Annotated in this window: 47 protein-coding genes (1 of these 47 cut by a window edge); 33 read left to right on the forward strand and 14 right to left on the reverse strand. The window is 66.8% G+C overall.

Annotation, left to right across the window (positions count from 1 at the left end):
* The 3 genes from AC27VE_RS07500 to AC27VE_RS07510 all read left to right on the forward strand — a co-directional run.
* Window positions 1-1,359, forward strand: the 3' portion of a protein-coding gene (locus AC27VE_RS07500) for an amino acid permease (protein WP_454676021.1). Its footprint begins 72 nt before the window's first position; the window shows 1,359 of its 1,431 coding nt (coding positions 73-1,431); the start codon falls outside the window, past its left edge; it ends in the stop codon at window positions 1,357-1,359.
* A 22-nt stretch (window positions 1,360-1,381) separates the two neighbouring features.
* Window positions 1,382-2,599, forward strand: coding sequence for an imidazolonepropionase (gene hutI, locus AC27VE_RS07505; RefSeq protein WP_488703461.1), 1,218 nt, complete (start codon window positions 1,382-1,384; stop codon window positions 2,597-2,599).
* Between the two features lie 141 nt (window positions 2,600-2,740).
* Entirely contained in the window at window positions 2,741-3,505 is a 765-nt protein-coding gene (locus AC27VE_RS07510; protein ID WP_488703462.1) for a carbon-nitrogen hydrolase family protein, read from the forward strand.
* Between the two features lie 6 nt (window positions 3,506-3,511).
* On the opposite strand, the gene AC27VE_RS07515 is transcribed toward AC27VE_RS07510, so the two are convergent.
* Window positions 3,512-5,110 (reverse strand): methyl-accepting chemotaxis protein, encoded by a 1,599-nt coding sequence (locus AC27VE_RS07515; RefSeq protein WP_488703463.1) that lies wholly within the window; start codon window positions 5,108-5,110, stop codon window positions 3,512-3,514.
* Between the two features lie 151 nt (window positions 5,111-5,261).
* Entirely contained in the window at window positions 5,262-6,641 is a 1,380-nt protein-coding gene (locus AC27VE_RS07520; protein ID WP_427957373.1) for an MFS transporter, read from the reverse strand.
* A 444-nt stretch (window positions 6,642-7,085) separates the two neighbouring features.
* Between AC27VE_RS07520 and AC27VE_RS07525 the strand changes: the two genes are divergently transcribed.
* The 4 genes from AC27VE_RS07525 to AC27VE_RS07540 are packed head-to-tail and all read left to right on the forward strand — an operon-like array spanning window position 7,086 to window position 11,719.
* Complete coding sequence (locus tag AC27VE_RS07525; RefSeq protein ID WP_006226791.1) at window positions 7,086-7,607, forward strand: Csu type fimbrial protein; 522 nt, start codon at window positions 7,086-7,088, stop codon at window positions 7,605-7,607.
* A 9-nt stretch (window positions 7,608-7,616) separates the two neighbouring features.
* Complete coding sequence (locus AC27VE_RS07530; RefSeq protein WP_035213916.1) at window positions 7,617-8,330, forward strand: fimbrial biogenesis chaperone; 714 nt, start codon at window positions 7,617-7,619, stop codon at window positions 8,328-8,330.
* A 51-nt stretch (window positions 8,331-8,381) separates the two neighbouring features.
* Window positions 8,382-10,727 carry a fimbria/pilus outer membrane usher protein gene (locus tag AC27VE_RS07535; protein WP_488703464.1) on the forward strand — a complete coding sequence of 782 codons (2,346 nt, stop codon included), beginning with the start codon at window positions 8,382-8,384 and terminating at the stop codon, window positions 10,725-10,727.
* Window positions 10,724-11,719 carry a Csu type fimbrial protein gene (locus AC27VE_RS07540; RefSeq protein WP_006226794.1) on the forward strand — a complete coding sequence of 332 codons (996 nt, stop codon included), beginning with the start codon at window positions 10,724-10,726 and terminating at the stop codon, window positions 11,717-11,719. Before AC27VE_RS07535 ends, AC27VE_RS07540 begins: the two co-directional genes overlap by 4 nt.
* Before the next feature lie 7 nt (window positions 11,720-11,726).
* Here AC27VE_RS07540 and AC27VE_RS07545 read toward each other — a convergent pair whose 3' ends face one another.
* Window positions 11,727-12,668, reverse strand: a complete 942-nt coding sequence (locus AC27VE_RS07545; RefSeq protein WP_488703465.1) for a LysR family transcriptional regulator — start codon at window positions 12,666-12,668, stop codon at window positions 11,727-11,729.
* Window positions 12,669-12,795: 127 nt separating this feature from the next.
* Between AC27VE_RS07545 and AC27VE_RS07550 the strand changes: the two genes are divergently transcribed.
* The 3 genes from AC27VE_RS07550 to AC27VE_RS07560 are packed head-to-tail and all read left to right on the forward strand — an operon-like array spanning window position 12,796 to window position 15,765.
* The gene (locus AC27VE_RS07550; protein WP_488703466.1) at window positions 12,796-13,779 is read left to right on the forward strand and encodes a Bug family tripartite tricarboxylate transporter substrate binding protein; all 984 of its coding nucleotides are present in this window, start codon (window positions 12,796-12,798) and stop codon (window positions 13,777-13,779) included.
* A gap of 29 nt (window positions 13,780-13,808) precedes the next feature.
* Window positions 13,809-15,008 (forward strand): M20 aminoacylase family protein, encoded by a 1,200-nt coding sequence (locus AC27VE_RS07555; RefSeq protein ID WP_488703467.1) that lies wholly within the window; start codon window positions 13,809-13,811, stop codon window positions 15,006-15,008.
* A gap of 19 nt (window positions 15,009-15,027) precedes the next feature.
* Window positions 15,028-15,765 (forward strand): phosphoribosyltransferase, encoded by a 738-nt coding sequence (locus AC27VE_RS07560; RefSeq protein WP_088589648.1) that lies wholly within the window; start codon window positions 15,028-15,030, stop codon window positions 15,763-15,765.
* Here the strand turns inward: AC27VE_RS07560 and AC27VE_RS07565 are convergent.
* Window positions 15,762-17,867 (reverse strand): site-specific recombinase, encoded by a 2,106-nt coding sequence (locus AC27VE_RS07565; protein ID WP_488703468.1) that lies wholly within the window; start codon window positions 17,865-17,867, stop codon window positions 15,762-15,764. The two genes, AC27VE_RS07560 and AC27VE_RS07565, sit on opposite strands and share 4 nt — an antisense overlap.
* 16 nt (window positions 17,868-17,883) lie before the next feature.
* A complete protein-coding gene (locus AC27VE_RS07570; protein ID WP_035213917.1) occupies window positions 17,884-19,575 on the reverse strand; it encodes an MFS transporter in 1,692 nt (563 codons plus the stop codon).
* 618 nt (window positions 19,576-20,193) lie between these two features.
* On the opposite strand from AC27VE_RS07570, the gene AC27VE_RS07575 reads away from it, so the two are divergent.
* Window positions 20,194-20,625, forward strand: coding sequence for a ribosomal maturation YjgA family protein (locus AC27VE_RS07575; protein ID WP_454676030.1), 432 nt, complete (start codon window positions 20,194-20,196; stop codon window positions 20,623-20,625).
* Window positions 20,626-20,674: 49 nt separating this feature from the next.
* On the opposite strand, the gene AC27VE_RS07580 is transcribed toward AC27VE_RS07575, so the two are convergent.
* Window positions 20,675-20,887 (reverse strand): hypothetical protein, encoded by a 213-nt coding sequence (locus tag AC27VE_RS07580; protein ID WP_488703469.1) that lies wholly within the window; start codon window positions 20,885-20,887, stop codon window positions 20,675-20,677.
* A 249-nt stretch (window positions 20,888-21,136) separates the two neighbouring features.
* Between AC27VE_RS07580 and AC27VE_RS07585 the strand changes: the two genes are divergently transcribed.
* The 4 genes from AC27VE_RS07585 to AC27VE_RS07600 all read left to right on the forward strand — a co-directional run bounded on the left by AC27VE_RS07585 (window position 21,137) and on the right by AC27VE_RS07600 (window position 22,918).
* Window positions 21,137-21,868, forward strand: coding sequence for an iron-containing redox enzyme family protein (locus AC27VE_RS07585; RefSeq protein WP_006226804.1), 732 nt, complete (start codon window positions 21,137-21,139; stop codon window positions 21,866-21,868).
* A 71-nt stretch (window positions 21,869-21,939) separates the two neighbouring features.
* Window positions 21,940-22,239 carry a 2Fe-2S iron-sulfur cluster-binding protein gene (locus AC27VE_RS07590; protein WP_006226805.1) on the forward strand — a complete coding sequence of 100 codons (300 nt, stop codon included), beginning with the start codon at window positions 21,940-21,942 and terminating at the stop codon, window positions 22,237-22,239.
* Between the two features lie 5 nt (window positions 22,240-22,244).
* Window positions 22,245-22,571, forward strand: coding sequence for a ferredoxin (locus AC27VE_RS07595; protein ID WP_488703470.1), 327 nt, complete (start codon window positions 22,245-22,247; stop codon window positions 22,569-22,571).
* Window positions 22,568-22,918: a 2Fe-2S iron-sulfur cluster-binding protein gene (locus AC27VE_RS07600; RefSeq protein WP_315134838.1), complete on the forward strand. Its 351-nt coding sequence runs from the start codon at window positions 22,568-22,570 to the stop codon at window positions 22,916-22,918. Before AC27VE_RS07595 ends, AC27VE_RS07600 begins: the two co-directional genes overlap by 4 nt.
* A gap of 36 nt (window positions 22,919-22,954) precedes the next feature.
* Here AC27VE_RS07600 and AC27VE_RS07605 read toward each other — a convergent pair whose 3' ends face one another.
* Window positions 22,955-23,668: a GntR family transcriptional regulator gene (locus AC27VE_RS07605; protein ID WP_035213942.1), complete on the reverse strand. Its 714-nt coding sequence runs from the start codon at window positions 23,666-23,668 to the stop codon at window positions 22,955-22,957.
* A 79-nt stretch (window positions 23,669-23,747) separates the two neighbouring features.
* Complete coding sequence (locus tag AC27VE_RS07610) at window positions 23,748-24,491, reverse strand: sulfite exporter TauE/SafE family protein (RefSeq protein WP_427956031.1); 744 nt, start codon at window positions 24,489-24,491, stop codon at window positions 23,748-23,750.
* A 228-nt stretch (window positions 24,492-24,719) separates the two neighbouring features.
* Between AC27VE_RS07610 and AC27VE_RS07615 the strand changes: the two genes are divergently transcribed.
* From AC27VE_RS07615 to AC27VE_RS07630, 4 genes are all read left to right on the forward strand, one after another.
* Window positions 24,720-26,252: a hypothetical protein gene (locus AC27VE_RS07615; protein ID WP_088589645.1), complete on the forward strand. Its 1,533-nt coding sequence runs from the start codon at window positions 24,720-24,722 to the stop codon at window positions 26,250-26,252.
* Between the two features lie 197 nt (window positions 26,253-26,449).
* On the forward strand, window positions 26,450-27,883 hold the full coding sequence (locus tag AC27VE_RS07620; RefSeq protein WP_488703483.1) for an aldehyde dehydrogenase family protein: 1,434 nt from the start codon (window positions 26,450-26,452) through the stop codon (window positions 27,881-27,883).
* A gap of 29 nt (window positions 27,884-27,912) precedes the next feature.
* The gene (locus tag AC27VE_RS07625) at window positions 27,913-28,392 is read left to right on the forward strand and encodes a GlcG/HbpS family heme-binding protein (RefSeq protein WP_006226812.1); all 480 of its coding nucleotides are present in this window, start codon (window positions 27,913-27,915) and stop codon (window positions 28,390-28,392) included.
* A gap of 12 nt (window positions 28,393-28,404) precedes the next feature.
* Window positions 28,405-29,415, forward strand: a complete 1,011-nt coding sequence (locus AC27VE_RS07630) for a 2Fe-2S iron-sulfur cluster-binding protein (RefSeq protein WP_488703471.1) — start codon at window positions 28,405-28,407, stop codon at window positions 29,413-29,415.
* A gap of 34 nt (window positions 29,416-29,449) precedes the next feature.
* Here the strand turns inward: AC27VE_RS07630 and AC27VE_RS07635 are convergent, their stop codons facing one another.
* From AC27VE_RS07635 to AC27VE_RS07660, 6 genes are all read right to left on the reverse strand, one after another.
* Window positions 29,450-29,887, reverse strand: coding sequence for a universal stress protein (locus AC27VE_RS07635; RefSeq protein ID WP_006226814.1), 438 nt, complete (start codon window positions 29,885-29,887; stop codon window positions 29,450-29,452).
* Between the two features lie 116 nt (window positions 29,888-30,003).
* A complete protein-coding gene (locus AC27VE_RS07640) occupies window positions 30,004-31,710 on the reverse strand; it encodes an ABC transporter ATP-binding protein (protein ID WP_488703472.1) in 1,707 nt (568 codons plus the stop codon).
* Window positions 31,711-31,716: 6 nt separating this feature from the next.
* Entirely contained in the window at window positions 31,717-32,589 is an 873-nt protein-coding gene (locus tag AC27VE_RS07645; protein WP_006226816.1) for an ABC transporter permease, read from the reverse strand.
* Complete coding sequence (locus tag AC27VE_RS07650) at window positions 32,586-33,557, reverse strand: ABC transporter permease (RefSeq protein WP_488703473.1); 972 nt, start codon at window positions 33,555-33,557, stop codon at window positions 32,586-32,588. The genes AC27VE_RS07645 and AC27VE_RS07650 overlap by 4 nt, the downstream gene beginning before the upstream one ends.
* 19 nt (window positions 33,558-33,576) lie before the next feature.
* Complete coding sequence (locus AC27VE_RS07655; protein WP_427956039.1) at window positions 33,577-35,265, reverse strand: ABC transporter substrate-binding protein; 1,689 nt, start codon at window positions 35,263-35,265, stop codon at window positions 33,577-33,579.
* A 40-nt stretch (window positions 35,266-35,305) separates the two neighbouring features.
* Window positions 35,306-36,142: a hypothetical protein gene (locus AC27VE_RS07660; RefSeq protein ID WP_427956041.1), complete on the reverse strand. Its 837-nt coding sequence runs from the start codon at window positions 36,140-36,142 to the stop codon at window positions 35,306-35,308.
* A gap of 222 nt (window positions 36,143-36,364) precedes the next feature.
* On the opposite strand from AC27VE_RS07660, the gene AC27VE_RS07665 reads away from it, so the two are divergent.
* The 14 genes from AC27VE_RS07665 to AC27VE_RS07730 form a co-directional block, all read left to right on the forward strand.
* Window positions 36,365-37,606, forward strand: coding sequence for an SfnB family sulfur acquisition oxidoreductase (locus tag AC27VE_RS07665; RefSeq protein ID WP_488703474.1), 1,242 nt, complete (start codon window positions 36,365-36,367; stop codon window positions 37,604-37,606).
* Between the two features lie 4 nt (window positions 37,607-37,610).
* Complete coding sequence (locus AC27VE_RS07670) at window positions 37,611-38,828, forward strand: SfnB family sulfur acquisition oxidoreductase (protein WP_488703475.1); 1,218 nt, start codon at window positions 37,611-37,613, stop codon at window positions 38,826-38,828.
* Window positions 38,829-38,848: 20 nt separating this feature from the next.
* Entirely contained in the window at window positions 38,849-40,219 is a 1,371-nt protein-coding gene (locus AC27VE_RS07675; RefSeq protein WP_488703476.1) for an LLM class flavin-dependent oxidoreductase, read from the forward strand.
* A 1,218-nt stretch (window positions 40,220-41,437) separates the two neighbouring features.
* Window positions 41,438-42,238, forward strand: coding sequence for a MetQ/NlpA family ABC transporter substrate-binding protein (locus AC27VE_RS07680; protein WP_088591272.1), 801 nt, complete (start codon window positions 41,438-41,440; stop codon window positions 42,236-42,238).
* 23 nt (window positions 42,239-42,261) lie between these two features.
* Window positions 42,262-42,855 (forward strand): NADPH-dependent FMN reductase, encoded by a 594-nt coding sequence (gene ssuE, locus AC27VE_RS07685; protein WP_006227335.1) that lies wholly within the window; start codon window positions 42,262-42,264, stop codon window positions 42,853-42,855.
* Window positions 42,856-42,868: 13 nt separating this feature from the next.
* Complete coding sequence (gene ssuD, locus AC27VE_RS07690) at window positions 42,869-44,041, forward strand: FMNH2-dependent alkanesulfonate monooxygenase (RefSeq protein ID WP_006227334.1); 1,173 nt, start codon at window positions 42,869-42,871, stop codon at window positions 44,039-44,041.
* The gene (locus AC27VE_RS07695; RefSeq protein WP_488703477.1) at window positions 44,041-44,628 is read left to right on the forward strand and encodes an ABC transporter permease; all 588 of its coding nucleotides are present in this window, start codon (window positions 44,041-44,043) and stop codon (window positions 44,626-44,628) included. Before ssuD ends, AC27VE_RS07695 begins: the two co-directional genes overlap by 1 nt.
* Window positions 44,629-44,638: 10 nt before the next feature.
* Complete coding sequence (locus tag AC27VE_RS07700; RefSeq protein WP_488703478.1) at window positions 44,639-45,874, forward strand: acyl-CoA dehydrogenase family protein; 1,236 nt, start codon at window positions 44,639-44,641, stop codon at window positions 45,872-45,874.
* Window positions 45,875-45,902: 28 nt separating this feature from the next.
* Window positions 45,903-46,703: a methionine ABC transporter ATP-binding protein gene (locus AC27VE_RS07705; protein WP_454676040.1), complete on the forward strand. Its 801-nt coding sequence runs from the start codon at window positions 45,903-45,905 to the stop codon at window positions 46,701-46,703.
* Complete coding sequence (locus AC27VE_RS07710) at window positions 46,703-47,365, forward strand: methionine ABC transporter permease (protein WP_088591273.1); 663 nt, start codon at window positions 46,703-46,705, stop codon at window positions 47,363-47,365. Before AC27VE_RS07705 ends, AC27VE_RS07710 begins: the two co-directional genes overlap by 1 nt.
* Window positions 47,366-47,381: 16 nt before the next feature.
* Window positions 47,382-48,209: a MetQ/NlpA family ABC transporter substrate-binding protein gene (locus AC27VE_RS07715; protein WP_488703479.1), complete on the forward strand. Its 828-nt coding sequence runs from the start codon at window positions 47,382-47,384 to the stop codon at window positions 48,207-48,209.
* Between the two features lie 25 nt (window positions 48,210-48,234).
* Window positions 48,235-49,140 (forward strand): ATP-binding cassette domain-containing protein, encoded by a 906-nt coding sequence (locus tag AC27VE_RS07720; RefSeq protein WP_488703480.1) that lies wholly within the window; start codon window positions 48,235-48,237, stop codon window positions 49,138-49,140.
* A 68-nt stretch (window positions 49,141-49,208) separates the two neighbouring features.
* A complete protein-coding gene (locus AC27VE_RS07725) occupies window positions 49,209-49,424 on the forward strand; it encodes a TOBE domain-containing protein (protein ID WP_006227327.1) in 216 nt (71 codons plus the stop codon).
* 118 nt (window positions 49,425-49,542) lie between these two features.
* The coding region (locus AC27VE_RS07730; RefSeq protein ID WP_488703481.1) for a DUF3300 domain-containing protein at window positions 49,543-50,558 on the forward strand (1,016 nt) is incomplete at its 3' end.

Here is a 50,558-nt window from a genome sequence, read left to right on the forward strand (position 1 = left end):
ATCCGCTTCATGGCCCTGGGCTCGGCGATCGGGACGGGGCTTTTCTACGGCTCGGCCAAGGCCATCCAGGAAGCCGGCCCGTCCGTGCTGCTTGCCTACCTGATCGCAGGCGCGGCCGTCTACATGGTGATGCGCGCATTGGGCGAAATGGCGGTGCACAACCCCGTGTCGGGGTCGTTCGGCCAGTACGCCACCAGCTATCTGGGACCCGTCGCCGGCTTCCTAACGGGCTGGACTTACGCCTTCGAGATGATCATCGTCTGCCTGGCCGACATCACCGCGTTCGGGCTGTACATGGGCTTCTGGTATCCCGACGTGCCGCGCTGGATCTGGGTGCTGTCGATCGTGTGCTTCATCGGCGCGATCAACCTGTGTTCGGTCAAGGTGTTCGGCGAACTGGAGTTTTGGCTGTCGCTGCTGAAGGTGGGCGCCATCATCGCGATGATCGCCGGCGGGCTGGGCATCATGCTGTTCGGCTTCGGACTGAACGCCGACAGCGCGGCGACGGGTGTGCATAACCTGTGGGCGCATGGCGGCTTCATGCCCAACGGCGTGGGCGGACTGGTCGCGTCGCTGGCAGTGGTGGTGTTCGCATTCGGCGGCATCGAGATCATCGGCATCACCGCAGGCGAAGCGAAAGATCCCGGCCGCACCCTGCCGCGCGCCATCAATGCGGTGCCCCTGCGCATCCTGCTGTTCTACGTGCTGACGCTGTTCGTGCTGATGTCCATCTTCCCCTGGACGCAGATCGGCAGCAAGGGCAGCCCGTTCGTGCAGATCTTCGACAGCCTGGGCATCACCTCGGCCGCCACCATCCTCAACATCGTCGTGATCTCGGCGGCGGTGTCGGCAATCAATAGCGACATCTTCGGCGCGGGGCGCATGCTGTATGGCATGGCGCAGCAGGGCCAGGCGCCGCGCGGCTTTGCGGCGGTATCCCGCAACGGCGTGCCCTGGATGACCGTCGTGGTGATGTCGGTGGCGCTGCTGCTGGGCGTGGTGCTGAACTACCTGATCCCCGAGGGTGTGTTCATGCTGATCGCCTCGATCGCCACCTTCGCCACCGTGTGGGTCTGGCTGATGATCCTGTTGTCGCAAGTGGCGATGCGGCGCAAGATGAGTCCGGAGGCCGTCGCCGCGTTGAAATTCCCGGTGCCGTTCTGGCCGGCGGGGCCGATCGCGGCGATCTTGTTCATGCTGTTCGTGTTCGGGGTGCTGGGTTACTTCCCCCGCACGCAGGCGGCGCTGGCGGTGGGTGTGGTGTGGATCGCGTTGCTGTGCGTGGCGTACCGCATGTGGGTGTACCCCAACCGCCCCGATGGCGGCCTCCCGGTGCCGGTGGCGCAGGGGTCCGATTGATTACGGTTTTCAGGAGAATGGGATGAGACAGGTCTGGCGCAATTGCCATGTCGCCACGATGGCGGATGGCGCTTACTCGGCGATCGAGCGGGCCGCCATCGTGACGCGTGCCGACCGCATTGAATGGATCGGCCCCGAGGCGGACTTGCCTGCCGCCGACGCCGCGCATGAGCACGACCTGGGCGGCGCCTGGGTCACGCCGGGCCTGATCGACTGCCACACGCACCTGGTGTTCGGCGGCAACCGCAGCCTGGAGTTCGAGCAGCGCCTGCAAGGCGTGGACTACGCCACGATCGCGGCGCAGGGCGGCGGCATCGCCAGCACCGTGCGCGCCACGCGCGACGCCTCCGAAGACGCGCTTTACGTCAGTGCGCGCCGGCGGGCCTTGCACCTGTTGGCGGACGGCGTCACCACGCTGGAGGTCAAATCCGGCTACGGGCTGGACCTGCCCAACGAACGCAAGATGCTGCGGGTGGCGCGGCGCCTGGGCCAGACGCTGCCGCTGACGGTGCAGGCCACGTGTCTGGCCGCGCACGCCTTGCCGCCCGAGTACGCGGGGCGCGCCGACGACTACATCGACGAAGTCGCGCGCCGCATGCTGCCGGTGCTGGCCGCAGAAGGGCTGGTCGATGCGGTCGACGCGTTCTGCGAGCATCTGGCGTTCTCGCCCGAACAGGTAGAGCGCGTGTTCAAGGCCGCGGCGCATCTGGACCTGCCGGTCAAGCTGCATGCCGAGCAACTGTCTTCCTTGCATGGGGCCACGCTGGCGGCGCGCTACGGCGCCCTGTCGGCGGACCACCTGGAATACCTCACGGAAAGCGACGTGGTAGCGATGGCCGGAGCCGGCACGGTGGCCGTGCTGCTGCCGGGCGCTTTCTACGCCTTGCGTGAAACGCAATTGCCGCCGCTGGACCTGCTGCGCCGTCACAGCGTGCCTATTGCGATCTCTACCGACCTGAACCCAGGGACCTCGCCCGTGCTGTCCCTGCGGCTGATGCTGAGCATGGCTTGCACCCTCTTTCGGATGACGCCCGAAGAGGCGCTGGCTGGCGTTACGACGCATGCGGCCCGTGCCTTGGGGTTGCAGGCCACCCACGGTGTGCTGGCCGTGGACAAGGTGGCGGACTTCGTGGCGTGGGAGGTCGCGCATCCATCGGAGCTGGCGTATTGGATCGGCGGGGACCTGCCCAAGCGTATCGTCCGGCACGGCGCCGTGGTGGATGTGGCCGCGTTGTCTTGAGCGGCGGCGGATTCGGACCAATAGCCGTCCGATCCGGACCAGATGCGATGCGGCGGCGCCGTTTGGCGTGGCGGCGTTCTACGATGTGGGCGAAGCCGTCCGATGGCGGGCGCGCGAAGACGACAGCGTAGAGGAACACGTATGCGGATCTGCATGATGGAGGGGCCGGTAGACCTGGCGCCGGAAGGCGCCACCTGGGAGGGTATCGCCGAACGCATCAGCGAACTGGCGCCCGACCTGCTGGTCACCAACGAGATGCCGTTCGGCCCCTGGCTGGCGGCGTTGCCCGACTATGATCCGGCGCTGGCCGCCGAATCGGTGCGCATCCACGAGGCCGGGCTGGCGGCGTTGGCGGCGCTGGACGTGCCCGCCGTCGTGTCCTCGCGGCCGGTGCCGGCCGGCGGCCGCTTGGCCAACGAGGCCTTTGCCTTGCAGGGCGGGCGCTACACCCGGCTGCATCACAAGCAGTACTTTCCGCAGGAACCGGGTTTCTTCGAAGCCACGTGGTTTGAACCTGCGCTGGCGGGCTTCGACGTTGTCGAGGTGGGCGGCATCCGCCTGGGCGTGCAGTTGTGCACCGAGCTGATGTTCAACGAGCGCGCGCGCCGTTACGGCCGTGACGGCGCTGAACTGATCGTGGTGCCGCGCGCAAGCGGCGCCTCGATCGGTCGCTGGATGACGGCGGGCGCGATGGCGGCGCTGGTGTCGGGCTGCTATGTGGTCAGTTCCAACCGGGCGGGCCGCACGACCGACGGACAGGTGTTCGGCGGCCGCGCCTTCGCCTTCCAGCCCGACGGCGAGCTGCTGGCGCAGTCGACTGACAGCGAATCGATCGTAGTGATCGACGTGGATCCGGCCCGGTCGCGGGCGCAGCAGGCGCTGTACCCGTGCTACGTGCGGGAGTGACGCGGCTCAGGCCGCGATCGCGATCGCCCGCTGGTCCTGGATCAACGAGGGCAACCGGAACGCGCTGACGGCGCCCTGCAGCCGCTGCGCCTGCGTCTCCAACGAGGACGCGGCCGCGGTGGCCTCTTCGACCAGCGCGGCGTTCTGCTGCGTCACCTGGTCCATCTGGTTCACCGCCGTGTTCACCTGGTCGATGCCGGTCACCTGTTCCTGCGACGCGGTCGCGATCTCGCTGACCAGCAGCGTCAGGCGTTCGATGGTCGCCAGGATCTCCTCCATCGTGCGGCCGGCGGCTTCGACCTGGGCCGACCCGGCCTGCACGGTGGCGCCCGATGCGTTGAGCAATTGCTTGATCTCTTTGGCCGCACCCGCGCTGCGCTGCGCCAGCGAGCGGACTTCGGCGGCCACTACCGCGAAGCCCTTGCCCTCTTCACCGGCCCGGGCCGCTTCCACCGCCGCGTTCAGCGCCAGGATGTTGGTCTGGAAGGCGATGCCGTCGATGACGCTGACGATGTCTTCGATGCGGCCGGCGTCCTGCGCGATCTCGCGCATGGTGCTGACCGCTTCTTTCACCGCGTGGCCGCCGCGCTGCACCACATCGCTGGCAACGGCGGCCATCTGGTTGGCCTGGCGGGCATTTTCGGCGTTGCTGGTTACGGTGGACAGCAGTTGCTCCATGCTGGCCGCGGTCTGCTCCAGGGACGCCGCCTGCTGTTCGGTGCGGCTGGACAGGTCCTGGTTGCCGGCCGCGATCTCGCTGGATCCGGCATTGATCTCGACCACGCCGTCGCGCACCGCGTGGACCGTACGTACCAGGCTGGCTTGCATGTCCTGCAGGTAGGGAATGAGTTGGCCGGCGCAGTTGCGGCCATAGGAGGCGATGGGCGTGGTCAGGTCGCCGCTGGCGATGCGGCGGAAATGGTCCTTGATCGTCTCCAGCGGTTGCCGCACGAACGTCACGACGTAGCGGTCGCCCAGCACCAGCAGCAACAGGCAGATGCCCAACACGATGCCCATGCCGATGTAGGCATGCTGGCGCTTGGCGGCGGCGTCGTCCCACAGCAGCGTTTCACGCTGCTTGGCGTAGGCCTCGTAGTCCTCGATGCTCTTGCCGAAGGCGCGGCTGGCCGTCACGACGGCGCTGGCGGCGTGCGCGCGGGCGCGCGTGATGTCACCGGCCTCCAGATGCTGGCGCTGCACCGCGATGCCGCCCGTCACCAGGGCGTCGAAGCTGGCTTGCATGGGGTCCAGGAGGGAGGCGGGGGCATCCTTGCGCGCCAGCGCCACAAACGCCGTTTGCTGCCGCCGGGCTTCGTCCAGCGCGGCGTCGATGCTGCGGCCTTCTTCCGCCGCCTGGGCGGTCTGGCCTGCGCTTGCATATTCTAGCTGGCGCGACAGCCGCAGCCGCGCGCGCATGACCTGATCGTTGACCCGGGACAGGGCGGAGACTTCGTGCAGGAGTTCGTTGCTGGCAGCGAGCGCTTCGCCTGCGCTGTGCAGGCCGTTGACGCTGATGGCCGACAAGCCGGTGAGCAAGGCGCTGATCATGAGCAGGGTGCACAGGATCATGCGGCGGATGGTGATGTCTTTCAAGAACTGTGTCATGCGAGTCGTATCCCTGATACAGCGAGTGCTGCATCGACAACAACGACCCGGCTTCGGCGATATTTAGCCGCTGTTTCACAACTTACGAATATATCGGCTCGATCGCAGAATATGTCGAAAAATCACGCAACAATGTTGCGTGTTAGCGTTTTCACGCGTTGAAACGCAAGCGGGAAAAGCTGGCGATGCAGGCCAGCCCGGCGCACAAGCCGCCCAGCCACAAGGCGGCGATTGCGCCATGCGTCGAGGACACATGAAAGCACGCGGCCACCAGCGCCGCGCCGCTGGCCTGGCCCAACAGGCGCACGGTGCCGATCATGCCGCTGGCGCCACCGGCCCGCGACGCGGGCGCCGACGTCATGATGGCGCGCAGGTTGGGCGATTGGAAAAAGCCGAATCCCGCGCCGCAGATAGCCATGCGCCACGAGATGTCCCACACCGACGGCGCGGCCGGCATCAGGGCCAGCAGCACCAGCCCCAAGGCCAGCAGCGCCAGGCCGATGCCGCCGAGGATGCCGGCCGGATAGTGGTCGGACATGCGCCCGGCGATGGGCGCCATGATGGCCACCACGACCGGCCAGGGCGTGATCAGGAAACCCGTGTGCACCTGGCTGTAGCCCAGCACGGACTGGAACAGGAAGGGCAGCGACACGAACGCCAGCGCCTGCGCCGCGAAGGCGCAGACCGCCGTGGCGGCCGACAGCGCGAACAAGGGCCGGCGCAGCAGGTCGACGGCCAGGATCGGCGCGGGGTGGCCGGCCTGGCGGCGCATCAGCAGCCACAGGCTGGCGATGGCGCCGCCCCACTCCAGCGTGACGCGCGGCCAGGGCGCGCCGTGCGCCAGTTCATTGGACCCCAGCACGAACAGGCCCAGCGTCAGCGCACACAGCAAGGCGGCGATGCCGTCGAAACCGTGCGGGGCGCGCGCCGTCTCGGGCAGGCCGCGCAGGGCCAGCACCGCGGCCACGATGCCGATGGGCACGTTGATCAGGAACAACCAGTGCCAGGACCCCAGCAGCAGGATGGCGGACGCCGCCGTGGGGCCGGCCGCAAACGACAGGCCGACCACCATCGCGTTCAGGCCCAGCCCGCGGCCCAGCATGTGCGAGGGATAGATGAAGCGCAGCAGCGCCCCGTTCACGCTCATCACGCCGGCCGCGCCCAGGCCTTGCAGGATCCGCGCCACCACCAGCGCGGGCAGCGACGGCGCCAGGCCACAGGCAAGCGACGACACGACGAACATCACCAGCCCTACGATGTAGACGCGACGGTGGCCCAGGATCTCGCCCAGCGCGGCCGCGGGCAGCAGTCCCGCCACCATGGCCAACTGATAGCCGCTGATGACCCAGATCGACCCCGCGTCGCTGGCCTGCAGATCGCGCGCGATGGTGGGCAACGCGGTGTTGGCGATGGCCGTGTCCAGGCTGGCCATGCAGACCGCCAGCATCACGGCCAGTAGTGCGCCCAGGCGTTCGGAAGCAGGCAAGCCGGCACCAGCCGGATAGACGGTATTGCGGGAGAACGAGAGCATGGGGCGTCGGCGGGCGAGGCGTCCGGGCGGAGCGTCCGGAATCAGGAGGACTGATTCTAATGCCGCATCGGGATTCAACGCTTCGTCAGCCTGGGCGCGATGCGCCGGTGGCGTTTCGCCGATGCGCAATCAAAAATTCCATAATGAGACCGCTCGGTCACATCGAATAATGGGCGTGATTATCCGACGCATTAATTGACGGTAATTAATTCGCATCGAATCGTGTCACTAATTGAAACTAACAAAATAGCGTAAATACAACGACTTGTACGACGGTAGTCCGCCCCTGCTGTAGAGAGAGCGGGGTACTGAAAATCAGGCCGGGAGCGGGCAGACTATTAAGATTTCGTAATAATAAAAATGAATAGATGAAACTATTTGGTGCCTGATCGATTTATTCGACGTACGATTATTCCAATCAGATTCGGCGGTGCAACTCGTTCGATGGAGGGTTTCACGATGAAACGCTTGTCCTTGCATGCAGCGGTCTTGTCATTGATTTGCGCCAGCGCCGCGCCGGGGCTGGCAGCGGCGCAAGCCGGCCCCACGGCGAATTTCAACGTCACCCTCACCATCACCGCGAACTGCGTGATCGCTGCCAATAATCTGGCATTCGGCAGTCACGGCGTATTGGCCACTGCGGTTACCGGCAATACCACCCTGAATGTCACGTGCAGCAACACCACGCCCTATACCGTCGGACTGAGCGCCGGCACTGGGACGGGGTCGACAGGGACGACGCGGTTCATGAGCGGCACCGGCAGCAATACCCAGACGGTGGCTTATCAGCTGTACCAGCCCGGCAGCCAGACGGTGGTCTGGGGCGACGCCCAAGTGGCCGATCGCGTCAGCGGGGTCGGCAATGGCTCGGCGCAGCCTTTGGTGGTCAATGGGGCCGTGCCCGTCCAGACGACGCCGGCGCCCGATAATTACTCTTCCACGGTCACTGCCACGGTCTATTTCTAGGGCGTGCGAATGCAAGCACTCCTTGCGGCCATATTGGCGTTGTGCATCACCGGGTGGACCGGCCTGGCCTTCGGGGCGGCGCTGCAAATATCGCCGGTATTGGTGGAGATGGCGCCGCAACAGCCAGCCAGCGGCATTATGTTGCGCAATCCCGGCAATACACCCATTTATGGGCAAGTCCGCATCTATCGCTGGGAACAGGCGGATGGCGATGATGTCCTGACCGCTACCGAAGAAGTCCAGGCCAGCCCGCCGATTATCCAGGTTGCGCCGGGCGGCGAACAATTGGTGCGGCTGGTCCGGGCGTCCCGCGAACTCGCTCCGGTCGAGCGCAGTTACCGTCTGATCATCGACGAGATTCCCGACCCGGCCTCGCCAGGCGTCAACGGAGTGGTGTTGCGGCTGCGCTATTCCGTGCCCGTCTTCGTCGCGGGGGCTGCTCCCTCTCCGGCGCCCGATCTGGCGTGGCAGGTGCAGCGGGCGGGCGACGCCTGGGTGCTGCGCCTGTCAAACACCGGGACACGTTACGCGCAGGTCGCGGCGCTGCAGATTCTGGATGCCGCGGGCAGGCCCGTGGCGAATGTCGATGGATTATTGGGATACGCGTTGGCACAGCGCGCGCGCGAATGGCGCATCCCCGCAAAACAAAAGGCACCGGCAGCGGTGCGGATCAAAGCCCTGATCAACGGTGACCTCGTTACCGTATCCCCACGCGTTGATTGATCGCGTGCCGGCCGCCTTCGTGCGGACCGGCGAGCAAGAGGAAGGCAGGCCATGGCAGTGCGCGCTTCCCGTGTTCGCGGGCGACGCGTCTGGTGCTTCGCACTGTGTTTGCTGGGTGCGCAGGCCCAGGCGGCGAACCCGCCCGACCTGTTGTTGACCTTCGGCAATCTTGCCGAGCGCGACGTGTTCCTGGAGGTGAGTATCAACGGCGTCAATACTTCGCAGCTGCTGCGTTTCCGGGATGCGCAGGGCCGTTTGTCCGTCAGCGGCAGCGCCTTGCGGTCGGTAGGGGTCGACCTGTCCCGAATCGACATCCCGGATACGGGCGAGATCGCATTGGACCGGGTCGCCGGCCTGCGGTATGCCTACAATCCGGCGGCCCAGTCCGTGGATATCGTGTTGCCCGATGCCTTGCGCCTGCCCTATGAACTGGGAGCGCAGGGGGCGACGAAGACGCCGATGGCCACGGCCGGGCGTGGTTTGCTGCTGAACTACGACGCCTATACGCAGACCGATTCGCGCTACCGGGTGGCGCTCTTCACCGAGCAGCGCTACTTCGACCGGTTTGGCACGTTCAGCAACACCGGCACGTCGTATCTGGGCGGCGCCGGCGACCGCTACGTGCGCTACGACACGTATTGGGCGCGATCCGACCAGGAGACGATGCGGACCCTGCGCTTGGGCGACACCATCACCTCGTCCTTGAACTGGTCGCGTTCCGTGCGTGTGGCGGGCATCCAGTGGGGCAGGAACTTTGCGTTGCGTCCGGACCTGGTCACGTTTCCGGTGTCCACGCTGAGCGCCTCGTCCGTCGTGCCGTCCTCCGTGGCGCTGTACGTCAATGGCGTGCAGCAGTATTCCGGCAATGTGCCGCCGGGGCCGTTCGTGGTGAACCAGGTCCCGGGCATTACCGGTGCGGGCCAGGCCACGCTGGTCACGCGCGACGCGCTGGGGCGCACGGTCAGCACGTCGGTGCCGCTGTATATCGATACGCGCATGCTGGCTGCCGGGCTGTCCAGCTATTCCGTGGAGGCGGGATTCGTGCGCCGTCTGTTCAGCGTGCGCTCTTTCGACTATGACAACCAGCCGGTGATGGCGGCATCGGGGCGCTACGGTTATAGCGACACCCTGACGTGGGAGGGGCATGGCGAAGCCACGGCAGGCCTGTACAACATCGGCGCCGGCGCCCTGGTGAAGTTGGGTCAGGCTGGGGTGGTCAGCGGGTCCCTGGCGGGCAGCGCGGGCCGCTATGACGGCGGGCAGGTCGGCCTGGGCTACCAATACGTGCAGCCCGCATTCAGCGTGGATGCGCAAGCCACGCGCGTGCTGGGCGACTACGGTGACCTGGGATCGCGCGAAGACGCGCCCGTGCCCCGCCAGACCGAACGGGTGACCGTGTCCGTGCCGCTGACGGCGTCGCAAAGCGTGGCGTTCAGCTATATCGGCTACCGCATGCCGCATGTGCCGGCAGCCAAGTTGGGGTCGGCGTCCTACACCGTCAACCTGCACAGCCGGGTCGTCATGACGCTGAGCGCCTACAACGATTTCACTCAATCCGATTCGCGCGGAGTCTATCTGGGCTTGTCCTTCATGCTCGGCGACCGGACGCAGGCCACCGCCTCGGTCAGCAGGCAAGGCGGGCAGGATGCGTACAGCCTCGGTGCGCAAAGCAGCGTGGCGTACGAGGGAGGCTGGGGCTGGGCGGTGCAGAACGGACGGTCGGGCGGCATGCAATACAACCAGGGGCAGGCGCAGTACCTTGGCCGGTACGGCCTGCTGGCCGGCATCGTGCAGGAATACGGAGGCAAGACGATGGCCGCGGCGCAAGCGTCGGGATCAATCACGCTGATGGACGGCACGGTGCTGCCCTCGCGCCGCATCAATGACAGTTTCGCGCTGGTGTCCACGGACGGCGCGCCCGATGTGGCGGTGCTGCACGAAAACCGCAAGCTGGGCCGGACCAACGGCAGCGGTTATCTGCTGGTGCCGGATCTGAATTCCTATCAGTCGAACCGCATCGCGATCGATCCCGAAGACCTGCCCGTGGACGTGAAGCTGGACACCACCAAGGTGGTCGTCGTGCCGCAGGCGGGGGCTGGCGTGCTGGCGAAGTTCCAGGTCGAGCAATACGCGGCGGCCTCGGTCATCCTGACAATGCCGGACGGCGGGTTCGTGCCCGTGGGGGCGGAAGTGGCGCACGCCGAAAGCGGCAAGCACTCTGTCGTGGGCTACGACGGACTGACGTTCGTCGAGGACTTGCAGCCGCGCAATCACCTGAGAATAAAGGGGGCGGGCGTTTCATGCGCGGTGGCGTTCGACTATGCGCATGCGGCAAACCGGCCCATGCCCACCTTGGGGCCCTTCCCCTGTCTGCCGCCTGGCGCGGGGGGGCCATGAGGACGCGCCTGATCCGGCCGGCGCTGCAGGCGCTGACGGCCTTGTCGTTGGGATATGCCGGCGCGTCCGAGGCCAGTTCCTGCGCGCTGGGCGCCGCCACCACTTACACGGTGAACTTCGGCACCGTCAATCCGCTGCTGCCTGCCGACACTTTCAGCGATGGCGGGCAAATCGCGGTGACTTGCACTTTCACCCTGCTCGGCCTTTTCGCGCGGGTGTGCTTCAACCTGGGCCAGGGCGACACCAGCACCTCGATCAACCCGCGCACCTTGGGCGCCGGCACGAACCGGATGAACTACAACCTGTACACGGACGCGGCGCATTCCCAGGTGTGGGGCACGTCCACCAGTTCGGGCCCTACCTCCGTGCTGCTGACCGGGCCGCTCGTCGTCGGCGGGGGGCCGGTGTCCACGACCTTCAGGTTCTACGGAAAGTTGCCGGGTAACCAGCCGTTGGTCTCGACGGTAAACAACGCCAACACTCAATACTCGGAGAACTATGCGACCACCGCGACGGTGGATGTGGTGTTCGGCCTGGGCGGGTTGGCAAACTGCCCGGTGACGCCGACGCAACGGATCCTTGTCCCGCTTACCGTGACGGCACTGGTGCAGAAGAATTGCACGATCAACGCCACGGATCTGATGTTCCCGCCCCGGGGCGTCTTGAACGCCGCGACGACGGGCACCAGCACGATCACCGTCAAATGCACCAACAACAATGCGTTCTCGGTGGCCTTGAACGGAGGCGCCGTCGCCAACAATGTGCTGGCCCGCAAAATGAAGCACTCGACCGCCGCCGATACCGTGGGCTATCAGCTCTATCAGGACGGCAACTACGCCACTATTTGGGGCGACGCCTCGGGCGGCAGCCCGCGCACGGGGACGGGCACTGGCTCCAATCAGACGTTCACGGTGTATGGGCGCGTGCCTGCACAGACGACGCCGCGGCCGGGGGACTATAAGGACGTCGTCACCGCCACCATCACTTTCTGAGGCTTGCCTAACGTCCGGTGCGGTCCCGCAGCATGGCCGCCAGTTCCGCGTAGCAGCGCTGCACCGAGGCGCGTGCCTGCGTTTCGGGGGCGCGGGTCATCAGGCAGATGCGGCGCGTCATTTGCGGGCGTTGCACGGGCACGATGGCCAGGCCGTCGCCGCGCTGGCCCTGGGTGTACAAGCGCGAGATCAATCCCACCCGCAGCCCGGCGCGCACCAGGCTGTAGAGCGTATCGGTGTAGTTCAGCGTGTCGGTCGCGGCCAAATCCGCGCCTTGCTGGCGCAGCGTGGACACGATCATCTCGTAGGTGCTGCCGCGCGACAGCACGGCCAGCGGTTCGTGCTTCAGGTCCTGCCATGTGACCGCGGCGCGGCGCGACAGCCGGTGCGTGTCGGCCAGCACCGCGACCAGTTCGTCTTCGGCTACGAAGGTGGCGGCCACGCCGGGCGCCAGGCCGAAATCCAGCCCCAGGCCGATGTCCAGTTCGCCGTTGTTCAAGGCGGCCATCAGTTCGTCGTTCAGGTGGTCGCTCAAGACCAGCACGGTCTCGGGATGGCGCAAGCGCCATTGCGCCACGGCGGGCGCCAGCAGGTGCATGGTGGACGGGATGCAGCCGATGCGCACCGTGGCGGCCTGCGTATCCAGCAGGCGCTGCAGGTCGTCCGTGCCCTGGGTGTAGGTATTGAGCAGCCATTCGATCTGGGCGCGGGCGGCAAGCCCCGCGGGGGTCAGGCGCACGTGGTGGGTGCTGCGCTCGAACAACGCCACGCCCATCAGCGTTTCCAGTTCACGGATGGCGGATGACAAGGCGGGCTGGCTTAGCGACAGCGCCTGGGCGGCGCGGCTGAAGCTGGCATGGCGCGCCACTTCCTTGAAGCCGCGCAACTGGCGCAAGGTGGGCTGGCGCGGCGGCGTGGCCGGGCGGTCCGGCTCGGGGCGCTTGGTCATAGATTTACCTGATGAATCTATAAAAATATACCATTTCAGTTATTACCCGGAGCTGCGTAGGATGGCGCCGTCGCCCTCCTGCGCGCCCCTGCCTGGGCGCGCGTATCCGCCCTGATCGCCCCTCACCATGTTCAAACGCCTGTTCCTGTCCGTGTCCGCGCTGGCGGCTGCGCTGTGCATCGCCCCTGCCGCCTGTGCCCAAACGCCTTGGCCGGGCGCGAAGCCGCTGACCCTGATCGTGCCGTTCAGCCCGGGCGGCAACGTGGACACCACGGCGCGTTTGGTAGCGCAGAAGCTGTCCGAACGGTTGAACCAATCGATCATCGTGGACAACGTGGCGGGCGCAGGCGGCGTGCTGGGTGTGGCCCGCGCCACCCATGCCGCGCCCGACGGCTATACGCTGGTGATGGGCTTTGACGGCCCCATCAGCGTGGCCCGCCTGATCAATTCGGCTGTGAAGTACGACGCCGAGAAGGACCTGACGCCGGTGGCGCTGGTGACGACCGCGCCGGTCGTGCTGCTGGCCCGTCCTGGCCTGCCGGTGAACAACATGGATGAGCTGATCGCGCTGGCCCGCGCCAAGCCGGACACGCTGACGTATGCGTCCTCGGGCGTCGGCACGGTGCTGCACCTGTCGATGGAAGTAATGCAGGACCAGGCCAAGGTGAAACTGGTCCACGTGCCTTATCGGGGCGGCGCGCAGATCACCAACGACGTGATGGGCGGCCAGGTGGACCTGGGGCTGCTGGTCACCACCAGCGCCACGCCGCTGGTGCAGCAGAACAAGCTGCGCGCGCTGGGCGTGACCTCCGCAGAGCGCGTCGCCACCTTGCCGGGCGTGCAGGCCTTTGCCGAAACCGCCGAGCTCAAAGGGTTTGAACTGAACACCTGGATGGGCATGTTTGCGCCCACTGGCACGGATCCGCAAGTGGTGCGGCAGCTGAACCAGGCCTTGAATGCCGTGCTGAAGCTGGACGACGTGCAAAAGCGCCTGGCCGAAGGCGGGGCTATCGCGGGCGAAGGCACGCCGGAAGATTTCGCCGCCTTCCTGAAGAAGGAAAAGGCCGTGTACGCGCACATCGTGAAAAGCGCCAACATCCAGCAGGAATAAGGCTGCTGACCTCAAGGATGCCCAACGACATGAACGCTTTCGCGCTTGGCCCCGTGCTGCCTGAAATCCAGGCCATTCAGCAAGAGATGGTGGCGCTGCGCCATCAGATCCATGCGCATCCCGAACTGGCCTACCAGGAAGTCGCCACCGGCGACCTCGTGGCCGAACACCTGGCCGCCTGGGGCTACGAGGTGCACCGCGGCCTGGGCGTGACCGGCGTGGTCGGCACCTTGCGCCGCGGGACGGGCGCGCGCCGGCTGGGACTGCGCGCCGACATGGACGCCCTGCCCATCCATGAAACCACCGGCTTGCCCTACGCCAGCCAGCACCCGGGCAAGATGCACGCCTGCGGGCACGACGGGCATACGGCCACCCTGCTGACCGCGGCCCATGCGCTGGCGCAGCGCGGCCGGTTCGACGGCACCGTGCATCTGATCTTCCAGCCGGCCGAAGAAGGCCACGGCGGCGCGCAGAAGATGATCGCCGACGGCTTGTTCGACCGGTTCCCGTGCGACGCCGTCTACAGCTTCCATAACGAACCGGGCTATCCGGCCGGGCATTTCGGGTTCCGCGCCGGCGTCATGTACAGCTCGTCCGATACCGTGGTGCTGACGGTCAGCGGCGTGGGCGGCCATGGCGCGATGCCGCACGTGGCGGTGGACCCCATCGTGGCGGCCGCCAGCATCGTGCTGGCCCTGCAGACCATCGTGTCGCGCGAAGTGGACCCCAACGACATGGCGGTGGTGACCATCGGTGCCATCCATGGCGGCGATGCGCCCAACGTGATCCCGAAGTCGGTGGAACTGCGCCTGACCGTGCGCGCCCGCCGCCCCGAAACGCGCGCCCTGCTGCGTGAACGCATCACCGCCATCGCCACGGCGCAGGCCGCCGTGCACCGCGCCACCGTCCAGGTCGACTACCGGTGGCGCTACCCGCCGGTCGTCAACGACCGCGGCGCGACGCAATTCGCGGCCGCCGTCGCGCAGGACTGGCTGGGCGCGGAACGGGTGATCCCCGACCTGCAGCCGTTGCAGGCCAGCGACGACTTCGCCTTCATGCTGGAGGCCGTGCCGGGCAGCTACTTCATCGTCGGCAATGGCGAAGGCGAAGGCGGCTGCATGGTGCACAACCCCGACTACGATTTCAACGACGACATCCTGCCGGTCACGGCCAGCTACTGGGTGAAACTGGCCGAGCGCTTTCTGGCCGCCGATACCCCTGCGTTTTGAATGCCGCTTCAGGCTCCGTATGACTGCTTCCCCTGTATCCCCCGCCGCTCACGAATCAGCCTTCGACGCCACCACTGGCTACTGGCAAGAGATCGTCAGCGCCGATGCGCTGCCCGTGCCGGTTGAACCGCCCTATTCCCGCGGCTATCCGGCACGCTTGCCGGATGGCCGCTACCTGGTGCTGCCGCTGCGCGGCGTGCCCGGGGATCCGGACCGTTGCGTGGCCTCGCTGATCGCCAACCACGCCAGCCTGGATGTAGTCGAGGCGCTGGCCGGATTCATGGCGGATCGGGCGCGCGCCTTCCAGGCCGACGTGGTCGTGGGGCTGCCCACGCTGGGCCTGGCGTTCGCGCCGCTGGTGGCGCGCGGGCTGGGCTTCACGCGCTACGTGCCCTTCGGTTATTCCCGCAAGTACTGGTATGACGAAAACCTGTCGGTGCCGGTGCAATCGCTGACCACGCCGGAGGCCGGAAAGTTGTTGTACGTGGACCCGAATCTGGCGGGCAGCCTGCGCGGCCGCCGCGTACTGGTGGTGGATGATGCCGTCAGCACCGGGCAGACGATGGTGTCCGCGCTGACATTGCTGGCGCGCTGCGGCGCCGAGGTGGCGGGCATCGTCGTGGCCATGTGCCAGGGCACGCGCTGGCGCAGCCGGCTGGTCGACGCCCAAGGCGTGCCGCTGCCAGTGGCCTGCGCGTTCGAGTCGCCGCGCCTGCGGCGGGTCGCGCACGGCTGGGCGCCCGAGCCCGGCGCTTAAGGACGCTCTGGCGCGGGTCGGGGCTTGACCGGCCAGAACAGCGTGGCCGGACGCTGCCAGATTCGCTGGCGCACGCCCGCCGACAGCGAATCGCGGTCGCCGCGGCGCAGGTTGCGCGAGCGCAGCGCCACATTGAACGCCAGCGCGAAGCTCACGACCACGTTCAGCAGCCCCGTTATCGCGGTGCCGGCCACGGCCATCCAGAACGCTTGCGTGTGCACGACTTCCCATCCCAGCGTGCCCAGCGCCGTGCCGATCTGACCGGCGCTGAGCGTCACGTGGCGCACTTCCACATGCGGGCCGAAGAAGCTGACGATAGCCGGGCCCAGGCCCAGCATCAGGCCCAGCGACACGTTGCCCGCGATGCCCGAGATATTGCGCTGCCAGAAGCCGGCCCAGCGCACTGCGCCGCGCTCGCCCAGCAGGTGCCGGGCGCGCCGGTTGTAAGCCATCACGTCGTGCACGCGGTGCAGCGCGAACCAGTTGTCAGCCCAGCCGGCGATCAGGCTGGAAAGCCATAGCAACACCCCGGTGGCCGCTGCATAGATGGGCGTGGGCCCCCAGGCCGAGAACGAGGCCAGTGTTTCCTGCGCCTTGTCCGCGCTGATCAGCGGCCGGTCCAGGCCGTTCAGGGCGATCCATTGCACGGCCCACGCCAAGGGGAAGACCACCGCCAGATTGCCCAGGATGGCCGCCGCGTTGGAACGGATCATGGCCAGCGTGTCGTCCAGGAAGGCCTCGCGGCCTTGCGGCGTATAGGCGTCGTCCAGCCGATGGGCCAGCGCCGGCCCCGTCATGGCCGGTTGCTTGGTGGCCAGCGTGAAGTGCGCGAAGTGGATCACGAGGAAGCCGCCGGCGTAGTTCAGCGAGGCCAGCAGGCCTTCGATGAACTTGTCCAGGTGCAGCGAGACGATGAAGAATTTCAGGTAGACGGTGAACACCATGATGAAGCCGCCACCCAGCGACGCCTTGAGCATCGTCAGGTATTCCGCGGCGTCGCGCGCGATGTAGTGTTCGCCGGTTTCAGCGGTGCGTTCCATCACCCGGCGCGCCAGCTGCGCGAACGACGAGGCCGCCAGGTGCCGGATGCTGCTGCGGGCCTGGGTGGACCGGATCAGTTCGGCCGTCAGGTGCACGTACTTGTGGCGCTGCGTGGGGTCCACCCAGACGCTCAGCAGCAGTTCGATGCGGTCCAGCCGCAGCTTCATGCGTTCGATCTGGAACACGACTTCAACCGATACGCCGTTCTTCTCCAGTTCGTCGTAGACGCCTTGGGTGGCGGCGCGGCAGCCGTCCAGCAGGGCGCGGAACATGTTCAGGCGGCGGCCGAAGACCTCGCGCGGCGTGTCGGGCCCGCTGTCGCACAGTTCGGCCGCGGCGCCGGCCAGCGCGAAGAAGGGCGAGTCCTCTACGCGGCCCGGCAGGCGCGACCGGATGTCCTGGGCGAGTCCCGTCGCGCGCACCTGGCTGACCAGCACCTGGATGCTGCTGGTCAGCGCCGCTTCCAGTCGCGGCGCGGGCGGTTCGGGGGCGGTGGGGTCCAGGCGTGCCAGGCCGTCGCCCTGGCGGTACAGCGCGCGCATGCGGGCCAGGGTGTCGTCGTCCAGCGATTCGATCCACTGCGCGTCGCCTGCCCGGCGGAAGATCAGCGAGAACAGGCCAAACATGTCGCTGCGGTTGGGCGGAGGCGGCAATAGCCGGGCCTGCGCGCGGTCCCAGAATTCGCCCCAGAAGCCGGGGTGCGAGGCCACGCCGGTGTCGCACAGCAGCGAGGTGGGATCGTTGTCCGCCACCAGCGAACGCAGCGTGGCGGCGACGGGCGCCGCGCGGTCAGGGTTGTTTTCCAGCACCTGCAGCAGGTAGCGCAGGCGGGCGTGCTGCGGATGGCGGACGGCGTCTGCGTCGGGGGCGGGCGTGCCCGGTGCGGTGGATGCGGCGGGCGTGGCGGGCCGGCCGGGGCGGTCCAGCCACCGGCTCAGGTCGACCATCCACAGGTTGCGCTCGGCTAGCGGGGCGTCGGGATCGGCGCTCGCCAGGATGACGTCCAGCTGCGGGCCGCCATGCCGCGAGGCCCGCCACTTGCGCCAAAGAGAGGTAAGCATGGGCGGGCCTCGCGGGTCACAGGGATTCGGGGTCTCGGCGCAGGGAGAAGCCTTGCGCTTCGTTCATGGCCAGGTAGCTGACGTTGCGCGACACCACCGGCGGCTTGTCGCCGCTGTGCAGGGCGCGCACTTCGTCCAGCACCATCTTGTCGGCCAGCGTCATGCGGTCGATCATGCGCAGGTACTGCATCCAGCTTTCCACCAGGAACACTTCACGCCATACGCCTTCGCGTTCCAGGTCTCGGAACAGCTGCCATTGCTGCGCGCCGTTGCGCAGGCGCAGCAGCCGCAGCGGATGCGCGGCGCTGATCAGCGCCGACAGCTTGTCGCGTTCAATCAGGTATTCCACGGCTACCAGCACCGAGCCGTGCTGGGTGTTGAAACCGGCGGCGGCCATCGCGGGTTCGGTGCTGTCCACGCGCGCGAGCGATTGGGTGTCCACATGTTCGGGCAGGCGCGACCGGTACAAGAGGGCGACGGTGATGCCCAGCATGATGCCCGCGGTGCTGAGCGCGCCGGACACGCCCATGGTGCCGGCGAAGTGGCCCCACATGAACGAACCGGCCGCCAGGCCGCCGAAGATGGCGGTCTGGTACAGCGCCAGCGCGCGCGCCTTGACCCAATCGGGCACCAGCATCTGGACGGTGGTGTTGTAGGTGGCCAGCACGCCGATCCAGCAACTACCGGATATCAGCAGCGCCGGAAACGCGACCCACAGAGTGCTGGTCAGGCCCAGCGCCAGCAGGCAGGCGGCCAGCAGCGCAGCGGCCACGGTGACCAGCCCGCCTGCGCCCAAGGCGGCCTGCACGCGGCGCACGAAGGCGCTGCCCAGGATTGCGCCCACCCCCAGCGCGCCCAGCATGTAGCCGTACAGCAGGGCGCTGCCTTCCTCCTGCTCGTGGGCCAGCAACGGCAACAGCGCCCACAAGGCGCTGGCCGACAGGCCGAAGGCGAACGAGCGCAGCATGACGACGCGCGTCACGGTGGAATGCTGGGTGTAGCGCAACGCGGCGACAACACCTTCGAAGAGGCCTTCGGGCGGCAGGCGACGCTCGGGCAGGTCGCGCTGCCAGCGCCAGATCGCCCAGATCAGCCCGCCATAGCAGAAGCAGTTCAGCAGGAAGACCCAGGGCGCGCCCATGGCGCCCAGCAGCAGGCCGCCGATGGCGGGGCCGACGGCGCGGGCGACGTTGTAGTTGACGCTGTTGAGCAGGACGGCGCTGCCGACGTGGGCGCGCGGGACCTGTTCGCCGACGGCGGCCTGCCAGGCGGGGGTGACGATGGCGCTGCCGATGGCGATGCAGAAGACGGAGGCGATCAGCGTGATTGGGTGCAGCAGGCCGGCGAACGCCAGGATGGTGATGAAGACGCCGCCGGTCAGTTCCAGCAGCATGCCGGTCAGCATCACTTTGCGCCGGTCATAGTTGTCGGCAAGCACTCCGGTCAGGATGGACAGGGCCACCAGCGGGAAGGCGGCGGCCACCTGGATCATGGCGACCATCAGGGGGCTGCTCTGTTCGGTGGTGATGATCCAGGCGGCGGCGACGGATTGCGCCCAGGTGCCCAGGTTGGCGAACAGGTTGGCGATCCAGATGATGCGGAACGCGGGGAAGGATAAGGGGGAAAGCGTGCTGACGGTAAGAGGGGCAGCGGGCGCAGCGGGGGCGCCGGGGGGGAGGTCGGCGGAGGGGGAGACGGGGGTGAGCATACGGAGGGCTCTGGGGCGTCTTTTTTGGGGCGCCGGGAGGGCGTTTGGGGTGGGGTAATGGTACGCCTGAATGATGGCGGGTTGTGTTGCGGGGAGTGTCTGTGTGGGGCTGGCGTGTTTGACGATTGCGGTTCTTGGGCCGCACGGCGTGGCGGGGGCACGGGGTGCGCGGGTCAACGATTGCGGTCCGGAGCCTTCGCTCCGGACTTGCCCCGTCGTCATCTTCGTCCAGGCCTGCGGCCTTCCCTTCAGATTCCCTCGGGCGCATCGACTCCCCGCGCACCCCGTGCCCCCGCCACGCCGTGCTGCGGTGCATCGGAATCGGGCATCGCCGGGGCGGGTGGTGTGCTTGGCATTTTGCTGTCCGGTGGCGGGGTTTTGCGGTGGATAAGGGTGTGGGTAAGTCGGTGGATTGGGGGTGGATAGCCGGTGGATAGCCGGTGGATAAGGTGGGATAACTTTTGGGGGCATAACCTTTGGTGACGCATGTGTCTCGTGGGGTATCGGGTTTTCCCGTGGATTTCTAGTACCCTGCCCCGTTGCCCCGGCCGTGCTGAGTCGCGGGCTTGATGGACGTGCCTAGCGCGTCCACCCTTTCACTCTTTGTTGTTTGTTGCCATGACCCTGACGTTCAATGGGCGCGCGTTTGCCGCCCTGCTTGCCGTGACCGCCCTGTTGGCGCTGATTGCCCTGTATGGCGCGCCCTATCCGTTCTTGCGCGGATTCGTGGGGGATGTGGTGGCTGTTGGCTGGGTGTACCTGGTGTACCGGACCTTCATCCGTGCAAGCGTCGGGGTGCTGGCGGTGGCGGCGCTGTTGACGGGGTATGCGGTGGAGTTTGGCCAGTACCTGGCGCGGCAGTACGGGTGGCAGATCGAGCAGCCGGTGCTGCGCGTCGTGCTGGGCAGCGTGCCGGACTGGTGGGATGTGGTGGCGTACACCGTGGGGTTTGCGGTGGTGCTGGTGCTGGCGTTGGCCAATGCGCACCGTGCGCGCAATGCCGCGTTGCGGGATGCCCGGGTGCGGGCGAGTCTGCGCGCCCGCCGTTAAGCGGCGGAATGTCCAGGCCGGGGCAAGCGCCCCGGCGTCTTCCGAAGGATCAGGCTTGGCAGATCGGTTCGTCGTCGTTGCGACGGACCGCGGGGGCGCTTGCGCGCAGCGGTTGCAGGCGGGCGTTGCGGAAGGGGGCGAACAGTTCGGCCCAGGACGACGGGAACAGGGGCGTGGCGTGGCGCACCGCGTCGCGGCGGGCGTAATGCGTCAGCAGTTGCTGACCGATCGGGGCGTCTCCCAGGGGGTGGCGGTTATTCATGGTATTTCCGTATTGCATTGAAAGTGTATTCATTGTACTAGGCGGACCCTTCCTCGTCCACCCTGCCCTGCGCCGGCCTTGCGTCTGGTCAAGTGCTTGATCTGAAAGGGGCTGGCCCCTTTTATGCAGTGAGCGATCGTGGTTCTCCGGGATTGCCCTAGCAGTCGAAAACGGTAGACGGTATACAATGTTCTTCATGGCCGGGCTAGACCAGCCTGGAATCCCCTCCCTACTGGACTGGAGCGCGTCATGGCAGAACTGATGAACCGAGATGAATTCCGTACCGCGTTGGAAAACGCGATCAAGGGCAAGAGCGCCAACGCTTCGCCCTTCTCCATCGCCTGGGCTGAAGGCAAGCTCAGCCGCGAGCACCTGTCGCGGTGGGCCGAGAACCACTATCACTATGTGGGTCCGTTCGCCGACTACCTGGGCTACCTGTATGCCCGCACGCCGGACACCTATACCGAGGCCAAGGACTTCCTGCTGGCCAACATGTATGAAGAGGAAATCGGCGGCGATCGCCACACCGATCTGCTGATCCGCTTTGCCGAAGCCTGCGGCACCACCCGCGAACGGGTCACCAACCCCGACAACATGTCGCCCACGACGCGCGCGCTGCAAAGCTGGTGTTACGCCGTGGCCATGCGCGAAGACCCCATCGTGGCGGTCGCGGGCCTGGTCGTCGGCCTGGAATCGCAGGTGCCGTCCATCTACCGCAAGCAGACTCCGACGCTGCGCGAGAAGTACGGCTTTACCGATGAAGAGGTCGAATTCTTCGACCTGCATATCGTGTCGGACGAAATCCATGGCGAACGCGGCTATCAGATCGTGCTGGAGCATGCCAACACCGTCGAGCTGCAGCAGCGCTGCCTGAAGATCTGCGAGATCGGCGCCCAGATGCGGCTGCTGTACACCACGGCGCTCTATACCGACTACGTGCAGCACGAGATCAAGCTGCCCGAACTCGGCCTGGCCGCCTGACCCCTGCCCGGCCTTTCCGGCCGCGCGCCATGGCGGGCGCGGCCGGCCCGCAGCTTCTGGATGACAGACCCATGCCTACCGTTGTATTCCATAAAGGCGGCCAGACTTTCACCGACGTGGTGAAGGACAACACCAATCTGGTGGTGCGGGCCGGTATCAAGCAGTTTCCGTATCCGCACCTGCGCTACGAATGCGGCATGGGCAAGTGCGCCAAGTGCGCGTGCCGCGTGCTGGCCGGCGCCGAGCATTTGCCGCCGGTGAACTGGAAAGAGAAAAAGCAGCTGGGCGACCGCATCGACCAAGGCTATCGGCTGGCCTGCCAGTTGTGGTTGAGCAGCGACATCGAACTGCTTCAGGATATGGAGGCATAGCAGCCATGGACTCCGTATACGTCATCCTGACGACCAAGCCCGGCGTGTTTCGCACCGAAGTGGGCAAGGACGTCGACATCCTCGAAACCTATGACTACGTGTTCTGCGGGCGCGCGCTGGCGGTGTTTCGCATCGCCCGGCTGCATGGCGACACGCGGCTGGTGGTCACGGAAGAGACACCGCCCTATGTGGTGAACCGCGTGCCGTCCAAGTTCCTGGAGAAGTTCGCCTCGGTCGAGGCGGCCCGCAAGGAACTGGCCCACCTCACGCGCTTTGGCAGCATGGAATCCACGTTGACGCTGCGGGCCGATACCGCAGTGGCGGAGCATTGAACGACATGGTCCAGATCACTTTCATCTCGAACGGCGGCAAGGTGGCGACCGCGCCCGAGAACAGCAATCTGCTGCGCGTATCACTGAAGGAAAAGGGCGGCATCCCGTTCAAATGCGGGGGCGGCCTGTGCGGCACCTGCAAATGCCGCATCGAGGAAGGGCTTGAAAACACCGATGCGGTCAAGCCGAAAGAGCGCAAGCACCTGCGTCCCGAAGACTTCGAAGCCGGCTACCGCATGGCGTGCCAGACGTTCGTGAATGGCGACGTGAAAGTCTCTTGGGTGGTGCAGAACGGCAAGGGCGTAGTGGTGGGCGCGGCGTCCGACCCCGTCGAAGCCGCCAGCTGAGCGCGCGGGCGGCGATGCCGCCCGGCCTTTGCCGCGTCAGTCCGCCGAGGCGTGCTGCTGGGTGTCGGTATAGGCCTTGGCCGCGTTGTGCACGTGCTGGCTGGCCAGCAGTGCGGCCAAGTCGCCGTTGCCGGCGATGACGGCGTTCAGGATCTGTGAGTGCTCGTCCCAGTTCGCCTTGGCTCGGTGCATGTTGCTGGGCGCGAACAGCAGCGCCGTGCGGTCGCGCAGCGAACGCATCAGGTCGGTCAGCACCACGTTGCCGCCGATGGTGGCCAGCATTTCGTGGAACTGCGAATTCAACGCCAGGAACTTGTCCAGCTGTTCGCTGCGCGCGGCTTCCGTGCCTTCGCGCAGGAACGCCTGCAGGCGTTCGACGGTCTTCGCGTCGCGCCGTTGCGCCGCCAGCTTGGCGTTCAGCCCTTCCAGCGTGGCGCGCACTTCCACCATGTCGTAGGCCACCGCGTCGGACAGCACCGACACGGAGGCGCCGCGGCGCGGCTCGATGGTGACGAGCCCCTCGGCCGCCAGCGCGCGCAACGCCTCGCGCACCGGGATGCGTGACACGCCCATTTCCTCGGACAGCCGGCCCTCGACCAGGCGGTCGCCCGGCGTGAACTCGCCGCTGAGGATGCGTTCGCGCAACTTGTCGCGGATGACGGCGAACAACTGCGGATGCTGCTCGCCGATCTTCAGCGGAGCGGAAGACTGCGTCTCTACGGCTTGCGGGCTGACGGGCGAAGTGGTCATGGCGAGCATGTATGGATTAATGGATACAGTCTCCATTGTATTACCGGGTGTAGCCGCGTGCCGTTGCGAAGGCGCCGCATCAGGCGCCCCAGAAGGCTTTGACCAGCACCCCTACCGCGCCGAGTGCGCACACCGCCAGCAATACGCTGCGCACGGCATGCGGCGGCAACAGGGTGCGCAGCCGGTTGGAGACCGCAAAACCGGCCAGCAGGAAAGGAGCAAGACTAAGCGCCAGCCCGGCGTGGTAAGCCGTATACCGGTTGGCCAGCGCCAGCATGGCCAGCGAGAAGATCGATCCCAGGAACAGCACCACGCCCAGGGTGGCGCGCAGGCGCGGCGGCGCGGTGTGCTGCAGCACGATGGCGATGGGTGGCGCGCCGACGGACGTCATCGTGCCCATGATGCCGGAAGCCACGCCGGCGCCCGACACGCGGCCCGGCGTGGCGGTAAAGCGCAGGCCCGCCACGCTGAGCGCGACGGCCGCCAGGATCAGGCAGGCGAACAGCACGCCCAGCGCCTGCGGCGCAAAGCGCGCCATGGCGTAGATGGCGATCAGCGTGCCCACCACGCGGCCGGCCAGCGCGTACGACACGGCAGACCAGTCGATGAAGGCGCGCTCGCGCAGCGCGGTCAACAGCGAGATGAAGCCGCCCAGCGTCAGCAGCGGCCCGGGCGCCAACTGAGGGAAGAACATGGCGGCCACGGGGGCCGCGAACATCGCGAAGCCGATGCCCCCCACCCCTTGCGCCAGCGCGGCGCCGAACACCACCAGCGCCATGGCGGCGTAGTGCGAGAAATCCGGAAACGGCAGGGTGGGCAGCATGGGGGGTATGTAGCCTTATATGTATACGATAGTCAATCCGTGACAATCGGTGGTTCTGGTGAAATCAGGAAATGCAAGGGTAAACCCCTGATTTTTCGCCGTTATTCATGGGTTTTTCAGAATTATCGGTTTCCCTAGGCGGTGCATATTTCGATTGGTATGGCTCACAACGAAATATAGTATACCGATTGTGGCGACCTAACAGCCACGTCACAAGGGGAATCGCGCATGCAATCCGACGTCGTGCTCAACGCTGCTCACTGGATGTACCTGCTCAGCGTGGCCGCCATCATCCTGACGATGATCTTGCGGGCCAACGTGGTGGTGCCATCGGTAATCGGCACTTTCCTCGTGGTGCTGGCCATCACGGGCAACCCGATCAGCGCGCTGATCGGCATCTTTTCGGCCAGCTTCGTGGCAGCCAAAGAGCTGTTCAACATCTTTCTGGTCATCACCTTCATGACGGCCCTGCTCAACGCCTTGAAGACCTTGCAGGCGGACGTGCGCATGGTGCAGCCGTTCCGTCGGGTGATGCGCGGCGGGCATTCCTCGTTCGTGATCATCGCCCTCTGTACCTATGTCATTTCGCTGTTCTTCTGGCCCACGCCGGCCGTGCCGCTGGTGTCGGCCATCCTGCTGCCCGCGGCCATCGCTGCCGGGCTGCCGCCGCTGGCCGGCGCCATGGCGATCGCCATCGCTGGCCAGGGCATGGCGCTGTCGTCGGACTATGTGATCGGCGTGGCGCCCAGTATCAGCGCCAAGGCGGCGGGCGCGGCGGTCAGCGCGGCCGTGGTGGCCGACCGCGCGCTGGTGCTGTCGCTGATCACCGGCGCCGTGGCGCTGGTGGTGGCCTACCTGCTGATCCGCAAGCACATCGTGCCCGCGAGCCCCGCGTTGCTGGATGCGTGGCAGGCTCGCGCCCAGGACGGCAGCCTGGCGCGCATCGAACAATCGGGCTCGTTCGACAAGGCGGAACTGGCGCGCGGCACCATGGGCGCGGACCCGGCGCTGCCCCAAGGCCCCGTGCTGGACGACGAAGAACGCCGCCGCGTGCGCTGGTCCAAGACGTTTGCCGTAGTGACGCCCCTGGCGTTCCTGGCCGTGATCGCCGTGATGGTGGTGCCACGCCTGTTCCCGTCGTTGCCCGCCCTGCGTGGCGGCGACGCCGCGGCGCTGGTCGGCGGCGTGGCCTTCGTGGTGATGATGCTGGTGACGCTGGCCGCCGAAGGCCCGCGCAAGATGCTGGACGTGTGCCCCGAGCACGTGACGGACGGCTTCGTCTTCGCGTTCAAGGCCATGGGTTCGGTGCTGCCAATCGCCGGCTTCTTCTTTGTGGGCGCCAATGAAACCGCCGCGCAGATCCTGGGCGTGCCCCAGGCGCAGGCGCCCGGCCTGCTGTTCGAAGTGATCTCCGCCGGCCAGCACCTGATTCCCGAAAACCATTTCCTGGTGGCGTTCGGCGTGCTGCTGGTGGGCATGATCACCGGCATCGACGGTTCGGGTTTTGCCGGGCTGCCGCTGACCGGCACGCTCTCCGGCGCCCTGGGCCCGGTGGTGGGCGTGGACCCGGCAACCTTGGCCGCCGTGGGCCAGATGGGCGCGGTCTGGACCGGGGGCGGCACCCTGATCGCGTGGTCGTCGCTCATTGCGGTGGCGGGGTTTGCCCGGGTGAACGTGCTGTCGCTGGTGCGCGCGCTGCTGCTGCCCGTGCTGCTGGCGCTCTTCGTCTCCACCATCTGCGCCGTATTGATCTGGAGTTGATCCCCGGATGGGTCCGGACCCTGCGGAAGGGGCCCTGCGGGGCCCCTTTTCACGCCGAAGGCCTGGGGTTTCCACGTATCGTCATGAAGTGATTAAAGTATACAATGTTCAGAAGCTATCTAAGACGACCGATTTCCGGCCATTCCCGCACAGGTAAAGGACGCGCACCCGTGGACGATCTCTCGCAGCAAGCATTCATGAATCACATCGGCGGCGCCTGGGTCCCCAGCGCCACCGGCCGGACTGCCCCCAACCTCAACCCGGCGGATACGTCCGACGTGGTGGGGCTTTTCCCGGTGTCGGACGCCGAAGACGCCCGGCGCGCGGTCGAGGCGGCCGATGCCGCGTTCGCCGGCTGGCGCGACACGCCGATCTCCAAGCGGGCCGCCATCCTTTTCCGCGCCGCCCAATACCTGGAAGACCACGCCGACGCCTTCGCGCGCGAACTGACCCGGGAAGAGGGCAAGGGCCTGAACCTGGCGAAAGACGAAGTGCTGCGATCGGCGCAGACGATCCGCTTCTATGCGGTGGAAGGCCAGAGCTTCACTGGCGAGACCTTCGTCAACGACGACCCCGACATGGTCGTCTACAGCCAGCGCGAACCGCTGGGGGTGGTCACGGTGATCTCGCCGTGGAACTTCCCCATTTCGATCCCCGCGCGCAAGATCGCGCCAGCGCTGATCACCGGCAACACCGTGGTGTTCAAGCCGTCGTCCGACGCGCCGCTGTCTGGCTACCGGCTGACCGAGGCGTTCGTGCAGGCGGGGCTGCCTGCGGGGGTGCTGAACCTGGTGGTCGGCCCCGCCGCCGCCGTTGGGCCCGCCATCACCACCGCGCGCGCGGTGCGCGCGATCTCCTTTACTGGCTCTACCGCGGCAGGCGAACAGATCCACCGCGGCGCGGGCTTGACCACCCGCACGCAGATGGAGCTGGGCGGCAAGAATCCGCTGATCGTGCTGGCCGATGCCGACCTGGACCGCGCCGTGGACCTGGCCGTGAAGGGCGGCTTTTCGCTCAGCGGCCAGGCGTGCACGGGCACCAGCCGCGTGCTGGTGGACGCGAAGGTGCGCCAGGCGTTCACCGACAAGCTGGTGGCGCGGGTCAAGACGCTTACGCTCGGCAACGGGCTGGACGGCAACTTCGACCTGGGCCCGCTAGCCACGCGCAAGCAGCTGGACAACGTGCTGAGCTACGTGGCGGTGGGCAAGGAAGAAGCCACCCACCTGTGCGGCGGCGACGTGCTGACCGGCCCGGGTTTCGAGCGCGGCTACTACGTCACGCCCGCGCTCTTTACTGACGTGACGCAGCAGATGCGCGTCGCGCGCGAAGAGATCTTCGGCCCCGTCATCGCACTGATCGAAGTCGACGGTTATGACGACGCCATTGCCAAGGCCAATGACACCGAATACGGCCTGTCGGCCGCCATCGCCACCACGGATGCGCGCTATGCGCACCGCTTCGCCCGCGACATCCAGGCAGGCACCGTGAAGATCAACCGCACCACCACCGGCAACCTGATCAACGCGCCCTTCGGGGGGCTCAAGCACTCCAGCACCTCCACGTTCCGCGAGTCCGGCCGCGTGGGCCTGGAGTTCTACACGCAGATCAAGACCGTCTACCGCGCCGGCTAAGGCCGCGGACAACCGAAGAGGCTATCCCTATGAAACAGATTTATCGCCTGGAACTGGAAGAAGCGCGCGTCATGGTGCGGGCGGCCATCGCCAAGTCGGAAGCGATCGGCGTGCTGGAATCCATCTGCATCGTGGACGACGGCGGCTACCCCATCGCCCTGGAACGCATGGACGGCGCGCGCATCACCGGCCCGCAGATCGCCTGGAACAAGGCGTTCACAGCAGCGGGGCACAAGCGATCGACCCATCTGTTCAACACCCCGCCCAATGGCCCCGCGCTGCCCGGTAACGAAGCCTTCGGCATCCAGTGGAGCTTCGAGGGCAAGTTCGCCGTGTTCGTCGGCGGCTTTCCCATCGTGGTGAACGACGAGGTGATCGGCGGTATCGGACTGAGCGGCGGCAACGGCGAACAGGACACGCAGGCAGGCGTCGCCGCGCTGGCGGCATTGGCCGAACTGCTGGAGCCGCGCGGCATGAAAGTGCTGGTGCAGGCCGACATCAAGAAATAAGCGAGGCCGGCCATGGCATACCGCGTGCACATCCTGGAAACCGGCGCCGCCTTCGAGGTGGATGCCGACGAATCGGTGCTGGAGGCCGCCGGGCGCGCAGACGTCAAGCTGCCGCACGAGTGCACCTTCGGCGGCTGCGGCACCTGCCGCATCAAGCTGGCCTCAGGCACCGTGCGCTATGAGGAATTCCCCATGGCGCTGACGCCGGAAGAGGCGGCTGAAGGCTATGCGCTGGCCTGCCAGGCGCGGCCCGAAAGCGACCTGTGCATCAGCGTGGCCAGCAGCCGGCAGGTGTTTCCCGAACCGCGCCGCCTGCCGGCCACTGTGCAGCGCATCGAAGCGGTTACCGAAGACATCGTTCATCTGACGCTGGCGCTGCCGGATTCCGGGCTGGACTTCGTGCCGGGTCAGTACATGAACGTGCTGCTGCCCGATGGCGAGACACGCAGCTTTTCCATGGCGTCGGCATCGGCTGGCCAGCAGGTGGATTTCCATGTGCGGCGCATTCCGGGCGGCCGCTATACCGACCATTGGCTGGGACAGGCGCAAACCGGCGCGGCGCTCACGATCGAAGCGCCGCTGGGCGTATTCAGCTATCACGAAGAAGACTGGCGCCCGCTCATCATGATGGCGACCGGCACCGGCATCGCGCCGATCAAGGCGATCCTGGAATCCTTGCTGGATAAAGAGGACTGCCCGCCCGTCAGCCTGTATTGGGGCATGCGCACCGAGGAAGACCTGTATCTGAAAGACGAGATCGCCGGTTGGGCGGGGCGGCTGTACGAATTCAATTTCGTGCCCGTGCTGTCGCGCGCCGGCGCAAGCTGGCAGGGCCGGCGCGGCCATGTGCAGGACGCCGTCCTCGAAGACCACGACGACTTGTCCGAGCACGCCATCTACCTGTGCGGCGCACCCGCCATGATCCAGCAGGCCAAGCACCTGCTGGCCGGACGCGGCGCCAGCCTGGACCACATGTACGCCGACAGCTTCACCTTCCAGCACGCGCTGGCCGCTGCGGGCTGACGCGGCGGCGCCCGGCCCGGGCCTGCGGTGGGCCCTAGCGGAACACCAGCACGGGCAGGCGGGTCTTGGCCAGCACGCGTTGCGTCTCGCTGCCCAGCAGGAACCCCGTCATGCCGTGGCGCCCGTGCGAGCCCATGATGATCAGGTCGCACCCTTGGCTCTTCGCGGTTTCGACTATCGCCTCGTGCGGATGGTCGTTGACCACCACGACGATGTTGCAGGGCACCAGCGCATGGCGGGCCTCCATTTCCAGCCCGTCCAGATAGCCCTGCGCGTTCTTGCGCGCCTGGTCGGTATGTGGCGGCTGCGTGGTGCCCAGCATCTCGGCCTGATAGACCAGCAGGTGGTCCTCCGGGATGGCGCGGATGAGGGTGATGGTGGCGCCCATTTCCTTGGCGAAAACGAGTGCGCGCTTGAAAGCCGATTCAGACAGCAGGGAGCCATCCACGGCGATGAGCAAGTGCCTGTACATGTTGCCTCTCCTTTAGGAAAAGGAATGTCGAGCAACGGCGAATTCAGTATAGGCTTGCCGTTGCCCGCAATCCAGTCCCGCATAAGGAGGAGGCGGACCCGCCCGGACGCGCCGGCTCAGGCGCTCCGGCGTAGCGCGTCGCCACCTGGGGAAAGCCCTTGGGGCAACGCATCGATCAGGCTGCGCGTATAGGGGTGGCGCGCGTTGCGCCACAAGGTGGCGTTGGGGCCTTCTTCGACGATCCGGCCCGCATTCATCACCAGCACCCGATCGGCCAGATAGTGGACCACCGACAGGTCGTGCGAGATGAACAGGTACGACAAGCGGAATTCGGCCTTCAGGTCCACCAGCAGGTTCAGGATCTGCGCCTGCACGGACACGTCCAGCGCCGATACGGGTTCGTCGCAGATCACCAGCGCTGGGCGCAGCACCAGTGCGCGGGCAATGCCGATGCGTTGGCGCTGCCCGCCCGAGAATTCACTGGGATAGCGCGCCAGCGCCTCGCGCGGCAGGCCCACCGCGTCCAGGATCCGGGCGATGCGCTGGCGGCGTTCCTCGCGGTCCTTCACCTGGTGGATGCGCAAGGCGGCCTCCAGGATGTCGTTGACCGTATGGCGCGGGTTCAACGACGCATAGGGATCCTGGAAGATCATCTGCACGCTCTGGCGGTAGGCCGTCAGGCGGTGCCGGTCCAACTGGGCGGTGTCTTCGCCGCGCAGCAGGATCCGGCCGGACTCCGGGGCAAGCAGGCGCACCAGCGTGCGGGACAGCGTGGATTTCCCGCAGCCGGATTCGCCGACCAGCCCAAGGGTTTCGCCGGGGGCGATCTGGAACGACACGCCGTCCACCGCGGTGCTTGCGCCATGGGCCGTCGGGTACTGCACGCGCAGGTCTTCGACTTGCAGCAAGGGCGTCGCGCCGATGGGAATGGGGTCGTTGGCGGCAACCGGCACGCGGTCAGGGGTCACAAGGCCGAACACCGGGCGTCCCGAGGCGGGGTCGAGGCGCGTGCGGATTTCAGGCAGCCGCAACGTGCTGTAGTGGGTCGCGTCGTCCAGGCGCAGCGACGCCCCGAGCAGGCCCCGGGTGTAGGGGTGGCGCGGCTGGGCGAGCAGCGTCGCCGCGGGCCCTTCTTCGACCTTCTCGCCGCGCACCATCACGGCGACGCGGTCCGCCCATTGCCCGACCACGGACAGGTCATGCGTGATCAGCAGCAGTCCCATGTTCAATTGCGACCGCAGGTCGTCCAGCAGTTGCAGGATCTGCGCCTGGACGGTGACGTCCAGCGCGGTGGTCGGTTCGTCGGCCACCAGCAGCGCGGGCTGGCAGGCGATGGCGGCGGCGATCATGGCGCGCTGGCGCTGGCCGCCCGACAGCAGGTGGGGGTAGTCATCCACGCGGCGCTGCGGCTCGGGCACGCGCACCAGGTCCAGCAGTTCAATGGCGCGCGCCCGGGCGGCGCGGGCGCTGGCGCCCCGATGCAGGCGCAGCGCCTCGCCGATCTGGTCGCCCAGGGTCAGCACCGGATTCAGGCTCGTCATCGGCTCCTGGAAGATCATGGCGATGCGGTCGCCGCGCAGCGCGCAGCGCTGGCGTTCCGACAGCGCCAGCAGGTCCTGGCCTTCGAACAGGATGCGGCCGGACACGCGGGCATGCCGCGGCAGCAGGCCCAGCAGGGCGAGTGCGGTGGTGGACTTGCCGCAGCCGGATTCGCCGACGAGCGCCAGCGTTTCGCCGCCGCGCAATTGCAGGTCCAGCCCGTGCACGGCCTGATGGCCGGGAAAGGCCACATTCAGCCCTTGGATATCGATCAGCGTAGTCATGGTCGCCTAGCGCGCGGCGGCGGGCGCGGCGGCCACGCGCTGCCGGCGCAGTTTGGGATTGAGCGCGTCGTTGATGGCGTCGCTAAGCAGGTTCAGGGCCAGCACGGTGGCCATGATGGTCAGGCCGGGCAGGGCGGTCATGTACCAGGCGGTGCGCAAGGCTTCGCGCCCCGCGCCCACCATGCTGCCCCAGCTGACCACGTTGGGATCGCCCAACCCCAGGAACGACAGACCGGCTTCCGACAGGATGGCCTGGGCGACCAGCACGGCGGTCGTCACGATGATGGGAGGCAGGGCGTTAGGCAGGATTTCGCGGAAGATGATGCGGGCGTGGCCTGCGCCCAGCGTCTGCGCGGCCCGCACGAATTCGCGTTCCCGCAGGGAAATGAATTCGCCCCGGGTCAGGCGCGCGATGCCGGTCCATGACGTCACGCCCAGCGCGAAGATAATGGTCGACAGCGACGGGCCCAGAATGGCCACCAGCACGATGGCCAGCAGAAAGGACGGCACGGTCTGGAACAGTTCGGTGATGCGCATCAGCACGGCGTCGGTGCGCGGGCCGGCATAGCCCGCGAACGCGCCCACCAACAGGCCGATGGCCAGCGCGATGGCGGCCGACGCGCCGCCCACCAGCAGCGACACGCGGGCGCCGTGAAACAGCCCGGCCAGGATGTCGCGGCCCATCAGGTCGGTGCCGGCGGGAAAGCTGGCGTCTTCGCCGGGCCAGGTGAAGGGTGCGCCCACCATTTCCAGCGGGTCGTCCGGGAACAGCCACGCCGCGCTGGCGGCGGCGGCCAGCACGATCAAGAGGATGGCGGCGCCGACGGCGGCCGAGGGCGTGCGCAGCAGATGCAGCGCGGCGCGGGCAATCGGTTTCATGTCTTCCTCACGCGAGGGTCCAGCAGGCCGTAGCAGGCATCCACGGCGATATTCATCAAGGCCACCAGCGCCGCGCTCATCAGCAGGATGCCCAGCAGCAGGTTGACGTCGCGGCTGGCGATGGCCTCGAACGACAGCTGACCCAGGCCCGGCCACGCGAACACGGTTTCCACCACGATGCTGCCGCCCAGCAGCGCGCTGCTTTGCAGGCCCAGCATCGTGATGACGGGCAGGATTGCGTTCTTCAGCGCATGGTGCCAGATCACCCGCGCTTCGCCGTTGCCGCGCGCGCGGGCGGTGCGGATGTAGTCTTCCTGCAGCGTCTCGATCATTGACGCGCGTGACAGCCGCGCATAGATGGCCACGTAGTAGATCGCCACCGTCGCCACCGGCAGCGTCAGGTGCCGCGCGTAGTCGGTCCACAGCGCCCAGCCCTGGTAGGCCGCGCCCACGTCGCGGATTCCGCCGACCGGCAGCCAGTTCAGGTGCACGCCAAAACCGACGATCAGCATCAACGCCGTCCAGAACATCGGCGCCGAATAGCCGGCCGTGGCCAGCGCCGACAGCAGAGTGTCCAGCAGGCCGTGCGGCCGGCGCGCGGCCAGCACGCCCAGCAGGACGCCCACCGCCACCGACAGCGCCAGCCCGGTGCCGATCAGCGCCAGCGTAGCCGGCAGCCGCCCGAAGATCAGGTCGGCCACGGGTTCGCCATATCGGAACGAATATCCCAGGTCCAGCGACAGCAGACTCTTCAGGTAGTAGCCCAGCTGCGCAAGCACGCTCTGGTCCAGCCCGTAGGCCACCCGCAGCTGCGCCACGTGTTCGGGCGTGATGCCGCTGTTTTCCGAGGCGATCACATCGACCAGGTCGCCAGGCACCAACTTCAGCAGGAAAAAGTTGGCGATGGCGGTCGCACCCACCACGAACAGGATTTGCAGCAGGTAGCGGACGGGGCGGGGCAGGCGCATGGCAGGTTCCCGGCGGCCGTCAGGCCTTGCCCAGCCAGACGTTGGCGAAGTTATTGCGCGAATGCGAGGACGCATCGGTCACGTTGCGCACCTGCTTGTCCCAGACGCCAAACCAGCGGAACTCGAACAGGCCGATCAGCGGCAGGTCGCGCTGCGCCAGGCGCTGCACCTCGTTGTACTGGTCGATGCGCTTCTTCGGATCCGTCTCGACCTGCGCGGCTTCGATGGCGCGGTCCATGTCGGGGTTGCTGTAGCCGGAGGCGTTGTACCAGGGCGTGCCTTTGGCCTCTGCCTTGCTCCAATAGCGTGTTTCCACGCCCAGCTGCGGATCGATCAGCACCGTGCCCCACGAGCTGATGAGCTGGAAGTTGTAGTCGGTGAAGACATTGCGCGTCCACGTGGCCAGGTCCAGGCCGCGCAACGTCACGTCGATGCCGATCTTGCGCAGCGCCTGGCGCACGAATTCGCCAGTGCGGCGGTAGTCGTCGCCGAACGGGATGTAGTCGTGCGTCAGGGCAAAGCGCCAGCCGTCGGCCTTGCGCGGGTAGCCGGCTTCGTCCAGCAGCTTTTCGGCCAGCGCAGGGTCGTAGGGGTACTGTTGCACATTGGGGTTGTGATAGGGCTTCACCAGCGAGGGAACCGGGCTTACGAAGGGTTCGGCATAGCCGTTCCACACTGTCTTCACCAGCACTTGCTTGTTCACGGCGTGCGCGATGGCCTGGCGGACCTTCAAGTTGGACAAAATGGGATCGCGCAGGTTGGCTTCCAGCCAGAGCCAGGCGGCAAAGCCGTTGTAGCCCGAGGTGTCCACCGCCAGCTTGGGCAGCTTGGACAGCCGCGTGGCGTCGGTGAAGGCGACGGGGTTGCGCTCGCCGTAGGCGACACCGCCCGTCTCCAACGCGGTGGCGCGTCCGGACACGTCGGGAATGATCTTCCAGACGATGCGGTCCAGGTAGGGGCGTTCAGGCTGCCAATACTTGTCGTTCTTCTCCAGCACGATGTAGTTGCCCCGGTTCCATTCCTTGAACACGAAGGGGCCGGTGCCGATCGGCTTGTTGTTGTACGGATTGTTCTGGATGTCCGTGCCCTCGAACAGATGACGCGGCAGGATGGGCGCACCCAGCGAATCGATGGCGTTCAGCGCCACGGGCGTGGGCTGCGACAGGTGCAGCACGACAGTGTGGTCGTCGGGCGTCTCCACCTTCTGCAGATACTGGAACACCCGGCGCGCGCTCGGCGCATGCTTGAGCCACACCTCTTCGGCGGACCATTTCACGTCGGCCGCGGTGAACGGCTTGCCGTCATGCCACAACACGCCCTGACGCAGTTTGAAGGTAATGGTCTTGCCGTCGTCGGACACGCTCCAGCTTTCGGCCAGGACCGGGCGCGGCTTCAGGTCAGGCCCGTACTCGACAAGCCCGTCGAAGATCTTGCTGACGACCGCGCCGGTGGGCGTGGACGAATTCAGATAGAAGGCCAGCGTCGGCGGCTCCGGATGCACCACCGCGTTGAGCACGCCGCCGCGCACCGCGCCGTCCACCGTGTTCGGCAGGCTCTGGGTGTCGGCATAGGCGGGGGCGAAGATCACGTTCGGAAAAAGTGCGCTGGCGCCCATCAAGGCGCCGGCGCTCATCAACCAGCGACGCAGGGGATTGGCAGGCTCGTCGTCGTGGCCGGGCGCGCCGGCGGGGGGCAATTGCTGCGTCATGAAGGTTTCCTTCTTGCTTGGAGAGGGGCGGCCGGCTGTTTCAGGCGGCCAGGCTGGTCAGGGCGGGAAGATCGTCGGGGTCGCGGCGCAGCAGCGTGGCCAGCAGTTCGCGGCGCCACGCGTCGTACAGCGCGATGTGGCCGCGCGTGTCCAGGCCGGTGGCGCGCTGGTTCAGTTGCCAGGAATCGCGCAGATAGGGGCCAAGCCGGCGTTGGACGTCCTCGTCCGCCTGGATCAGGCCGGCCACCCAGTCTTCACGCTGCGCGGGTTCCGCGCGTTCCAGCTTGTTCAGCCACCATTGCGTGATGCGGATGCGATGCGCTTCCTCGTCAGGAAGGATGCGGTTTTCGCCGAATTCACGATGGCCGAAGTCCAGTACCCGCGCGGTCCGCCGGTTCACGAACAGGCGCGCCAGGATGTAGTGCTCGTAATGGAACTGCCAGGCCAGGAAGTTCTGCCAGTTGCGCAGCGCAAAGCCGCCGATCAGGTCCCAGGATTCCTGCACGCCTTGCTCGACTTGCGCAAGCGGGTCGGCGCCCAGCAGCGCCGCGGCACGGCCACGCGAGAATTCCGCATGGGCGGCGTCGTCGCCCAGCTGGCGGGCCAGTGCAAACTGGAATTCGGTGTCGTCCTTGAACAGGCCGGCGATCGCATGGGCTGCGACTTGCGTGATGAAGAGGTCATGCACCGTGTTCCACACGGCGTATTCGGCGGCGTTGCGGCGTTCATCGGCGTCTGCCAGATCGCGCGGCGGGTCAATGCGCGCGGCCGGGATGTGCGGCGCGACGATAACGCGGATGTCGTCGAACAACCGTGTTTCCAACGCGCCGTCGTAATCCAGCGTCAGGGGCGGCAGGGGGAAATCCAGTTCAGGCATGGCGAGTGGCAGACGCGGAAAAGTCTCGACTCTAAGCAAGCGCCAACGCCGTCCGCAAACATTCTTTGGTGATTTCGTTATATGCGCGGCATGGCTGCTAACAGTGGGCGAGCGGGGCGCATCCGGCATATACCGATTTCACATAACCGCATGAGAATTCCGTCCTTCCGCGTGCGGCGCGGCACCGATAGGCTGCATGTTTTCCCAATGCCGGGGCGCAACATGCCGCACGCTTCAAGCACCACCGCAATTCAGGACGGAGACGAGGCGCCGCGCCTGGTCCCTGCCGCCCGCATCCGGGATGATGCCCATGCGATCGAGGCCGCCCACGCGTTGGCGGCCGACTTTGCACTGGGCGCGGCCCAGCGCGACCGGGAACGCGGATTGCCCTGGCGCGAGATCGAACGCTATTCGGCCAGCGGGCTGGGCGGCATCACGGTTCCGCGCGAATTCGGTGGCGCGGATGTCTCGCATGTGACGCTGGCCGACGTGTTCCGCATCATCAGCGCGGCGGATCCGTCGCTGGGTCAGATCCCGCAGAACCATTTCGGCTTCCTGAACCTGCTTCGCCTGACTGGCACGCCGGCGCAGCAGCGCCACTACTACGAGGGCGTGCTGGCCGGGCGCCGGCTGGGCAATGCCGGCCCCGAGCGCCACACCCGACATACCCGCGACATCGAGGCGAGGCTCGTGCCGGACGGCGACGGCTATCGGGTCAGTGGGCGCAAGTTCTATTCGACGGGCGCGCTGTTCGCGCACTGGATACCGACCAAGGTGCTGGATGCCGAAGGCAGGCTGGTCACGGTCGTCCTGGAACGCGGTGCGCCGGGCGTGTCCGTCGTGGACGATTGGTCCAGCTTCGGCCAGCGCACCACGGCCAGCGGCACCGTGCTGCTGGACAACGTGCGGGTGGAGGCCGAGAGCATCCTGCCCGCCTGGCTGGCGCAGCAAGCGCCCGTTCTGCTGGGGCCGTTCGCGCAGCTGATGCAGGCGGCGATCGACGCCGGCATCGCCGAGGGCGCGCTGCAGGACGCGGTGGCCTTCCTGCGGGAGCGCTCGCGCCCCTGGGTCGAGGCCAACGTCGAACGGGCCACGCAGGATCCCTACGTGATCGCGGACGTCGGGCAGCTTTATATCGATCTGCACGCCGCCCAGGCGCTGTTGACCGAGGCCGCCCAGGTGCTGGACGACGCCCGTGGCCGGACGCTGGACGCCGACGACGTTGCCGCGGCATCGATCGCGGTGGCGCGCGCCAAGGCGGTGTCCACCGAGGTCGCGCTGGCGGCCAGCGAAAAGCTGTTCGAACTGTCGGGTGCGCGCGCCTCCCTGGCCGAATTCAGCCTGGACCGCCATTGGCGCAATGCGCGCGTGCATACGCTGCACGATCCCGTGCGCTGGAAGTACCACGCCGTGGGCAACTACGTGCTTAACGGCCAGCGCCCCAACCGTCATTCCTGGATCTGAGGCCATGCCGACCAACAATATCTCGTCCCTGGCGCAGCGCCGTGCGGCGATCATCGACACCGACGCGCAGGCGCTGGAAGTCGCGCGCGTCCTGGCCGAGGACTTCGCCCGCGAAGCGTCCCAGCGCGACCGCGAACGCCGGCTGCCCTTGCCGGAGCTGGAACGCTATTCGCTGTCCGGCCTGTGGGGTATTACGGTGCCGCGTGAGCACGGCGGCGCCGGGGTGTCGCGGGTGACGCTGGCGGAAGTCACGGCGATTATCTCGGCCGCCGACGGTTCGCTGGGCCAAATTCCGCAAAACCATTACTACGCGCTGGAGGTGCTGCGCGTGAACGGCAATGCGGACCAGCAGCGCCACTTCTATGCCCGCGCACTGGCGGGAGAACGCTTCGGCAACGCGTTGGCCGAGACCGGCACGCGCACGGCCGCCGAACGCCGCACCCGCCTTACCGCCGATCCCGAGGGCGGATGGCGCATCAACGGCAGCAAGTTCTATTGCACGGGCGCGCTCTACGCCCAATGGATTCCCACGGCAACGGTGGATGACGACGGCATCCAGCGCCTGGCCATCGTGCGCCGCGACAGCCCGGGCGTCGAGGTCATCGACGATTGGTCGGGCTTTGGCCAGCGCGTCACGGGCAGCGGCACGGTGCATTTCAAGGAGGTGGCGGTGCCGGCCGAAGACGTCCTGCTGCTGGCCGACCCTGCCGCGCCGCCCAACACGATCAAGCCGCTTGCGCAGATCATCCATGCGGCCATCGACCTGGGCATCGGCCAAGCCGCGCTGGCGGATGCCGTGGTGTTTGTGCGTGACCGTTCACGGCCGTGGATCGACGCCAATGTCGAACGCGCGGCGGACGATCCGCTGACGATCAGCGAGTTCGGCCGCCTGTCCATCCGCCTGGACGCGGCGCGCGCACTGGTCGCGCGGGCGGGCCGCCTGCTGGACACGGCCACCGCCGACGGCACGCCCGCCAACGTGGCGGCAGCCGCGATCGCGGTGGCTGAAGCGCGCGCGCTGACCACCGAAGCCTCGCTTGCCGCCGGCACCAAGCTGTTCGAGCTGGCCGGCACGCAATCCACGCTGGACCACCTGAACCTGGACCGCCACTGGCGCAATGCGCGTACGCACACGCTGCACGACCCGGTGCGCTGGAAGCGGCACGCCGTGGGCAACTACTACCTGAACGACATCGCGCCCGGCCGCGTGGGCACTACCTGATCCTGACGGAACCGCACATCATGGCGAAGAAGCAAATCCTCCTGAACGCGTTCAACATGAATTGCGTGGGGCACATCAACCACGGCTTGTGGACCCATCCGCGCGACACGTCCACGCAGTACAAGACGCTGGACTACTGGACCGATCTGGCCCGGCTACTGGAACGCGGACTGTTCGACGGCCTGTTCCTGGCCGACATCGTGGGCGTGTACGACGTCTACCAGGATTCGGCCGACCTGACGCTGCGCGAATCGATCCAATTGCCGGTGAACGATCCGCTGCTGACGATTTCGGCCATGGCGGCCGCCACCCGGCACCTGGGGTTCGGCGTCACGGTCAACCTGACCTACGAGGCGCCGTATCTGCTGGCGCGGCGCTTTTCCACGCTGGACCATCTGACCAATGGCCGCGTCGGCTGGAATATCGTGACGGGCTACCTGGAAAGCGCGGCGCGCGCGATGGGGCTGTCGGAACAGATCGCGCATGACGAACGTTACGACCGCGCCGACGAGTTCCTGGAGGTGGCCTACAAGCTGTGGGAAGAAAGCTGGGACCGCGATGCGGTCAAGGCCGACAAGCGCGCGCGCGTCTATGCGGACCCCGCAGCCGTGCGCCGGGTGGATCACGAAGGCAAGTACTACAGGGTGCAGGGCTTCCACCTGTCGGAACCGTCGCCGCAGCGCACACCGGTGCTGTACCAGGCTGGCTCATCGGGCCGCGGCCAGGCCTTCGCGGCGCGGCACGCCGAATGCGTGTTCGTGTCGAGCCAGACCAAAGAGGGCTTGCGAAAACTGGTGGCAGAGGTGCGCGAGTCCGTCGCCCGCGAGGGCCGCAATCCGCGCGACATCAAGTTCTTCATGGGCGTGACGGCGGTGGTAGGCAGGACGGAGGCCGAGGCGCGCGACAAGCATGCGGAGTATCTGCGCTACGCGAACCCGGAAGCGGGGCTGGCGCACTACGCAAGTTCAACCGGCATCGATTTTTCGCGCTACGGCGCGAACGAGCCGATCCGGTACGTGAAGAACAATGCGATCGAGTCAGCGGTGAAGAACCTGACGGTGTCACGAACGGATCGCACCGTGACGGACCTGCTGGCGGACATGGCGCTGGGCGGCAGATACCCGGCCCTGGTGGGCAGCGCCGCGCAAGTGGCGGACGAGCTGGAGTCGTGGGTGGCCGAAACGGATATCGACGGCTTCAACCTGGCAAGGACGGTGACGCCGGAATGCTATGGCGACTTCATCGACCTGGTGATTCCGGAGTTGCAGAGCCGCGGGTCTTATAAGACGGCCTACGCCGAAGGCCCGTTACGGGAGAAGCTGTTTGGGGCGGGGAGGGCGGAATTGCCGGTGGAACATGTAGGCAGGAGAGGGGTGCTTAGTGCGTTGTAACGGTGCGGGTGGGATTTTGTGCGGGTTCGTCGGCTGGTAATCGTGGGTTTGCAGTGGGCAGGGCTTTGTTGGTTAGCCGTCGTCAGATCTTCGTGGGTCGCCCATCGGCGCTGTCGGCGTGACGGCGCGCGCCCACGATTGCGGTCCGGAGCCTTCGCTCCGGACTGCCCCGTCGTCATCCTCGTCCGCCTTCGGCTCCCTTCGGATTCCCTCGGGCGCATCAAGGTTGCGCGCCGTCACGCCGACAGCACCGACGAGCTACGGAAGTCTTGGATCGCGGCGCAGTCAGGCCTCTGTTTACTGACGAGTGCTGCGGGGCCCGTCGAATTGCCGCCGCCCGGGCGGCGCCAATCGGCATACGCGTCTGGTGTCGTTTGGGGGTGTGGTCGCTTGCGCGCCACCCGTCTAATAGGGAGACTGTCGTGGGTTTCGGCTATGCATTCGTAGGATGGGTGGAGCGCGGCAAACCCGACATCAGGACTGAGACGTTCATCGCGCGCAACCCATCTGGTGACCTGCGACGATGATGGGTTACGTGCGACACAGGTCCGCGTTCTTGGGTCTACCCGAACGCACTCCACCCATCCTACGGAACACGAACAACATCCTTGTGGGGCCAAGCAAGGACCACCTGCAAGATATTCCAACCCCGAAAAACCGGAGATAAGAACGCCCACCCCGACCGACACGCGAAGCGAACCCCCTCACGACGCAAGACAATGCGTAAGCTCCCCAAGGCCGCCCGCGCGGCCGGCCGGGAGCGGGCCCCGCAAGATCCTCCACCACCCCCCATTGGTGACGAGAACCTTAAGAACGACACCCTCCCCAGCGCCGGTAAAGATTCAACCACCGAAGCCCGGCGTGGCGGTGGCCTGGGGTGCGCGGGGAGTCGATAAGCCCGAGGGAATCCGAAGGGAGCCGAAGGCGGACGAGGATGACGACGGGGCAGTCCGGAGCGAAGGCTCCGGACCGCAATCGTTGACCCGCGCACCCCAGGTCACCGCCACACCGGGCGTCAAAAGAACCCTCCACCCAACACAATACCTACCCAACCTAAAACGTTTAAGAACCCCCAGCAATATCCCCATATTTCCAAAAATCGATAACCCTCGTATCCACCACCACCTCAAGACATAACTTCATACCGACTAAGTATTTTTCCCCGTCCATCCGCGATGACAGAATCCCTTAATCACTCCGTCTCCTGGACACATCCTCATGTCATCGCTGCTTCGCCTGTTAGCCGCTTCAACCCTTGCCATCGCCTTCGCCGCGCCTGCGCACGCTGAAGACAAGAACACCGTCACCGTCGGCATCTCTGTGGGCACGGCGGAGAAGATCTTTGATGTGGTCCAGAAGGTGGCCGCCCGTGACGGCCTCACCATCAAGCTCGTCAAATTCAACGACTACCAGCTCCCCAACGCTGCCCTCAACGCCGGCGACCTCGACGCCAATGCGTTTCAGCACAAGCCGTTCCTGGATAACCAGATCAAGGCGCGTGGCTTCGATATCGTTCCTGTCGGGCTGACCGTCACCGCGCCGTTGGGTTTCTATTCCCGCAAGATCAAATCGTTGAACGACTTGCCGGAAGGCGCGTCGGTCGGCATTCAGAACGATCCTTCCAACGGCAACCGCGCCCTGCGCTTGCTGGCGGCCTACAAGATCATCACCTTGAAGCCAGAGGCCGAACAGAAGAACACCGCGACGCCGCTGGATGTGGTGTCGAATCCGCGCAAGATCAAGCTGGTGGCGCTGGATGCCGCGCAGTTGCCGCGTTCGCTGGATGACTTGACGGCGGCGTCGATCAATAACGATTACGCCGAGCAGGCCGGTCTGGTGCCGGCGCGTGATGCGATCGGGCGCGAGGCCGCTGATGGGCCTTACGCCAACCTCATCGCCGTGCGGACCAAAGACCGCGACCAACCCTGGGTGAAGAAGCTGGTGGCGGCCTACCAGTCGCCCGAAGTGCGCGCCTACATCGAGAAGGAATTCAAGGGTTCCCTCATCCCCGCTTTCTAACGCGCGATCTCCGGCGAATCATCATGAGCATCATCACGTTGGCGGGCAGCCCGTCACAGCGTTCCCGTTCTTCCGCGTTGCTGCGCCACGCCGCTCACCTGCTGCGTTCGCGCGGATTGGGCGTCGTCGAATTGGGCTTGCGCGACATCCCGGCCGAAGAGCTGATCGAAGGGCACTATTCGGGCGCTGCGGCCGGCGCGTTGCGGGCGCGCGTAGGAACCGCCGACGCGGTGCTGATTTCGACGCCGGTCTACAAGGCGTCGTTCTCCGGCGGCCTGAAGGCCGTGTTGGACCTTCTGGATGAAAAAGCGTTGGCGGGCAAGGTCGTGCTGCCGATCGCCACGGGCGGCAGTCCTGCCCATCTTCTGGCGCTGGAGTACGGCTTGAAGCCGGTGCTGTCCGCCTTGGGCGCGCGGCACATCCTGGCCGGCGTCTACGCCACCGACAAGCAGGTGCGGGTAGAAGACGACGGCAGTATCCATATCGACGATGACGTCCGCGAGCGGCTGGAAGACTCGGTCGACCGGCTGGCCGAGCAGGTGCTGCCGCGCGGCGTCGTTGCCCATGAAGCCTATGACCTGGGCCGGCTCGCGCTTGCGGGCGGCTTCAGCGTCTGATCGGAGATTTGCAATGGATGTCTTCTGGTTCATCCCCACGCATGGCGATTCACGCTACCTGGGAACCAGCCAAGGCGCGCGCGCCGCAAGCTATGACTACTTCCGCCAGGTGGCCGTGGCCGCCGATACGCTGGGCTATGACGGCGTGCTGCTGCCTACCGGCCGGTCCTGCGAAGACGCCTGGGTAGTGGCTTCCAGCCTGATCGGCGCCACCCGCCAGTTGAAGTTCCTGGTGGCGATCCGGCCGGGCGTCAGTTCGCCGCAATTCTCAGCGCGCATGGCTGCCACGTTCGACCGCTTGTCCGAAGGCCGCTTGCTGGTCAACGTGGTGACGGGCGGCGACCCCGGTGAACTGGAAGGCGACGGCGTCTTCGTCAGCCACGACGAACGCTACGCGATCACCGCCGACTACTTGAAGATCTGGCGCGGCATCCTGGAAAACAGCCACGAGGCCGAAGGCTACAGCTTTCAGGGCGAGCAACTGGTGTCCAAAGGCGGGAAGGTCATCTACCCGCCCGTGCAGAAACCATATCCACCGCTGTATTTCGGCGGCTCGTCGGAAGCGGCGCATGAGCTGGCCGCCGAACAGCTGGACGTGTACCTGACGTGGGGCGAACCGCCCGAGGCTGTCGCGCGGAAAATCGCGGACGTGCGCGAGCGCGCCGCCAAGCATGGCAGGACGGTGCGCTTCGGTATCCGCCTGCACGTCATCGTGCGCGAAACGGAGGACGCCGCCTGGGCCGCGGCGGACGAACTGATCAGCCACTTGAGCGAAGATTCGGTGCGCGCCGCGCAAGCTGCATTCTCGAAGATGGATTCGGAAGGCCAGCGCCGCATGGCCGCCTTGCATGGCGGCAAGCTCAGCGACGACCAGGGCGGCCGTTCGCATCTGGAGATATCCCCCAACTTGTGGGCCGGCGTGGGACTCGTGCGCGGCGGGGCGGGCACGGCGCTGGTCGGCGATCCGCAGACGGTCGCCGCGCGCATCCAGGAATACGCGGACCTGGGCATCGACACGTTCATCTTCTCCGGCTATCCGCATCTGGAAGAGTCTTACCGCTTTGCCGAACTGGTGTTTCCGCTGCTGCCCGGCAAGGGCCAGCGTCAGGTCGGCAACACGGTGCTGACGGGGCCGTTCGGTGAAGTCATGGCGACTGAACTGGTGCCGAAGGAATCGGCAAGCTGATGGCCGCCGCCAGCCCCTCCCATCGCCACCGCCCGGTGCGCAAGGCGCTTGTGCCCTGGGTGGCGGCTGCGGGGTTGCTGGCGCTTTGGCAACTGGCGTCGCTGGCCGGATGGCCGCTCGCGCGTGACCTGCCCGCGCCGTCCGCGGTGCTGTCAGCCGCGGCCTCGGCCGCCGGCTCGGGCGAATTGTGGGCGCCGCTGCGGGTCGGCCTGTGGGGTGCGGCCGCGGCGGCATTGCTGGGGGCCGTGCTGGGTGGCTGGCGGGGCGTGCGTACCGGGGATCGGAAGCTTATCGAAATGGGCCGTTCGGTCGGCCTGGCCGGCTGGCCGCTGTGGCGCGACGTGATCCTGCCCGGCGCCTTGCCCACGCTGCTGGCCGGCGCGCGCCTGGCGCTGGCGCTGTTCTGGGTGTTGCGGGTGACGGTCGATATCGCCGCCACGGGATCCGGCAGCGACCACGCGGCGTTCGTTCCCATCCTGCTCTACGCGCTGTTGGCCCTTGCCACGGATGCGCTCGTCCGCGTGTTGGCGCGCCGCGCATTGCGCTGGGATGCCGCCTTCGTGCCGGATCGCGCTGGCGCTTACTAGGAACTCAATCATGGCCAAGATTCAATCCCTTCAAGACGCGCGGGACGCCAGGCATCCGGACCCCGCCGGCGTCGCGCCGTCGCGGGCGGCGGACTCCGCAAGCGCGGTGGACGCCTTGGCGGCGCAACTGGCCGCCACCGCAGTCGAACGAGACCGCCAGGGCGGGCACGCGGCCGCCGAGCGCGAACTGATCCGTGCAAGCGGCCTCTTGCGCCTGTCGGTGCCCACCGCCTACGGCGGTGCGGGCGCCAGCTGGTCGACCGTGCTGCATGCGGTGCGGCGCTTGGCGCAGGCCGACAGCGCCCTGGCGCACGTCTTCGGCTTCCATCATCTGCAGATCGCCGGCGTGCTGCTCTACGGCACGCCCGAGCAACACGCCTATTTCCTGGGGCCGACGGTCGAGCGCAATCTGTTCTGGGGCAATGCGCTGAATCCGCTGGACCGTCGCGTGATCGCGCGCGCCGAACTCGATGGCTATCGCATCGACGGCGTGAAGGGCTTCAGCTCGGGTTCGGTCGGCTCGGACCTGCTGACGATTTCGGCGTGGCACAAGGCGTCGGATACCGCGCTGATCGCGGCCTTGCCCACGCGAGCCGACGGCATCACCGTCAATCCGGACTGGGACGCGTTCGGCCAGCGCCAGACTGACAGCGGCACGGTGCGGTTCGACCACGTCCGGCTGGAATCGATCCACGTGCTGCAGGCGCCCGGCACGACGCCGACCCCGCGCGCCACACTGCGCTCGCAGATCGCCCAGCTGATCATGACGAATCTGTACCTGGGTATCGCGCAGGGCGCCTACCAGGAAGCCCGGCGCTATGTGCGCGACGACGCGCGGCCGTGGTTTTCGTCGGGCGTGCAGCGCCACGCCGATGACCCCTATGTGCAGGAGCGCTTCGGCGAATTCTGGTTGCGGGTGCAGGCGGCAGAGGCGTTGACCGATCAGGCAGGCCTGGCGCTGGATGCCGCGCTGGCGCGCGGGCCTTCCGTGACGGCGGACGAGCGCGGGCAGGTGGCCGTGGCCGGCGCCCAGGCAAAAGTGCTGGCCCATCGCGCCGCGCTGGAAGTGGGTTCCGACCTGTTCGACGTGACGGGCGCCAGCTCCACCGCCGCGCGCCACGGCTATGACCGCTTCTGGCGCAATGCCCGCGTGCACACGTTGCATGACCCCGTGGCCTACAAGGTCCGCGACCTGGGACGCTTTGCGCTGCTGGACCAGATTCCCGAACCCACCGCGTATTCCTGATGCGCCCGACCCTGACCGGAACTCCGCGATGAGCCAGATTTCCCCCCTTCCCGCCGTGCCGCAGCCGGTGATCCGCCTGGATTCCGTCAGCAAGGCGTTTGCCACGCGTGCGGGCCGGTTTGATGCCGTGCGCGACGTGTCGCTGTCGATCCGCGCCGGCGACACCTTCGGCATCATCGGCAAGAGCGGCGCGGGCAAGTCCACGCTGCTGCGCCTGATCAACCTGCTGGAACGCCCGGATGCGGGCGCGGTGCACGTGGCGGGCACCGAACTGACCGCGCTGTCCAAGCGCGAACTGCGCGGCGCGCGCCAGCACATCGGCATGATCTTCCAGCAGTTCAACCTGCTGCAGAACGAGACCGTGTTCGAAAACGTCGCCTTCCCGTTGCGGGTGCATGGCGGGCGCACCCGTGAACAGATCGCCGCGCGCGTGCGGGACTGCCTGGATATCGTCGGCCTGACCGACAAGACCGCCAGCTACCCGGCGCAGTTGTCGGGCGGGCAGAAGCAGCGCGTGGCGATCGCGCGCGCCTTGGCCAGCGAGCCCGCCGTGCTGCTGTGCGACGAACCCACCTCGGCGCTCGACCCCGAAACCACGCGGTCGGTGCTGGCCGTGCTGCGCGACATCAACAAGCGCCTGGGCGTGACCATCGTGATCGTCACGCACGAACTGGCCGTGGTGCGGGCCCTGTGCCGCCATGTGGCCGTGATGGAGAACGGGCAGGTGCTGGAGCAGGCCGAGATCTCGGGCGCCAACGTACACCTGTCTTCTGCGCTGGGCCGCGAACTCATCCGCGAAGCCACCCACCCCTACGAAGAGGTCGCATGATGCTGGATACCTTTGTGCAGTTGCTGCCCGAGCTGGGCGTGGCCGTCGGCCAGACTTTCCTGATGCTGGCGATCGCGCTGGCGGCGTCGATCCTCCTGGGCGGGCCCCTCGGGGTTCTGGTGTTCCTGACCGGGCCGGGCCAGTCGCTGGACCGACCCGTGGTGCATCGGCTGCTGAGCTGGACGGTGAATACCGTGCGCTCGTTCCCGTTCATCATCCTGCTGGTGGCGCTGGTGCCCTTCACGCGCGTGATCGCGGGCACCTCCATCGGACCCGTGGCGGCGGCGGTGCCGCTGTCTTTCGCGGCGATCCCGTACTTTGCGCGGCTGGTGGAACAGTGCCTGCGCGACGTGCCGCGCGGCGTGATCGAGGCGGCGCACGCCGCCGGTGCGTCCGAGCTGCAGATCGTGCGCCGCGTGTTGCTGGTAGAGGCGCGTTCGGGCCTGGTGCTGGCGCTGACGGTGCTGGCGGTGAGCTTTCTTTCGTACTCGGCAGTGGCCGGCGTGGTGGGGGGCGGCGGCATCGGCGACCTGGCCATCCGCTATGGCTACTACCGCTTCCAGACCGACGTGATGGTGCTGACGGTGGCGCTGCTCGTCGTGCTGGTGCAGATCATCCAGGTTGCGGGCAATACCGTCGCGCGCCGCATCGACAAGCGTTGAATCCAAGAGGACTCCCATGGCATTTCCCCGCTCTACCCTGATCGCGGCGCTGGCCGCGCTGACCGTCGCCGGCGCCGCGCACGCGGCGGACACGGCCAAGAAGGAAATCGTGTTCGGCGCCACAGCCGGCCCCTATAGCGACCAGATCAAGCTGGGCATCAAGCCCATCCTGGAGAAGCAGGGCTACACAGTCAAGATCGTGGAGTTCAACGACTACATCCAGCCGAATTTCGCGCTGGCGCAAGGCGCGCTGGACGCAAACGCGTTCCAGCACGTGGTCTACCTGAAGAACTTCGCCGCCAAGAACAAGCTGGAATTGTCCGAACTGGTGAAGGTGCCTACCGCGCCGATCGCCATCTACAGCAAGAAGTACAAGAGCGTGGACGCCGCGCCCGATGGCGTCAGCGTGGCCGTGCCCAACGACCCGACGAACCAGGCGCGCGCGCTGGTGGTGTTGCAGGAACTGGGCTGGGTGAAGCTGCGCGAAGGCTATGACCCCTTGCAGGTGTCCGAGAAGGACGTGGCCGTCAATGTGAAGAAGATCAAGCTGATTCCGCTTGAAGCCGCGCAACTGCCGCGATCGCTGGACGATACCGACTACTCGTTCGTGAATGGCAACTTTGCGTTGGCGTCGGGGCTGAAGCTGACTTCGGCGCTGGCGCTTGAGAAGACCACGCCCACCTACCAGAACCTGGTGGCCGTGCGCACGGCCGACCTGGACAAGCCCTATGTGAAGGATATTGCTGCGGCCTATGCGTCGCGGGAGTTCCTGGCGGTCACCGAGAAGTCGTTCGCCGGTTTCGTGAAGACTGATTATCAGCAGAAGCTGGAAGCGGCCCGCTAGGGTTGTCCGGCGGGAGCGCACGGCCATGTTTGTCCATCCGAACGAGTTCGAACTGCTGCAGCACCTGGAGGTGCCGGGGCGCGCCCGGCATGACGAGGCGCCGGATTCGGGGCAGGACGGCTGGCGGGCGCTGCGCGTCACCGTGCGCAACCTGGCCAAGCGCCATGGCGCGCGCAGCGTGCTCAACGGACTGGACCTCGACATCGCCGCGGGCGAATTCGTGGTGGTCACGGGGCGCGGGGGCACGGGCAAGAGCACTTTGCTGCGCATCCTGGCCGGCCTGGAGCGGCCCACCGGCGAACAAGGCGGCCCGCCCGCGCGTTCGCCGGTGCTGTTCGACAACTTTCCGCAATGGGCCAGCGACGACCGCGTGCGCTTCTTGTTCGCCGACCCCCGGCTGCTGCCATGGAAGCGCGTATGGCAGAACGTGGCGCTGGGCCTGCCGGGCGACGCGCGGGCCCGGGCCGGCGAGGCGCTGCGGCAAGCGGGCTTGGCCGGTCGCGGTGGCGACTGGCCGGCGCAATTGACCGAAGGCCAGCGTCAGCGCGTGGCCCTGGCGCGCGCGCTGGCGCGGCGGCCGGGCTTGCTGCTGCTGGATGAACCGTTGGGCGGCCTGGACGCGCTGACGCGCATCGAGGCCCAGGCGGCCATCGAACAGGCCTGGCGGCGCGACGGCTTCACGGCCGTGCTGGCCACGCGGGATGTCTACGAGGCCGTGGCGCTGGCCGACCGCATCCTCGTCATCGATGACGGCGCGGTGGTGTTCGACGAACGGGTGGAACTGGCGCGCCCGCGCGCACGAGGTTCACCGGCGTTTTCCGCCTTGGCGGCGCGCGTGTTGCGCGCCGTGTTGAAAGAACCCGAACCGCCGGACGCGGACCGGCCCTTGGCGCCGGTGATCCAGATCCGGCACTTACGGCTGGCGGTATAGCGCCGCGCAGCCCGCATTCACGCAATGGCGCCATGACGGCGCCGCCCTTTCCCTTTCAGGAGCAAACCATGAGCATTCAATCCATCAACGCCCGCAACCAGTTCCGCGGCAAGATCAAGGAAATCATCCTGGGTCCGGTGGTGTCCGAGGTGGACGTCGATACGCCCGCGGGCATTGTGACGTCGGTGATCACGACGCGTTCGGTCAAGGAACTGGACTTGCAGGTGGGCACCGAAGTCCTGGCCTTCGTCAAGGCGACCGAGGTGTCCGTCGCCAAACTGTGAATGCAACGACGGCGCCGGCGCTTTCCTTGCGCCGGCGTTAGGCATATATTGTCAGCGCGATATCCGGCGGTTTCCTCCTGGCTTGTAGCTTTATGCGTTGCTTCACGGAGAACGGTTCATGCGTCGACTGCAAGGGTGGTTCATCGGCTGGTTATGCCTGGGGCTGGCGGTCTGCCTGCCCGCGGTGGCGCAGACCAAGCTGGACAATGGGCAGTTGGATCAGTTGATGGCGCCGATCGCGCTGTACCCCGATTCCTTGCTGTCGCAGATACTCATGGGGGCCACTTACCCCGATGACATCGCCGCCGCCGCCAAGTGGTCGGCCGCGCACACGTCGGAATCCGGCGACAAGGCAGTCAAAGCCGTCGAAGGCGAAACCTGGGACCCCAGCGTCAAGTCGCTGATGGCGTTCCCGTCGGTCATGGACCTGATGGGCCGGCAGCCCGACTGGGTGAAATCCGTGGGCGACGCCTTCCTGGCGCAGCCGGACGGCGTGATGGATTCGGTCCAGCGGCTGCGCGCGCAGGCGCAAAAGGCCGGCAACCTGAAGAGCACGCCGCAGCAGAAGGTGACCTCCAGCACCACCGACAACAAGACCGTGGTGGTGATCCAGCCCGCCGATCCGCAAGTCGTCTACGTGCCAAGCTACAACCCGACCGTGGTCTATGGCGCCTGGGCCTATCCCTCGTATCCCCCTTACTACTATCCGCCGCCGCCGGGCTCGGTGTTCGCGACCTCGCTGGTGGCCGGCATCGGTTTCGGCCTGGGCGTGGCCGCCGTGGATTCCATGTGGGGCGGATTCAACTGGGGACACAACGACGTGGACATCAACGTCAACCGGTACAACAACGTCAACGTCAACCAGCGCATCAACAACGCCAACAACAATAACGTGGCGTGGCAGCACAATCCCGCCAACCGCGGCAACACGCCTTATGAAGATCAGGCCAACCGCCAGCGCTACGACAACCAGCGCCAGGCCGGCTTGCAAAACCGCCAGGCGGGCCAACAGCGGCCGGGGCAAGGCCAGGGCGGAAGACCGCCTGGCGCCGCAGGTGCGCCCAATTCTCGCGATGCGGCGCGCGACCGCGCCGCGCAATCCTTCCAGGGACGCACCGGGCAGTCGATTCCGGG

The organism is Achromobacter sp. 18P8.1.1, from assembly GCF_057799415.1.

Coding starts and splice junctions, on each gene's coding strand:
- hutI (WP_488703461.1), top strand. CDS start 1,382: ATGAGACAGGTCTGGCGCAATTGCCATGTCGCCACGATGGCGGATGGC.
- AC27VE_RS07510 (WP_488703462.1), top strand. CDS start 2,741: ATGCGGATCTGCATGATGGAGGGGCCGGTAGACCTGGCGCCGGAAGGC.
- AC27VE_RS07515 (WP_488703463.1), bottom strand. CDS start 5,110: ATGACACAGTTCTTGAAAGACATCACCATCCGCCGCATGATCCTGTGC.
- AC27VE_RS07520 (WP_427957373.1), bottom strand. CDS start 6,641: ATGCTCTCGTTCTCCCGCAATACCGTCTATCCGGCTGGTGCCGGCTTG.
- AC27VE_RS07525 (WP_006226791.1), top strand. CDS start 7,086: ATGGAGGGTTTCACGATGAAACGCTTGTCCTTGCATGCAGCGGTCTTG.
- AC27VE_RS07530 (WP_035213916.1), top strand. CDS start 7,617: ATGCAAGCACTCCTTGCGGCCATATTGGCGTTGTGCATCACCGGGTGG.
- AC27VE_RS07535 (WP_488703464.1), top strand. CDS start 8,382: ATGGCAGTGCGCGCTTCCCGTGTTCGCGGGCGACGCGTCTGGTGCTTC.
- AC27VE_RS07540 (WP_006226794.1), top strand. CDS start 10,724: ATGAGGACGCGCCTGATCCGGCCGGCGCTGCAGGCGCTGACGGCCTTG.
- AC27VE_RS07545 (WP_488703465.1), bottom strand. CDS start 12,668: ATGACCAAGCGCCCCGAGCCGGACCGCCCGGCCACGCCGCCGCGCCAG.
- AC27VE_RS07550 (WP_488703466.1), top strand. CDS start 12,796: ATGTTCAAACGCCTGTTCCTGTCCGTGTCCGCGCTGGCGGCTGCGCTG.
- AC27VE_RS07555 (WP_488703467.1), top strand. CDS start 13,809: ATGAACGCTTTCGCGCTTGGCCCCGTGCTGCCTGAAATCCAGGCCATT.
- AC27VE_RS07560 (WP_088589648.1), top strand. CDS start 15,028: ATGACTGCTTCCCCTGTATCCCCCGCCGCTCACGAATCAGCCTTCGAC.
- AC27VE_RS07565 (WP_488703468.1), bottom strand. CDS start 17,867: ATGCTTACCTCTCTTTGGCGCAAGTGGCGGGCCTCGCGGCATGGCGGC.
- AC27VE_RS07570 (WP_035213917.1), bottom strand. CDS start 19,575: ATGCTCACCCCCGTCTCCCCCTCCGCCGACCTCCCCCCCGGCGCCCCC.
- AC27VE_RS07575 (WP_454676030.1), top strand. CDS start 20,194: ATGACCCTGACGTTCAATGGGCGCGCGTTTGCCGCCCTGCTTGCCGTG.
- AC27VE_RS07580 (WP_488703469.1), bottom strand. CDS start 20,887: ATGAATAACCGCCACCCCCTGGGAGACGCCCCGATCGGTCAGCAACTG.
- AC27VE_RS07585 (WP_006226804.1), top strand. CDS start 21,137: ATGGCAGAACTGATGAACCGAGATGAATTCCGTACCGCGTTGGAAAAC.
- AC27VE_RS07590 (WP_006226805.1), top strand. CDS start 21,940: ATGCCTACCGTTGTATTCCATAAAGGCGGCCAGACTTTCACCGACGTG.
- AC27VE_RS07595 (WP_488703470.1), top strand. CDS start 22,245: ATGGACTCCGTATACGTCATCCTGACGACCAAGCCCGGCGTGTTTCGC.
- AC27VE_RS07605 (WP_035213942.1), bottom strand. CDS start 23,668: ATGACCACTTCGCCCGTCAGCCCGCAAGCCGTAGAGACGCAGTCTTCC.
- AC27VE_RS07610 (WP_427956031.1), bottom strand. CDS start 24,491: ATGCTGCCCACCCTGCCGTTTCCGGATTTCTCGCACTACGCCGCCATG.
- AC27VE_RS07615 (WP_088589645.1), top strand. CDS start 24,720: ATGCAATCCGACGTCGTGCTCAACGCTGCTCACTGGATGTACCTGCTC.
- AC27VE_RS07620 (WP_488703483.1), top strand. CDS start 26,450: ATGAATCACATCGGCGGCGCCTGGGTCCCCAGCGCCACCGGCCGGACT.
- AC27VE_RS07625 (WP_006226812.1), top strand. CDS start 27,913: ATGAAACAGATTTATCGCCTGGAACTGGAAGAAGCGCGCGTCATGGTG.
- AC27VE_RS07630 (WP_488703471.1), top strand. CDS start 28,405: ATGGCATACCGCGTGCACATCCTGGAAACCGGCGCCGCCTTCGAGGTG.
- AC27VE_RS07635 (WP_006226814.1), bottom strand. CDS start 29,887: ATGTACAGGCACTTGCTCATCGCCGTGGATGGCTCCCTGCTGTCTGAA.
- AC27VE_RS07640 (WP_488703472.1), bottom strand. CDS start 31,710: ATGACTACGCTGATCGATATCCAAGGGCTGAATGTGGCCTTTCCCGGC.
- AC27VE_RS07645 (WP_006226816.1), bottom strand. CDS start 32,589: ATGAAACCGATTGCCCGCGCCGCGCTGCATCTGCTGCGCACGCCCTCG.
- AC27VE_RS07650 (WP_488703473.1), bottom strand. CDS start 33,557: ATGCGCCTGCCCCGCCCCGTCCGCTACCTGCTGCAAATCCTGTTCGTG.
- AC27VE_RS07655 (WP_427956039.1), bottom strand. CDS start 35,265: ATGACGCAGCAATTGCCCCCCGCCGGCGCGCCCGGCCACGACGACGAG.
- AC27VE_RS07660 (WP_427956041.1), bottom strand. CDS start 36,142: ATGCCTGAACTGGATTTCCCCCTGCCGCCCCTGACGCTGGATTACGAC.
- AC27VE_RS07665 (WP_488703474.1), top strand. CDS start 36,365: ATGCCGCACGCTTCAAGCACCACCGCAATTCAGGACGGAGACGAGGCG.
- AC27VE_RS07670 (WP_488703475.1), top strand. CDS start 37,611: ATGCCGACCAACAATATCTCGTCCCTGGCGCAGCGCCGTGCGGCGATC.
- AC27VE_RS07675 (WP_488703476.1), top strand. CDS start 38,849: ATGGCGAAGAAGCAAATCCTCCTGAACGCGTTCAACATGAATTGCGTG.
- AC27VE_RS07680 (WP_088591272.1), top strand. CDS start 41,438: ATGTCATCGCTGCTTCGCCTGTTAGCCGCTTCAACCCTTGCCATCGCC.
- ssuE (WP_006227335.1), top strand. CDS start 42,262: ATGAGCATCATCACGTTGGCGGGCAGCCCGTCACAGCGTTCCCGTTCT.
- ssuD (WP_006227334.1), top strand. CDS start 42,869: ATGGATGTCTTCTGGTTCATCCCCACGCATGGCGATTCACGCTACCTG.
- AC27VE_RS07695 (WP_488703477.1), top strand. CDS start 44,041: ATGGCCGCCGCCAGCCCCTCCCATCGCCACCGCCCGGTGCGCAAGGCG.
- AC27VE_RS07700 (WP_488703478.1), top strand. CDS start 44,639: ATGGCCAAGATTCAATCCCTTCAAGACGCGCGGGACGCCAGGCATCCG.
- AC27VE_RS07705 (WP_454676040.1), top strand. CDS start 45,903: ATGAGCCAGATTTCCCCCCTTCCCGCCGTGCCGCAGCCGGTGATCCGC.
- AC27VE_RS07710 (WP_088591273.1), top strand. CDS start 46,703: ATGCTGGATACCTTTGTGCAGTTGCTGCCCGAGCTGGGCGTGGCCGTC.
- AC27VE_RS07715 (WP_488703479.1), top strand. CDS start 47,382: ATGGCATTTCCCCGCTCTACCCTGATCGCGGCGCTGGCCGCGCTGACC.
- AC27VE_RS07720 (WP_488703480.1), top strand. CDS start 48,235: ATGTTTGTCCATCCGAACGAGTTCGAACTGCTGCAGCACCTGGAGGTG.
- AC27VE_RS07725 (WP_006227327.1), top strand. CDS start 49,209: ATGAGCATTCAATCCATCAACGCCCGCAACCAGTTCCGCGGCAAGATC.